The sequence below is a fragment of the Paenibacillus sp. PAMC 26794 genome, from assembly GCF_000316035.1.
Classification (GTDB): domain Bacteria; phylum Bacillota; class Bacilli; order Paenibacillales; family Paenibacillaceae; genus Paenibacillus.
In genome coordinates, this window is the sequence record NZ_ANHX01000004.1 from 57,672 (window position 1) to 115,342 (window position 57,671).

Annotated in this window: 49 protein-coding genes and 1 other annotated feature (2 of these 50 cut by a window edge); of the genes, 38 read left to right on the forward strand and 11 right to left on the reverse strand. The window is 47.1% G+C overall.

The features are described from left to right. The 15 genes in view from D829_RS0101940 to D829_RS0102010 are tightly spaced (at most 60 nt apart) and all read left to right on the forward strand, a layout consistent with a single transcriptional unit that may run on beyond the window. Nucleotides 1-6,011, forward strand: the 3' end of a protein-coding gene (locus tag D829_RS0101940; RefSeq protein WP_017687148.1) for a hybrid non-ribosomal peptide synthetase/type I polyketide synthase. It extends 10,768 nt beyond the left edge of the window; 6,011 of the gene's 16,779 nt are visible here — the last part of the coding sequence; its start codon lies off the left edge, out of view; its stop codon occupies nt 6,009-6,011. Then, nucleotides 6,001-10,200, forward strand: a complete 4,200-nt coding sequence (locus D829_RS0101945) for a beta-ketoacyl synthase N-terminal-like domain-containing protein (RefSeq protein ID WP_017687149.1) — start codon at nt 6,001-6,003, stop codon at nt 10,198-10,200. The genes D829_RS0101940 and D829_RS0101945 overlap by 11 nt, the downstream gene beginning before the upstream one ends. Continuing rightward, on the forward strand, nt 10,197-10,454 hold the full coding sequence (locus D829_RS0101950) for an acyl carrier protein (RefSeq protein WP_017687150.1): 258 nt from the start codon (nt 10,197-10,199) through the stop codon (nt 10,452-10,454). The genes D829_RS0101945 and D829_RS0101950 overlap by 4 nt, the downstream gene beginning before the upstream one ends. Then, the gene (locus D829_RS0101955; protein WP_017687151.1) at nt 10,451-11,602 is read left to right on the forward strand and encodes an acyl-CoA dehydrogenase family protein; all 1,152 of its coding nucleotides are present in this window, start codon (nt 10,451-10,453) and stop codon (nt 11,600-11,602) included. Before D829_RS0101950 ends, D829_RS0101955 begins: the two co-directional genes overlap by 4 nt. Continuing rightward, the gene (locus D829_RS0101960) at nt 11,599-12,579 is read left to right on the forward strand and encodes an ACP S-malonyltransferase (RefSeq protein ID WP_017687152.1); all 981 of its coding nucleotides are present in this window, start codon (nt 11,599-11,601) and stop codon (nt 12,577-12,579) included. Before D829_RS0101955 ends, D829_RS0101960 begins: the two co-directional genes overlap by 4 nt. Next, entirely contained in the window at nt 12,576-13,895 is a 1,320-nt protein-coding gene (locus D829_RS0101965) for an aminotransferase class III-fold pyridoxal phosphate-dependent enzyme (RefSeq protein ID WP_017687153.1), read from the forward strand. The genes D829_RS0101960 and D829_RS0101965 overlap by 4 nt, the downstream gene beginning before the upstream one ends. 28 nt (nt 13,896-13,923) lie before the next feature. Next, nucleotides 13,924-14,775 (forward strand): 3-hydroxyacyl-CoA dehydrogenase family protein, encoded by an 852-nt coding sequence (locus tag D829_RS0101970; protein WP_017687154.1) that lies wholly within the window; start codon nt 13,924-13,926, stop codon nt 14,773-14,775. A gap of 19 nt (nt 14,776-14,794) precedes the next feature. Next, a complete protein-coding gene (locus D829_RS0101975) occupies nt 14,795-15,844 on the forward strand; it encodes an HAD-IIIC family phosphatase (protein ID WP_017687155.1) in 1,050 nt (349 codons plus the stop codon). 15 nt (nt 15,845-15,859) lie between these two features. Beyond that, the gene (locus tag D829_RS0101980) at nt 15,860-16,123 is read left to right on the forward strand and encodes an acyl carrier protein (protein ID WP_017687156.1); all 264 of its coding nucleotides are present in this window, start codon (nt 15,860-15,862) and stop codon (nt 16,121-16,123) included. Continuing rightward, nucleotides 16,120-17,004 (forward strand): hypothetical protein, encoded by an 885-nt coding sequence (locus tag D829_RS33610; protein ID WP_017687157.1) that lies wholly within the window; start codon nt 16,120-16,122, stop codon nt 17,002-17,004. The genes D829_RS0101980 and D829_RS33610 overlap by 4 nt, the downstream gene beginning before the upstream one ends. A gap of 25 nt (nt 17,005-17,029) precedes the next feature. Continuing rightward, nucleotides 17,030-17,770 carry an alpha/beta fold hydrolase gene (locus D829_RS0101990; protein WP_017687158.1) on the forward strand — a complete coding sequence of 247 codons (741 nt, stop codon included), beginning with the start codon at nt 17,030-17,032 and terminating at the stop codon, nt 17,768-17,770. Nucleotides 17,771-17,805: 35 nt separating this feature from the next. Then, nucleotides 17,806-20,139, forward strand: coding sequence for an ABC transporter permease (locus tag D829_RS0101995; protein WP_017687159.1), 2,334 nt, complete (start codon nt 17,806-17,808; stop codon nt 20,137-20,139). A 12-nt stretch (nt 20,140-20,151) separates the two neighbouring features. Then, entirely contained in the window at nt 20,152-20,919 is a 768-nt protein-coding gene (locus D829_RS0102000) for an ABC transporter ATP-binding protein (protein WP_017687160.1), read from the forward strand. Nucleotides 20,920-20,979: 60 nt separating this feature from the next. Then, nucleotides 20,980-21,615, forward strand: a complete 636-nt coding sequence (locus tag D829_RS0102005; protein WP_017687161.1) for a TetR/AcrR family transcriptional regulator — start codon at nt 20,980-20,982, stop codon at nt 21,613-21,615. Nucleotides 21,616-21,635: 20 nt separating this feature from the next. Beyond that, complete coding sequence (locus D829_RS0102010; protein ID WP_017687162.1) at nt 21,636-22,964, forward strand: MFS transporter; 1,329 nt, start codon at nt 21,636-21,638, stop codon at nt 22,962-22,964. Nucleotides 22,965-23,125: 161 nt separating this feature from the next. Here the strand turns inward: D829_RS0102010 and D829_RS0102015 are convergent, their stop codons facing one another. From D829_RS0102015 to D829_RS0102025, 3 genes are all read right to left on the reverse strand, one after another. Beyond that, entirely contained in the window at nt 23,126-23,950 is an 825-nt protein-coding gene (locus D829_RS0102015) for a carbohydrate ABC transporter permease (protein ID WP_017687163.1), read from the reverse strand. 1 nt (nt 23,951) lies between these two features. Further along, nucleotides 23,952-24,824, reverse strand: a complete 873-nt coding sequence (locus D829_RS0102020; protein ID WP_017687164.1) for a sugar ABC transporter permease — start codon at nt 24,822-24,824, stop codon at nt 23,952-23,954. A gap of 100 nt (nt 24,825-24,924) precedes the next feature. Beyond that, a complete protein-coding gene (locus D829_RS0102025; RefSeq protein ID WP_241230728.1) occupies nt 24,925-26,229 on the reverse strand; it encodes an ABC transporter substrate-binding protein in 1,305 nt (434 codons plus the stop codon). 177 nt (nt 26,230-26,406) lie between these two features. Here D829_RS0102025 and D829_RS0102030 point away from each other — a divergent pair, with 177 nt between their 5' ends. Next, nucleotides 26,407-28,284, forward strand: coding sequence for a sensor histidine kinase (locus D829_RS0102030; protein ID WP_017687166.1), 1,878 nt, complete (start codon nt 26,407-26,409; stop codon nt 28,282-28,284). 4 nt (nt 28,285-28,288) lie between these two features. Beyond that, complete coding sequence (locus D829_RS30250) at nt 28,289-29,098, forward strand: response regulator (RefSeq protein ID WP_017687167.1); 810 nt, start codon at nt 28,289-28,291, stop codon at nt 29,096-29,098. Here D829_RS30250 and D829_RS0102040 read toward each other — a convergent pair whose 3' ends face one another. The 4 genes from D829_RS0102040 to nirB form a co-directional block, all read right to left on the reverse strand. After that, nucleotides 29,099-29,728, reverse strand: a complete 630-nt coding sequence (locus tag D829_RS0102040; protein WP_017687168.1) for a YfbR-like 5'-deoxynucleotidase — start codon at nt 29,726-29,728, stop codon at nt 29,099-29,101. Between the two features lie 245 nt (nt 29,729-29,973). Then, the gene (locus tag D829_RS0102045) at nt 29,974-30,756 is read right to left on the reverse strand and encodes a formate/nitrite transporter family protein (RefSeq protein WP_017687169.1); all 783 of its coding nucleotides are present in this window, start codon (nt 30,754-30,756) and stop codon (nt 29,974-29,976) included. A gap of 49 nt (nt 30,757-30,805) precedes the next feature. Next, complete coding sequence (gene nirD, locus D829_RS0102050; protein WP_017687170.1) at nt 30,806-31,132, reverse strand: nitrite reductase small subunit NirD; 327 nt, start codon at nt 31,130-31,132, stop codon at nt 30,806-30,808. A 58-nt stretch (nt 31,133-31,190) separates the two neighbouring features. After that, a complete protein-coding gene (gene nirB, locus D829_RS0102055; protein ID WP_017687171.1) occupies nt 31,191-33,620 on the reverse strand; it encodes a nitrite reductase large subunit NirB in 2,430 nt (809 codons plus the stop codon). Nucleotides 33,621-33,895: 275 nt separating this feature from the next. Between nirB and D829_RS0102065 the strand changes: the two genes are divergently transcribed. Then, the gene (locus D829_RS0102065) at nt 33,896-34,603 is read left to right on the forward strand and encodes a metal-dependent hydrolase (protein ID WP_017687173.1); all 708 of its coding nucleotides are present in this window, start codon (nt 33,896-33,898) and stop codon (nt 34,601-34,603) included. Nucleotides 34,604-34,686: 83 nt separating this feature from the next. Here D829_RS0102065 and D829_RS34225 read toward each other — a convergent pair whose 3' ends face one another. The 3 genes from D829_RS34225 to D829_RS0102080 form a co-directional block, all read right to left on the reverse strand. Next, on the reverse strand, nt 34,687-34,809 hold the full coding sequence (locus D829_RS34225; protein WP_277422753.1) for a hypothetical protein: 123 nt from the start codon (nt 34,807-34,809) through the stop codon (nt 34,687-34,689). A gap of 21 nt (nt 34,810-34,830) precedes the next feature. Continuing rightward, on the reverse strand, nt 34,831-35,151 hold the full coding sequence (locus D829_RS0102075; RefSeq protein ID WP_017687175.1) for a hypothetical protein: 321 nt from the start codon (nt 35,149-35,151) through the stop codon (nt 34,831-34,833). Between the two features lie 227 nt (nt 35,152-35,378). Continuing rightward, entirely contained in the window at nt 35,379-36,452 is a 1,074-nt protein-coding gene (locus tag D829_RS0102080) for a M42 family metallopeptidase (RefSeq protein WP_017687176.1), read from the reverse strand. Between the two features lie 699 nt (nt 36,453-37,151). On the opposite strand from D829_RS0102080, the gene spoVAC reads away from it, so the two are divergent. The 17 genes from spoVAC to leuS all read left to right on the forward strand — a co-directional run bounded on the left by spoVAC (nt 37,152) and on the right by leuS (nt 54,343). Then, nucleotides 37,152-37,604 carry a stage V sporulation protein AC gene (spoVAC, locus tag D829_RS0102090; RefSeq protein WP_047844446.1) on the forward strand — a complete coding sequence of 151 codons (453 nt, stop codon included), beginning with the start codon at nt 37,152-37,154 and terminating at the stop codon, nt 37,602-37,604. Further along, nucleotides 37,601-38,617, forward strand: coding sequence for a stage V sporulation protein AD (gene spoVAD / locus D829_RS0102095; RefSeq protein WP_017687178.1), 1,017 nt, complete (start codon nt 37,601-37,603; stop codon nt 38,615-38,617). The genes spoVAC and spoVAD overlap by 4 nt, the downstream gene beginning before the upstream one ends. Before the next feature lie 5 nt (nt 38,618-38,622). Beyond that, the gene (spoVAE, locus tag D829_RS0102100; RefSeq protein WP_017687179.1) at nt 38,623-38,973 is read left to right on the forward strand and encodes a stage V sporulation protein AE; all 351 of its coding nucleotides are present in this window, start codon (nt 38,623-38,625) and stop codon (nt 38,971-38,973) included. A gap of 208 nt (nt 38,974-39,181) precedes the next feature. Beyond that, on the forward strand, nt 39,182-40,138 hold the full coding sequence (locus tag D829_RS0102105; RefSeq protein ID WP_017687180.1) for a MoxR family ATPase: 957 nt from the start codon (nt 39,182-39,184) through the stop codon (nt 40,136-40,138). A gap of 123 nt (nt 40,139-40,261) precedes the next feature. Continuing rightward, a complete protein-coding gene (locus D829_RS0102110) occupies nt 40,262-41,389 on the forward strand; it encodes a DUF58 domain-containing protein (RefSeq protein WP_036660115.1) in 1,128 nt (375 codons plus the stop codon). Continuing rightward, nucleotides 41,386-43,599: a transglutaminase domain-containing protein gene (locus D829_RS0102115; RefSeq protein ID WP_017687182.1), complete on the forward strand. Its 2,214-nt coding sequence runs from the start codon at nt 41,386-41,388 to the stop codon at nt 43,597-43,599. Before D829_RS0102110 ends, D829_RS0102115 begins: the two co-directional genes overlap by 4 nt. Nucleotides 43,600-43,709: 110 nt before the next feature. Next, nucleotides 43,710-44,237: a YqeG family HAD IIIA-type phosphatase gene (locus tag D829_RS0102120; RefSeq protein WP_026080962.1), complete on the forward strand. Its 528-nt coding sequence runs from the start codon at nt 43,710-43,712 to the stop codon at nt 44,235-44,237. Beyond that, complete coding sequence (gene yqeH / locus D829_RS0102125) at nt 44,234-45,361, forward strand: ribosome biogenesis GTPase YqeH (RefSeq protein WP_017687184.1); 1,128 nt, start codon at nt 44,234-44,236, stop codon at nt 45,359-45,361. Before D829_RS0102120 ends, yqeH begins: the two co-directional genes overlap by 4 nt. 44 nt (nt 45,362-45,405) lie before the next feature. After that, nucleotides 45,406-46,275 carry a shikimate dehydrogenase gene (gene aroE, locus D829_RS0102130; RefSeq protein ID WP_017687185.1) on the forward strand — a complete coding sequence of 290 codons (870 nt, stop codon included), beginning with the start codon at nt 45,406-45,408 and terminating at the stop codon, nt 46,273-46,275. Between the two features lie 306 nt (nt 46,276-46,581). Beyond that, nucleotides 46,582-46,875, forward strand: coding sequence for a ribosome assembly RNA-binding protein YhbY (gene yhbY, locus D829_RS0102135; protein WP_017687186.1), 294 nt, complete (start codon nt 46,582-46,584; stop codon nt 46,873-46,875). Nucleotides 46,876-46,890: 15 nt separating this feature from the next. After that, nucleotides 46,891-47,481 carry a nicotinate-nucleotide adenylyltransferase gene (locus tag D829_RS0102140; RefSeq protein WP_017687187.1) on the forward strand — a complete coding sequence of 197 codons (591 nt, stop codon included), beginning with the start codon at nt 46,891-46,893 and terminating at the stop codon, nt 47,479-47,481. Beyond that, nucleotides 47,465-48,031 carry a bis(5'-nucleosyl)-tetraphosphatase (symmetrical) YqeK gene (gene yqeK, locus D829_RS0102145; protein WP_017687188.1) on the forward strand — a complete coding sequence of 189 codons (567 nt, stop codon included), beginning with the start codon at nt 47,465-47,467 and terminating at the stop codon, nt 48,029-48,031. Before D829_RS0102140 ends, yqeK begins: the two co-directional genes overlap by 17 nt. Nucleotides 48,032-48,107: 76 nt before the next feature. After that, nucleotides 48,108-48,455: a ribosome silencing factor gene (gene rsfS, locus D829_RS0102150; RefSeq protein WP_017687189.1), complete on the forward strand. Its 348-nt coding sequence runs from the start codon at nt 48,108-48,110 to the stop codon at nt 48,453-48,455. Further along, nucleotides 48,452-49,357: a S1-like domain-containing RNA-binding protein gene (locus D829_RS0102155; protein ID WP_017687190.1), complete on the forward strand. Its 906-nt coding sequence runs from the start codon at nt 48,452-48,454 to the stop codon at nt 49,355-49,357. The genes rsfS and D829_RS0102155 overlap by 4 nt, the downstream gene beginning before the upstream one ends. A 129-nt stretch (nt 49,358-49,486) precedes the next feature. Further along, on the forward strand, nt 49,487-50,257 hold the full coding sequence (locus D829_RS0102160) for a class I SAM-dependent methyltransferase (protein WP_036660118.1): 771 nt from the start codon (nt 49,487-49,489) through the stop codon (nt 50,255-50,257). Nucleotides 50,258-50,482: 225 nt separating this feature from the next. Continuing rightward, complete coding sequence (locus tag D829_RS0102165; protein ID WP_017687192.1) at nt 50,483-51,439, forward strand: aminoglycoside phosphotransferase family protein; 957 nt, start codon at nt 50,483-50,485, stop codon at nt 51,437-51,439. Nucleotides 51,440-51,550: 111 nt separating this feature from the next. Beyond that, nucleotides 51,551-51,820 (forward strand) — a binding site (T-box leader). Nucleotides 51,821-51,898: 78 nt separating this feature from the next. Further along, nucleotides 51,899-54,343, forward strand: a complete 2,445-nt coding sequence (gene leuS / locus D829_RS0102170) for a leucine--tRNA ligase (RefSeq protein WP_017687193.1) — start codon at nt 51,899-51,901, stop codon at nt 54,341-54,343. Here the strand turns inward: leuS and comER are convergent. Continuing rightward, a complete protein-coding gene (gene comER, locus D829_RS0102175) occupies nt 54,324-55,169 on the reverse strand; it encodes a late competence protein ComER (protein ID WP_017687194.1) in 846 nt (281 codons plus the stop codon). The two genes, leuS and comER, sit on opposite strands and share 20 nt — an antisense overlap. A gap of 185 nt (nt 55,170-55,354) precedes the next feature. Between comER and D829_RS32295 the strand changes: the two genes are divergently transcribed. The 3 genes from D829_RS32295 to D829_RS30260 all read left to right on the forward strand — a co-directional run. Further along, a complete protein-coding gene (locus D829_RS32295; protein ID WP_017687195.1) occupies nt 55,355-55,990 on the forward strand; it encodes a helix-hairpin-helix domain-containing protein in 636 nt (211 codons plus the stop codon). Nucleotides 55,991-56,029: 39 nt separating this feature from the next. Continuing rightward, nucleotides 56,030-56,548, forward strand: coding sequence for a cytidine/deoxycytidylate deaminase family protein (locus D829_RS0102185; protein ID WP_017687196.1), 519 nt, complete (start codon nt 56,030-56,032; stop codon nt 56,546-56,548). A 102-nt stretch (nt 56,549-56,650) separates the two neighbouring features. Further along, nucleotides 56,651-57,671, forward strand: the 5' end (the start) of a protein-coding gene (locus tag D829_RS30260) for a ComEC/Rec2 family competence protein (protein ID WP_017687197.1). 1,853 nt of this gene lie beyond the right edge of the window; 1,021 of the gene's 2,874 nt are visible here — the first part of the coding sequence; the start codon lies at nt 56,651-56,653; the stop codon falls past the right edge of the window.

Consider the following 57,671-nt stretch of genomic DNA (forward strand, 5'->3'; position numbering starts at 1 on the left):
GTTCGTTTGGGATCGGGGGTACCAATGCTCACGTCATTCTGGAGCAGCCGCCCGTCCAAGAGAGCCAAGTCAATTATGAATCATTGCTTTTGCTACCCTTCTCGGCCAAAAGTGAATCTGCGCTGGAACGCACGTATGATTCGGTTCTACAGGCAATCCATGCATTGCCGGAGCAGTTGCCCAATGCTGCGTGGACGCTACAGAAGGGAAGAAGCAGATTCGTTCATCGTAAAGCACTAATCGTTGTAGACGGTTATATTCCGCCAAGCGAGCAGTCTGTAGAGTTTGAGACACAGGCAAGTGTGATGAATGGGAAGCCTAAGGTCATGTTTTATCTCAGCGGAAATGCAAGTTGGGAAGCGCGCAAGATTCGGGAACTATATGCTTCTGTGTATCGCAGCCAGGTCTCAGAGATATTCAAACAGCACTTTGAAGAGATACTGAACCTCTTTGAGTCCAAGGAACAGTATGCCATCCGCCAAGGCATAGGGCGATCGTTAACCGATTCAAGGCTTGAGCGCATGCAGTGCTTTGTTGTGCAATATGCTCTTTATAAAACCGTAATGCAGCTTGGTGTCAAGCCAGATGCTGTCTGTGGACAAGGCGTTGGCGAACTCGTGGGGTTGGTTATTAGTGATGCACTTGATCCAGTACATGCCGTGGGGCTTCTATACAATCTGGAGCATTGGTCACTAGAAGAAGGAGCATTGTCAGATGCTTTGACAGGAAGGATGACAGATGCAACTGTAACAGATCTTGCGTCGAGTATTGCACCACTGTTATCTCCAAATTTCCTGTTTACGCTGCTAAATCGCAAGAGGCTTTCTGAATCTGCTGGGCATACGCTGTGGATCGTTTCGAATCAGCTGCAGGATACAGAACAAACAGCCCCGGATTCATTTTCAGAGCCAAACATCATTGCTCTTACTGGAGATCGTCAGAGCTTGCTTGAGGCAGACGTGTATTTAATGAAAGTACTTGCTTTTTGCTGGTGCTCTGGCATGGAGTTGGATTGGGAACAGTTAAACGGAACGGGGCGTAGGCAAAAAATCTCCCTGCCGACGTATTCCTTTGATCCCATTGTTCATCAACATGATGTTGCGTTGTATCAGCTTGCAGGTATGTCGCAGGTTGCAGCGGGTTCTATCGCAGCATTAGACCAATCTCCATCCGGGAAAGTCAGGGTTCAACGGACTGATGATGAGATAAGGCATGTATTATCGCAATTGTGGCAGGAGTTGCTTGGTAATGGAGCAGTCGGCCTTGAAGATGATTTCTTTGAGCTTGGGGGTCATTCTTTAAAAGCGATTTCCTTGGCGTCGAGGATTAAAGAAATGTTTGGATTAAATTTGGGGCTGGAAGAGGTTTTTGATCATTCTGTATTTGAACACATGGTTCAATGGATTGCTGAACATCAGGCTACAAGTGACTCTGATTCAGTGGACCCAATCTTGCCTGTAACTAAGAAAGAGAAATACAAGACCACTTCTGCCCAGCGAAGAATGTATGTGGTGCATGAGTGGATGAAAGGTGAGAGTACGGCATACAATCTCGCCAGTTCCTATAGGGTAAGGGGAAAACTTGACCCTACCCAATTCAGAGTAATAATGGATGCACTTGTAGAGAGACATGAAGCATTCCGTACCAGGTTTGAAATGATTGACGGTGAGCTTTTCCAGGTTGTCGAGGATCAGGTTCCAAGCGTGGTGGAGTTGCTAGAATTAGAAACAGCAGGGTTAGAACAGGTCATGGAATGGATCAAGCCTTTTGATCTGACCAGCGCACCATTGGTTCGTGTTAAGCTGGTTCGCCTTTCTCAAGAGGAACACATCTTATTCATCGACATGCATCATATCATTTCGGATCAGAGTTCCATTGCGATCCTGATGCAGGATTTTGCACGCATGTACAGAGGAGAAACATTGCAATCTCTTGACATTCAGTATAAGGAATATGCGGAATGGCGTGATGAAGCTGCGTCACATGGACAATCTGTTAAAGAAACCGAGTTTTGGATACGGGAATTTGAGGACATGCCTGCACCGGTTGAATTGCTTACAGACTTCCCAAGACATGGCGTGTCATCTTACAGAGGAGACAGACTTTCCATTGAACTTGGTGAGTCATTAAGCACACAGGTCAATGATTTCTGTACTCAACAAGGGCTTACACCCTACATGTTGTTCATGGCAACTTTGAATCTATTAATCTGGAAGTATACGGGTCAAGACGACTTGGTCGTAGGTACAGCGGTTGCGGGGCGTGAGAAACCAGAACTCGATAACGTTATGGGTATGTTCGTGAACATGCTTGCCATTCGTACCAGCATGGACAGGGAATGGTCCACAGAGACGTATTTGAATGAGATGCGTGGCAAGTTGTTATCCTGTTATGAGCATCAATATTATCCTTATGAAGCACTGGTTGAACAACTTGGTCTATTCGGTGATTTAAGCCGCAACCCCCTATTTGATGTGGTGCTAAATTACATTAATATGGGAACCGATGATCCTGAAGCCGGGGAACTGATACTTGAACCTTGGGTCGAAGGTAAGGTGGATGCCAAATTTGATCTGACTTGGACACTGGTCGAGCACAAGCAATGTTACACGGTTGAACTTGACTATCGCTCGGATTTGTTTAAAGCGGAGTCCATGGAACTGATGCTGGATAAATTCCGGTATATCCTGTCTCAGATCACAACAGGGGATAATGAACGAATTGGTCAGATTAAGTTCACTACACCGGAGGAAGAGGAATGGCTGCTCTACGGAGTCAACGATAATGCCGCTCAGTATCCGCGAGATGCGACCATTTCCCAATTATTCGAGGAACAAGTTCATGTGCATGCACAGAAGACAGCATTGGTCTGGGAAGACGGTGAATGGAGCTATGCGGATCTGTATGAACGTGTTCAGTGGCTGGCGTTCAGGTTGCTTGGACAAGGGGTAAAATCAGGCTCTAGTATTGCTCTCATTCTGGACCGTGGACCGATCCAGATGATCAGTATCCTTGCTACACTCCAAGTGGGTTGCAGTTATGTGCCGATCGACCCGGCTTCGCCACCATCGAGAATTGAATTTATTTTGCAAGATTGCGATGCGGCTGTGTTATTGACTGAAACGGCTTATGCCTCGACATGGCAATCTGTAGTTCCTTGTATCGTGCCGGCGGATGAACTGACAGCTTTCGTTTCAGGAGACATGCAGGAGCCCGTTGAACATATGAATAAGACTGCTCTTGACCCGGCTTATATCATTTATACATCAGGGTCAACAGGAACCCCGAAAGGGACTGTGATGAGTCATCGCAATGTGACCAAAGTTATGAAAAATAGTAATTTTGTCACCGTCGTGCCAGAGGATCGTATCCTGCAAATTTCTAACTATGCGTTTGACGGTTCCATTTTCGATATTTTTGCTTCATTAATAAATGGCGCTACTCTTGTATTAATCTCAAAAGAGACCATTTTGGATATGGCTCGTTTGGCGGATGTCATCCGACAGCAACGGATTTCAGTATTTTATATTCCGACATCCTTGTTTAATATGCTGGTGGATTGGGATGCTGAATGCTTGAAGAATGTGCGTAGAGTGATGTTTGGTGGTGAAGCTGCATCGGTGAGTCATGCCAACAAAGCGCTTGCATGCGTGGGGCCGGGTAGGCTGTTAAATGGATATGGGCCAACGGAAGCAACCTTTTTTGCCTCCTACCACTTATTACAGCAAACAGAGCCTTATACTGGCTCACTGCCTATAGGGTATCCCCTGTCTAACACAGCCTTGTATGTTCTGGATGATGAGCTGAAGCCTGTGCCACCCAACGTTCCAGGTGAACTGTATATCAGTGGGGATGCGGTAGGTATTGGATATCTTAACCGTGAGGATCTTACCCGAAAGCACTTTCTTGATGATCCCTTCCGCAAGGGAGAACGAATGTATCGGACAGGTGACATCGTCAAACGTCTGGCTGACGGCAGTCTGATTTTTATTGAACGTTCGGATTTCCAGGTCAAGATTAGAGGTTTCCGCATTGAGTTATCGGAGATAGGTAACTGCATGGAGCGTCTGTCGGGAGTTCGTGATGCATTTGTCATGACAGTTACAGAACCATCAGGAAGTCTATACATTGCCGCTTTTTATACAAGCGACACTGGGGCAGATGCTGAGTATATTCGAAGAGAACTTCACCAGCAACTGCCAGAGTACATGGTGCCTGCACGAATTATTCGAATGGATCATCTTCCGATTAATGCCAATGGCAAAGTGGACCGAAGAGCATTGTCCGAGAATTTGGTTGAAGAGCAGCAGAGGTCACTGGAAGTGAGTTCACCTCAGACAAAAACGGAGCGTGTCATTCTTGCCGCCATGCGACAGATCCTGGGGAATCCAGGCATTGGTGTGGAAGATCACTTCTTTCAAAATGGGGGACATTCGCTCAAAGCGATTGCATTCACTCAAATTTTGTCAAAAGAAGGAATTGCCATCAATGTGAACGAATTATTCCAATATCCGACAGTTAGAGGGCTTGCCAATTTGGTAGACATTAATCCTCCGGCGTCAGTTTGGTCAGATGATAGCCTGCATATTCAGTCCCCGATAGTCATACCACAGGACATAACACTTCATGAGAAACAACTGGACAGCCTGGTCCTGCACGTTTTAAACAGCTGCAATCAGGTGTCATCTTTTATGGCGGGCATGACCCCTATGGGTCAATTCCCACTATCTCCAATTCAACAAGCACATGCTTCTACGACTTCACTAGCAAGCGGATTTACAACAACGCTGGAAGGCGAATTGAATGAACAAGCTGTAAAACACCTGATTCTTGGAGTTATATCCCGGCATCAGTTGCTGCACAGCATGATATATGAGGAAGAACAATTGTATTGGCATCCATGTGATATGTCGTTAGCGGCGGACATGCTGCAACAGCTTATCCCATATCTTGATATTCGTCATTATGCTTCGGCTACAATGGAGCAGCTGGAGTACAAACTGGTTCAATCTCTGTTACACAAAACGTATACGTTGAAGGAACTGCCTTGGCGTCTGTGTATTTTGCGTACAGGAGCCACAGAGCATAAGCTGATTTGGAGCTTTGATCATCTTGCGTTTGATGGTATGAGTGCTCAAATCATCAAGCAGCAACTTGAGTCGAAGGCATTATATAGACCGCAAGGTGTAGGGATAGAGAGTGATCTTCTGTACCAGGTACGAAATTATGAGGATTATGTAAATTTTCTGTCTCAAGGCCCCGTAGGGGTATCTGAAGATGAAATGAAGAAACAATTTTCGCTTCAGGCATGGCATAGATGTAACACCATCGTCATGAACAAGTTGAAGGAAATAGAAACATTGTCGCCTTCAGCGATGACTGTCGAGTTGTCCCTTGCAGGGAAGGAGCCTGCAGATGTTTGGTGGACATGCTTTGAAACTTTTGCCAACATCATTACGGATTATCTGAATATAAGCCAACTGCCAATAGCCCTGGTGCATTACGGAAGGGAGTATGGCGAAGAATCCTACTATGATTATGTGGGAGAATTCCTTGATCTGATTCCAGTGCTGGTAGACAGTGAATTCACACAAGAAGATCTGTTGAAACGTCTGGAATTTACGAAGCAACACAGCATTAACTTTATGGCACTTACACATGATTCTTCCCTCTCGGCACAATATGATGGCATACAGGAACAATTGGGAACTGCCTACAGGCAAGCAGAACAGGAGCCGCGTCAGATGATTCTATTTAATTATCAAGGCTTCATCTCCAGCAGCGAGGCGATCCCAATGTCGTCTCAGTCGTCGGATGACCAAGATTCGAATTCGGGACTCGCCCAATTCGAATGGGTTATTCGCTACGACGAAGAGTGTCTGTACGTACATCTGGCCTGTCAGGCTGGTCTGGATATCAAACGTATGAAACAGCTGATTGATGACAAGCTTGGTAGCGATGTGAAAGTGGTAGTTCACAATGAGGCAATGGAGGTGCAACATGTCCAGTAAATCCATACAGCGAGGACCCGAGCTGATTGTGCCAGAACATTATTCAACAGTGGCTGAGATGCTAATCTACATTGCAGATATTCATCCGGAAAAGGGAATGACCTATATCAGCTCTTCAGGTGACGAACAGTTTGAATCATATCCTGAATTACTGATGCAGGCGCGCAAGTACCTGCAGTCTCTTCAGGAGCAAGGCATTCAACAAGGACAGGTCGTTATTTTGGAAATTGACCAGTCACAGGAATTTTACCGTACATTTTGGGCTTGTATGCTGGGTGGCATTATTGTCGCCCCGGTTAGTCCTCCGGCTGCCTGGGAACCAGGCTCAGCTGGTCTGGAGAAATTCACGAAAGTGTGGGAGGTACTCGGGCGTCCGGTCGTTATCGTCGAGGAAGCCTACATGCCCAAGTATAAGCAGCTTGCGGAAAGTCCGGTATTCAAATGTCTTATGTTGATTAGCGTGAACCAGCTTCAAGCAGGCCAGCAGATGGCTGATCTATGCCCAACCTCTCCTGATGACATTGTGTTCCTGCAATTCTCATCAGGAAGCACGGGAATTCCCAAAGGCGTGCAGTTAACAAATCACAATATTATCGCCAACAGTATTGCATGCAAGACATTTCTTGGAGCCGAAGAAGGAGATAATGTGTTTACCTGGTTGCCGCATACGCATGATATGGGGATATTTGGACAGCACCTGACACCCGTCCTGAGTGGAGCCAACATTATGGTGATGTCACCTTATACCTTCGTACGGTCGCCTTATCTGTTCTTGCGCAAGATTACGGAGCATCAGGGGAAATGGTTTTGCTGCACCAATTTCGGTTTCGAATGGATGGTTCAGAAGATCCCGGATTCCAAGCTCTCAACGCTTGATCTGTCTTCACTGCGTATGACCTTAAATGGTGCAGAGCCTATATCAACGTCTGTTATCGAGCGATTTGTCAAAAAATTCAGCTCTTGTGGCTATCGTTCCAATATGATGTTTCCTGCGTATGGCATGGCAGAAGCGACAGTAGGTGTATGTACCTCTAAACTGGGGGAAGAGCCGCGAATTGAACGTATTTCGCGTTCGCGGCTGGTGCAGGAAGGACTGGCTGTGCCAGTCCAGCTACCTAGCAGTGATAGCCATACTTCGGATGTGATCGAATTTGTCCATGAAGGATATCCCATGACAGGGATTCAAATCCGGATTGCGGATGAACAGGGTGAAGTGCTGGATGAGCGGGTTGTTGGCGAAATCCAGATCCGTGGGGAATCGGTAACCTCCGGATATTACAGTCTTCCGGAGATCAATCGTGAAATGTATGTGGATGGGTGGCTTCGCACTGGAGACTTGGGTTATATGGCTGATGGCTCCCTGGTTGTAAGCGGACGAATCAAGGACATTGTGTTTATTCGGGGACAGAACCATTATGCGCATGATCTTGAAGAAATTTTGTACCAGAATAGCAGCATTCCGAGAGGGAATCTGACGGTAGTCGGGCACTTTAACAGCCTCAAACAAGTAGAGGAGCTGCTTGTATTTGTTAAATACAAATCGGGCACTCCACAGTTTCTGGATGTACGACAGGATCTGATCCAACGTATGAGGGCTGGATTGGGTATTGAGATCACCCATGTTCTCCCAATCAAGGTTATTCCCAAAACGACGAGTGGCAAGGTCCAGCGCTTCATGCTGAGAAACGAATATGAGCGTGGAGTATTTACCAAGGACATCGAGGCCATTGAAGAGCTGATTCGCGAAAACACACAACAGCAAGGACACGAGACGGTTTCCGCATCGTCTTTGGAATATACCGTACGTAAAGCCTGGGCCGAAATTCTTCAATTGCCCGCAGGAAAGATTGAGATGGATACTTCTTTTCTCGCACTTGGAGGCAATTCCATCCTCTCCTATCAATTACTTGACAAGCTGTCTGCACATATGGGGCGCGAATTAGGACAAGAACTACTTGTTTTTTGCAGTACAGTACGTGAGATGGTGGAATATCTGCAGGAACTTCCAGCAGAAACGAAGGACTTTGAACAAGCTGAAACAACAGATAATCACCTGAATGTACATCGTGCTATTGCTATTACCGGACTGTCTCTGCGTCTGCCTGATGCCGACACCCAAGAGCAGTTCTGGAGCAATCTGGTTAACGGGTTAGATAGTGTAGACCGGGTTAGCTTAGAGCGTGCAACACGTTCCAAGCAACCCGATTGGGATGACTGGATTGGGGAACTGAAGCAACCGGATACGTTTGATCATGAGTTCTTTGAAATCCCGTCTGAACAAGCTGCATTTATGGATCCGCAACATCGGAAGCTGCTGGAAGTTGCTCATGAGGCGCTGGAGGATGCAGGTATGCTCGTGGACCATGAGGATAAGCGTGATGTGGGTGTGTATGTAGGGATTAACCCAAGCACATACTTCGATCTGGTTGTTGATTATATGAACCGGAGTCTTGGAAAGGCTGTTCATTCTCACGCTATGGTAGGCAATATGTCCAATATTGCAGCAGCCTCCATTTCACACATGTACAATTTCACAGGTCCGGCACTGTCCATAGATACGGCATGTTCTTCTTTTCTGGTAGCACTGACACAAGCTGTGGCGGCCATTCAGGACAAGCGTATCTCTGGGGCAGTTGTAGGTGGAGCGAACATTTTGGCTACACCGCATGTTCATCAACTATCACGCAATGCTGGAATCTGTTCTTCCACTCAACATACGAAGGTATTTGACCGGGAAGCAGATGGTTCGGTCTTGGGAGAAGGTGCTGTTGTTGTATATCTGGAGCCGCTAACAGAGGCAGTTCGCAACAATAAACATGTTTATGGTGTAATTCGCGGGACAGCGGTGAATAACGACGGATATTCCCTGGGCATTATGGCACCCAACCCTCAGGGGCAATATGAGGTACTACGTGCCGCTTATCGCGATGCCAACCTAAATCCGAGCGAGATTTCTTATATTGAAGCACATGGATCGGGGACAAGGATTGGAGATCCAATTGAGGTGAATGCCTTACTCCGACTGTTCCGGGAAAAGGGATATACAAGCGACAATTCGATTGGATTAGGTTCAGTCAAAACCAATATTGGTCATTTATTTGCAGCCTCCAGTGGAGCCAGTCTTGCCAAGGTTCTGCTCAGTATGCAGCATGGGGAACTGGCACCAAGTCTGCATATGGATAATCCGAATCCGGCCCTCCGACTGGAGCAATCGCCGTTCCATATCGTTAGCGAGCATAGAACGTGGGATGTACCTGAAGGAAAAACACGGAAGGCGGGCATCAGTTCATTTGGCCTGGGAGGTACGAATGCCCACATTGTGCTGGAAGAATGGAAAGCCCCTGTCCGTGCAGATGCCCCGGCACGCGGCCAGTTGTTAACGTTCTCTGCGAAATCAGAGCAGGCTTTAAAAAAGCTGATTGATAACACGGAGCAATATGTGAAGAAACATGCGGACCTGGCACTAGAGGATCTTTGTTTTACCCGGAACAGATATAGAAAACATTATCGGTATCGTGCAGCAGTAGCTGTCAGCTCAACCGGAGAGTGGAACATCGAAGAGATGGAATTTGGCTTCAAGCCTAGAAACCGAGCTGCTCGTGTCAATATTGTGGTTGGGGGGCATGAGATTCGCGGAGAAGATGAAGCTCAAGCTCGTAAGGTACTCAGGCCAGACGATTCTAATGAAGATACGGTATCAACCTTGAACTACTGGGTGACCTTGCTTGAGACACTTGTACGTCTGGTCCCTTCCATTCAAGAGATTCGAGGAATAGCTGCAGGAGAGGAACTTGTATCCAGTTTACATCTGGATGGCGAGGAACATCACAGCGCTCATGCAAGCCAATCCATTCCAGTGAACAACAGAGTGACGTTAGACAGTCTGCAAGACACACCTGGCAAGATGGCAAACGCCGACATTGTAATTATGATTGCTGCAGATCAGACAGTGCAGCAGCTTGAATACAGTGGCAAGGAGAGCTTCATCCGCCTGTCTACCGAGCCGACTCTTACCATGGAGGATCAGCTTGCTTTATTGCTGGGACAGCTTTATGTACGTGGTGCTGCGCTGGATTGGGAACAGTTACATCCGAATGGCTCTGGCCAGATTGTACATCTGCCAGCACATCCATTCGAGCCGTATGTACATTGGATAGATGTGAATCAGGGAACGGAGGTCATGATATGACAAAAGAAGAAATTGAGCTTTTTATCAAAAGCGAGATTGCTGCAGCGTTGAATCAGGAGCCAGAGGACATCGATGAAGAGATGAATTTTTTGAAAATTGGTGTCTCATCTGTGCAGGCGCTCAAGATCATTAACCGTGCGCGTAAGCATCTTCAAGTTGACATCAGTCCGGTTGCGTTGTTTGAATACAAAACAATTGCCGAGTTCGCCGCTTATCTCAATGAATCTCTTCTTCAAGAGGGGGTTGCCGAATGATTGAAGCGGATATAGAGCAAGAGATCATTCATGAAGCTGAATTGTTTGCTACCCGTGAAATTCGTCCTTATGCTCAACAGATTCAAGAACAGCAAGCCATCCCCAGAACATTGATCCGTGCCATGGCTGAAAAAGGTTACTTGGCTGCCTCGATCCCGGCTGAATATGGCGGCATGGGTCTCGGCCCTAAGGCGTACGGGCTGTTGACTGAAGTATTTGGCAAGGCTCTTCCAGCCGTTCGCAGCTTGTTAACGGTACATACTTCACTTGTAAGTGAAACTTTGGTACGTTTCGGAACGCCTGAGCAAAAATCGTCCTGGCTGCCCAAGTTGGTGAAGGGAGAATGGATTGCTGCCTTTGGCCTGACTGAACCGGAAGTTGGTTCAGATGCCAAAAGTGTAAAGACCGAGTGGAGAGAAGAATCGGACTGTTATGTTTTGAATGGAAAAAAGAAGTGGATCACGTTTGGACATCTGGCAGATGTATTTATCATTATTGCCTCGAATCAGGGACGAAGTACTGCTTTTTGGGTCGAACGCCAGTTTGAGGGTGTACAGACCCAACCTATCGAAGGTGTCATGGTTGCGGGAGAGACAGGTATAGCTGAGATTGATCTCCATGAGGTGCGTGTACCAAAGAATCACATTATTGGACGTCTGAATGAAGGTTTTGAGTACATCGTAACCGGGGCGCTGGACCAGGGCAGATATAGCATTGCCTGGGCAGGGCTGGCGATTGCGCAGGAAGCGCTGGATGCCATGGTGACTTACTCAAGGAAGCGGAAGCAATTTGATCAGAAGCTGAGTCATTTTCAGCTGATTCGCGGCATGATTGGAGATGCGGTGACAAAAGTCCATGCAGCACGAGCATTATGTTTACGGGCAGCCGAGCTGAGAGAAGCCAAGGACCCGCAGGCCGCCATGGAGACAACGATCGCCAAATATTTTACGTCCAAAGTTGCCGTTGAAGTAGCAAGTGATGCGCTACAGGTTCATGGTGCGAACGGAATTAGTAACCAATATCCTGTGGCCAGGCTGTATAAGGAAGCCAAAATTCTGGAGATTATTGAAGGTTCTTCTCAGATGCAGCAGGAGATGATCTCGCATTACGGATTAAAAGCCTATTACAAGCGTGGCGGTAGCGTATGACGTTTTGTGCGCTATTTCCCGGCCAGGGAAGCCAGTATATCGGAATGTGCAGCGAGTTGTTGGACAGTGAGCCGGAGGCGAATCAGATCTTTGCGGAGGCGAGCGAGGTGATCGGATTTGATTTGAAGGCAATGGTTATGGAAGGGACCCTGGATCAATTGACGGTCTCTGAATATGCTCAGCCTGCTGTACTGACGGCAAGCTACGTTTTATTTGACTCATTTGTTCGCCGGACAGGAATGACTCCAGATTATGCAGTAGGTCACAGTTTGGGGGAGATTTCGGCTTTAGTAGCGGCGGGAGCATTGCGATTTGCTGATGGAATCCGTTTTACAGCTCAGCGTGGTGCGTTGATGCATCGCTCCATTCAGGAGCAAAAAGGAAGAGCGGGTATTGTCGTTGATGTAACCCAAGAAGCGCTTGAAGAATTAGTCGGGAATATTCGTCAGAACGAGTATGTGACGATCTCCGGTTATAATTCACCGGGACAGTTTGTCGTCGCAGGTACTGCGAAGGGTCTTCAACTGCTGGATGATCAGGTGGATGGCTACGGTGGGGAATTCATTCCTTTTCGCATGATGCCAATGAAGGCAGATGCACCTTATCATAGCGAGTTGATGCAGTTCATTCAGCCTGAGCTTGAAGAGATGCTTGCAGGGATTTCCTTCTCTGCACCGGTGTTCCCCATATGCTCTACAGTACATGGTGAGTTCATTCGCGGAGCCGAGGACATTCCTAAGCTGCTGAGCAGCCAGCTTTTGCAACCCATTCGCTGGAATCAGGCATTGGCACGCGTTCAAAATCTGGGAGCAACGGTATGGATCGATATCGGTCCAGGCCAGAGTGTAAGAAATATGCTGGCTGAGAATAAGACCTTGCCTGCAGCCTATTCGCTTGATGATCCGCAAGATCGGTCCAGGTTACTGGAGCGATATGAAGCAGTAAACCAGACAAGTGGGGGAGGCGATAAGGGATGATCACGGAGATGATGCAGTACAATCAGCGGGTGAAACAATGGCTGCCTGGAGGTGTTCATTATAATTTTCACCTTCCTTGGGAAGAGACGCCCCTCCATTTCAAGCATGCTTCCCGAAGCAGAGTGACGGACATGAACGGCAACGAGTATTTGGATCTATATGCCCGCTTTGGTGCACTCATTGTTGGCCACGGCAACGAGGAGTATAACGAGTGTCTGAAGGATACCATTGACCGTGTTCTTTCCGTAAGTCATTGCGATCTGGATGCAGAGGCTCTGGAACTGATCCATCAATATGTACCTTCAGCAGAGATGATTCGTTTTGGGTTATCAGGCACGGAGATTGTCCAGAATGCACTTCGTCTTGCCCGGGCGTGGACAGGTAAAAATCGCTTTGTACGTTTTGAAGGCCATTATCATGGCAATGCGGACAATATTATGGGTGGCAAGACTGCACGTACAGGTTTGCCGGTACCTTCAGACTATCCTGGTGACATGAAAGGAACAAAGGGGAGGGCAAGGGATGCCATGGAATCTCAATCCTACCTCCTGCCATGGAATGACGCACCCCGTCTGGAGGAACTATTTCGCCAGCATGGAGACGATATTGCAGCAGTAATCATGGAGCCGGTTTGTGTAAATGGAGGCGGAGTCATGCCTGCTCCGGGTTATCTGCAAAAAGTCAGACAGTTATGTGATCAGTACCAGGTCGTGCTCATTTTTGATGAGATTATAACAGGTTTCCGTATGGGACTCGGTGGTGCCCAACAGTTATTCGGTGTAACGCCCGATCTGACTACACTTGGGAAGGCAATCGCGGGTGGGGGAGTTCCGGTGTCAGCCCTGGTTGGCCGAGCGGATATCATGAAGTTGCTTGTAGACAAAAAAGTAATTCATGCGGGTACGTTTAATGGCTATCCATTAGGTACAGCTGCTGTAAAAGCTACGCTGGAAATGTTGGGACGCAATGGAGGACAGGCGATGCACAGCATGAACCGCCACGCTGAGATGATGCATGACATACTCTGCCAGGAAGCAGTGAAGGTGGGTCTGCCTCTAATTGTTCAGGGGCCGTCTGGCTGTGCTTCTTATCACTGCTGCACGGAGCCGCTTACGGATACGGCTGATTATACGTTTGAATTGATGTCTTTTGATATTTTGTTAAATAGCAAGCTTGCTGAGCACGGTGTTCTGGTATCTACGCTCTCGCGGATGTATCCGAATATCCTGCTTGATATGCAAGATGTTACCTGGTTCGGTGAGCGTGTCCCCGCAGCACTTGCAGAAATGAAAGAGATCTACGACGAGCTGATCTAATGGTAGCTCAATAAGGAGGTGATTAGGTATGCATAATCGACTCATTGCAATCATTGGCGCAGGGGTGATGGGATGCGCCACAGCACTGGATGTCGCGAGGGCTGGTTATCGTGTAATTTTGCAGGATATTTCGGCGTCGGTCATCGAACACGCACCTGATGTTATACGTCGTGAATATCGTTCAGCTTGCTTTCTGAAGCAAGGGTACGGTCAGGTGCCCCTGGATCAGATCATGGAACGAATCTCGTTCCAGACACAAGATGAAGGTGTGGAAGAGGCAAGTATCATTATTGAAAATGTAACCGAAAACCTGGAGTTGAAAAAGGAAGTTTACGCACGACTATACCACAAGGTTCGTCCGGATGCTTTATTTGCGCTAAATACAAGCTGTATTTCCGTGACAAAGCTCGCTTCATTTTTGCCTGACCCAGGTCGAGTCATTGGGGTGCATCTGATGAATCCGGTTCCCGTTAAATCCATGGTGGAGGTGATCAAAGGACATCATACAACGCAGGGTACGGAACATGAGATGGTAGCTTTTTTGGGAACTCTTGATAAAAGTCCAGTTGTCATAGAGGATCTGCCCGGGTTTGTCTCTAATCGCCTTTCGCACTTGTTAATGAATGAAGCGGCGTACATTGTACAGGATGGAATCGCTACACCCGAGCAGGTGGACGCGATTATGAAGAAGGGCTTCAATTATCAGATGGGGCCGCTGGAGACGGCGGATCTGATTGGTCTGGATACGGTCGTGCATTCATTGAAAGTATTGTACGACAGCTATCAGGACCCCAAATTCCGATGCTGTCCGATGTTGCAGAAAATGGTTGATGCAGGACAGTGGGGGCGGAAGACGGGTCAAGGATTCTATGCCTACTAAGATGAAGGGTGGCATGACCATGGAAAAGCTCAAGGATATCAAGTGTATCGTCTGGGATCTGGACCACACCATATGGGATGGGGTTTTGCTTGAATCTTCAGATGTGCAACTGAAGCCGGGCTTAAAGGAGGTGATTGAAAAACTGGACCAGCGAGGTATTTTGCATTCTGTTGCCAGTAAAAATGATGCAGAGCTGGCTTGGGCGAAACTAAACGAACTGGGCATCGCCGAATATTTTCTGTATCCCGAAATCCATTGGGATGCAAAATCCGTCTCTGTCCAGCGGATTCGGCAGAACATTAATATCGGCATGGATGCCATTCTGTTTGTGGATGATCAACCTTTTGAACTGGAAGAAGTGCAAAGTGTACATGCTGACATCCAGGTACTTCATGCGGATCAATATGAAGCCATGCTTGATAACCCAAGGCTGATGCCCCGATTCATTACAGCCGACTCTGCGTGCAGAAGGCAGATGTATCAGGCGGATACGCTCCGTAAACAGGCTGAGGAACAGTATGAAGGACCTTCAGAACAATTTCTGGCTACGCTCGGCATGAAATTTTCCATCTACGAGGCTACTGAGGATGATCTTCAACGTGCAGAGGAACTTACCGTCCGTACCAATCAGCTAAATGCAACGGGAATTACCTACAGTTACGAGGAGTTGCATCAACTGATGACCTCGCAGGACCATATGCTATTGGTGTGTGAACTCGAAGACAAATACGGGACGTATGGCAAAATTGGGCTTGCACTTATTCACATGCAGCAGAAAGTATGGCGGCTAAACATGCTCCTGATGTCTTGCAGAGTGATGTCCAGGGGAGCAGGGAGTGTACTGCTGACGTATATCATGCGTGAAGCTCAGAAGCAGGGCAAACAGATGCTTGCTGACTTCAGGGATACCGGAAGGAACCGGATGATGAATATCAGCTACCGCTTTGCCGGTTTCAAGCAGCAATCTGCAGATCAGGAAGGAAGAGTACTGTTTTATCATGATTTGCAGCAAGCTGTAGAGTTTCCTGATTACATTGAGGTTTTAGTGCCCGAGGGGCAACATCAATAACAAGGGGGAAGGGCAGTGGATTATCGTCAGGAAATTCGGGAGTTTATCGGGAACAACCTCACTATGGATCATGAGGACACTCAAATTAATGATAATGACAATTATTTTGAGCAGCGGTTCGTCAATTCGCTCTTTGCTATGCGTTTGGTGGACTTTGTAGAGCGTAGATTCCAGATTGAGATAGCAAATGAAGATCTGGATTTGGCTAATTTCTGCACGATAAACCGTTTGCATGATCTTATTGAGAGAAAGTTGACTGAGAAGGAGGCGGCATTATGATTACAGCTAATCAGGCATCCATTCGTCCAGTCACAAGTCCGGCAACCAGCCCGTCCAACAAATATATGTATTTGTTTTTGGGAATTTCCTTTGGCACATGTTATGGAATCGCAAGTTTGTTCATGTTCTTTGCGGATTTTATTGTACCCATAACAGGTGAGTTAACCTTGATGCATCCACTTGCGATCGTTGCTCTGTATTCACCTTCCATTGCCGGATTAATTACATGTTATGTGATGGGCGGAAAGGAAGCATTAAAAGGAATGTTTATGAAGCTGGTTCCGCGCAGACAGGACCTGTTCTGGATACCGCTCATTATTGGAATTTCTATCATCTTTGCATCAACAATGCACTTTGGTTCCTTGTTATTCGGCATACCGGTCCCTGAGTTGACATATAGTGTACCTGAAATGATCTGGTTAGGGATTGTGAATCTGATCAAGGAGACGGGGCTGATTGGTGGGCTGTTTGGTTGGATCGGATTTTTGCTTCCATTCTTGCAAGGGAAGTTAAAAAATAATATAACAAGTGGTCTGATTACCGGCCTGTTGTTCGGATTATGGGTGCTTCCGGGATACTTGATTTCCTCTTTTGGTACCTCAACCACTTACATATACTACGTTGTTCAGCTTATGGCATTTATCGTGTTCCAAAGTTATATCTTCAATGCAACCAAAGGTACACTTCTGTTTTATCTGCTTGCATTCTGGCTTGTAGCCACAGGAAGTCAAATTGATTTGTACTACTTTAATCCGCAAGTTCAAATTATGCAATTCTTCTTTTTTGCAATATCGGCTATTGTCATACATGTCATCTTCAAGCGTAAAAATGTGGATACTTCACTTCAGACATTCCCTGCATATGTTCTGGAAAGAAAGTAAGCCTGGTTATGGTGGTGGATAAGTGATGGAACCGATCTATTTGGAGCAGCTACAAAAGGGGGAGGGAAACAGACAAATGGTCTGTTTTCCTTATCTCGGTGGCAACTCCAACAGTTTTCAGCCCCTAGTGCCGTACCTTCCTGACACGGAAATTTGGGCGTTTACGCCCCCGGGTCATGGTCTGAACACCGAAACACCCCTGGAGCATATGCAGCAACTCGTAGAACTGTATACCAGCGAGCTGCTGGATGTTATACAGCCTGGCAGTCTGTTATTTGGACATAGTCTGGGAGGGATTACAGCCTACTTCGTTGCACAGCGCTTATGTCAGGAACGTCCAGATGTAGCTAAAACGCTACGGCTTGTGTTATCTGCCTGCAACACGCCTGACGAATGCGGGATGCAGAATTATGATCGGATGTCAGACGAAAATCTGATTGATCATCTGTTTTCCTATGAAGCTCTTCCGCAAGAACTGATACATGAAAAAGAATTATTGAATTATTTTCTGCCCGTCATCCGGGCGGATTTCAGGATGCTGGAATCTGCAGCAACGCTTGAATATGAGCCGCTCTCATTGCCGGTATTGTATCTGTGGGGAGAACGGGATCGTACTGTTACCCTTCAATCAGCGTTGAGATGGGGCCGATATTTTGGCACATCCATGAAGCTTCAAACCATCAAAGAGGGTGCTCACATGTTCATGATGCATCAACCTTCAACGGTGGCGCATTGTCTGACAAGCTTTATGACTCCAGATAAATAGGAACAACTTGTAGATGAGAGGAGCCATGTTCGTATATGCTGCTACGAATGCTGAGAAACGATATAACGAGAAAAAAAGGGATTACGGCTGCGTTATTTATTTTTGTACTGCTGGCCGCCTTGCTGGTATCTTCGGGGTCACGAATGATTATGGAACTGACGAGTTCCATCCAATATCTATTTTCTGAATCCAAAACACCACACTTTGTGCAAATGCATGCCGGAGAACTCGATCAGGTCAAAGTGAACACATGGGCTGAAGAAAATACCATGGTCCAGCAGCATCAGATTGTGGAAATGGTCAACATTGACGGCTCTAATCTGTTTCTCGGAGCAGAGTCCGAAAAGAACAGTGTTATGGACATTGACTTTGTTACACAGAATGAGGGTTTCGACTATTTGTTGAATCTGGAAAGTAAGATTATTCAGGTGAACGATGGCGAGATCGCGGTCCCGGTATATTACATGCAGAAAAATAAATTGAGCGTGGGCGACCAGGTTCGGATCGATAATGGTCAATTTGAGCGTTCTTACACCATCGTTGATTTTGTCCGTGATGCTCAGATGAATCCATCGGTTGTGCACTCCAAACGTTTTATCGTGAGTGCAGGGAATTTGCAGGAACTGAAGCAGAGCGTCGGAGAGATGGAGTATCTCATTGAATTCCGGTTGACCGATCCCGGACTGACAAGTGAATTTACCCAGGCCTACCAAAATGCCGGACTTCCCAACGCGGGTCCAGTCGTAACCTATGGGCTGTTCCAGGTATTGAATGCGATGACCGACGGAGTTATTGCAGCCGTTATTATTCTGGTCAGTCTTGTGCTGATTCTGATTGCGATGCTTTGCATCCGATTCACAATGCTTGCGACCATCGAAGAGGATTATCGTGAGATTAGTGTCATGAAAGCGATAGGGATCGCAGAGAAGGATATTAAGAGACTGTATCTGATGAAGTATGTATTTATGGCGGGATTTGCATCTGTGCTTGGTTACATTGCATCACTTGGCGTTAACAAATTATTTGTTTCCAACATCATGTTGTATATGGGAAAAGCACCTGCAACCCTGTTGCATTTCGCGATTCCGTTATTAGCCGCTGGAATAATATTTGCCATGGTTGTTCTGTTCTGCCGAACGGTACTGCGGCGTTTTCGTTCCATCTCCGCGGTGGATGCTCTCCGTACCGGGAGCCTGGGAGATACACAGATCATTCGAAACCGGCTTAGTTTGTCCCGCAATCGCTGGTCTTCCGTACCTGTCTTTCTTGGTCTGAAGGAAGTCATACAGCGAATCAAGATGTTCCGATTATTGTTATTTGTCTTTGTAGTCAGTTCATTTATCATGATTGTGCCGGTCAACTTCCTGAACACTTTGCAGGCGCCAAGTTTTATTTCTTATATGGGTGTTGGACAAAGTGATATTCGCATTGACTTGAGGCACACAGATGATGTGGAGCAGCGTTATGACAATCTGGTTGCCCAGATCCAAAATGATAAAGACATCAAAACGTATTCCCCATTGGTAACAAGCCAGTTCAAGATTAAAAATGCGGAAGGAAGTTACGACAATCTGAGTGTAGAAACTGGAGATTTCAGTATTTTCCCATTGTCTTATGTTAGCGGTAATGCGCCAACAACCGAAAATGAAATTGCGTTATCTGATGCCAACAGTAGCGAGCTGCGCCTGAAGACTGGTGAGCAACTTACCTTGCTGGTTAATGGCAAGGACCAGATGATGACGGTCAGCGGAATATACCAGGACGTTACGAATGGTGGCAAAACGGCGAAGGCCTTATTGCCCTACAACAAGGAAAGTGTGTTGTGGTACGTGGTCAGTTTGGATCTGAATAATCGCGGGGACATGGCTACCAAAGTTTCTGAATATGAGGCGGCTTTCTCGCCAGCCAAAGTAACCGATCTTCAAGGTTATCTGGATCAGACGTTAGGCGGAACCATCCAACAATTGAAATTGGTGACGATGCTGGCCTTGGTCATCGGTGTCTTCATATCTATTTTAATTACAGCATTGTTCCTTCAGATGTTGGTAGCCAAGGACAACAACGACATTGCTGTACTAAGAAGCCTTGGGTTTGCCTTGTCTAAAATCAAGTTCAAGTATGTCGTGATGTCACTTGTCATATTAATCTTAGGGGTTGTTACTGGAACGATATTGTCCAATACGTTGGGTCCGTTGCTGGTTAGTGCCATTATGTCGACGTTCGGTGCTTCCAATATTGTTTTTGTTGTTAACCCGTTACAGGCATATGTTTTGTGTCCATTGTTACTTGCAGGAACGATTGTACTAACAGCATGGATTAGCATCCAATCGATCAAGGAAACGAGCATATCCAAAATGATTGTCGAATAGGGAGGATCAACGATGACAACTATACTTGAGGCTAAAGACGTGAATAAATCCGTAGCGATCGGCGAGAATGAAGAACATAACATCTTAAAAGATATCAACCTTCAATTAAAAAAGGGAGAATTTGTTTCCATCATGGGGCCATCTGGCTCAGGCAAGTCTACCTTACTGTACAACATAAGTGGTATGGATCAGATTAGTGCTGGAAGTGTCTATTTTAATGGCAAAAAAATATCGGCATTTCAGGAGAGGGATCTGGCAAGTCTACGTTTGACCAAGATGGGATTCATCTTTCAAAATATTCATCTGCTCAAGAATCTGAATCTGTTAGACAATATCGTACTTTCCGCGTATCTGGCCAAGAATAGCAGCAGAGAAACGATTAATACACGGGCGATGTCATTAATGAAAAAAATGGGGATTGATGAGCTCGCTGGGCATAACATCACCCAAGCCTCAGGCGGACAGCTTCAACGGATTGCCATCTGCCGTGCGCTGATTAATAATCCAGATATTTTATTCGGCGATGAACCAACGGGGGCGCTGAATTCCAAATCAACTTATGAGATCATGGATATTCTGGGCGATATTAATGCAACGGGTACAACCATTCTGCTGGTGACCCATGATGTGAAAGTCGCTGCCAGATCGGAACGTGTACTGTTTATGATGGACGGTAAGCTGGTTGCAGACAGAAATATTGGAAAATATGCAAGAGAGCGTCAGGATCTAAAAACAAGGGAAAGCCATTTGGCGCAATGGTTGACTGAAATGGGGTTCTAAAAAAAGAACTTCATGACTACAATAGACCGACAGTCGGTCGAACGTATCGGAGGCCAGGATATGAGACTGATCAAAAACCCGGAAGAACGCAGGAATGAGATTTTGGATGCCGCCGAGATTCTGTTCGTAACAAAGGGATATACCAAAGCTACGGTCATGGATATCCTTCAGGCGTGTAACATTGCCAAGGGTACATTTTATTATTATTTTCAGTCCAAGGAAGAGGTTATGAACGCCATCGTTATGCGTTTTATTCTGAGCGGGGAAGCATCGGCCAGGCACGTGGTGTCCGACCCCGAACTGAACGCCCATGACAAAATTTTTCGCATCATGATGGCGCAGAATCAGCCTGACGGCAGAAAACATGATCTCATTGAGCAATTGCACAGTGTTCATAATGTGGAGATGCACCAAAAGAGTCTTGTAGAGACGGTAATTCGATTAAGTCCCATCTTGGCCGAGGTGGTAGAGCAGGGCATTCAGGAGGGGGTATTTCATACGCCTAACCCAAAGGAATCCATCGAGTTCCTGCTCGTATCGTCACAATTTTTGCTGGATCGAGGCATCTTTCAATGGGAGGATGAAGAACTCCGAAAAAAGGTTGAAGCATTCACACATATTTTGGAACGTGTGCTGGGAGCAGAAAAAGGAAGCTTCGCCTACGTCACTCGTCTTTATTTTCCGAATCAAGCTTAGCCGAGAAAGGAGTATCATCCATGGAACATACCGTTCAAAAATCATTTGGTAAATTTCTGATTGTATGGTTCGGTCAGCTCATCTCTATGATTGGGATTGGCCTTACCGCTTTTTCTTTGGGGGTGTATGCCTTCGAAAAAACAAATACAGCAACAAGTGTTGCGATGATTACCTTGTTCACGTTTCTGCCGAACATCCTGCTTCGACCGATTGGGGGTGTGCTGGCTGACCGATTCGACCGCCGGACGATGATGATCATTGGGGATCTGGGTTCTGCAGCAGGTCTGATCTTCATCCTGTCCATTATGCTCACGGGGGATATCCAGTTGTGGCATATCTACGTGGGGGTATCGTTCAGTTCTGTTTTTTCCGCGCTGCAAAGCCCGGCATACAAGGCTTCTGCCACGGACCTGCTGGATAAAGAGCAATTCTCCAAAGGAAGCGGGCTTGTGCAATTGGCCGAATCCTCCAAGTTTTTGTTTTCACCGATCATAGCGGGCATCCTGCTTAGCATTACAACGATTGAGATTATTCTGGTCATTAATATTCTGACATTCCTGGTTGCCATTCTGGCTGTGCTGGTTATTCGGAAGAGCATGAAGGTAGAGCGTGAGGATCAAGAAGATAAAAACTGGATGACCGATATTCAGGAGGGTTGGAGGGAAGTTGTAACCAACAAAGGAGTACTGTTGCTGGTCATCATTATTTCTCTGGTCACCTTCTATCTTGGTTTCCTGGAGACACTTATTGGTCCGATGCTCTTGTCCTTTACGGACGCGAAGACACTTGGGACGTTTCAGTCCGTAAGCGCCATCGGCATGCTGATCAGCAGCTTGTGCATCGGTATTTTCACAATGACGAAGAAATACGCAAGTGTGCTTGTGATGGGTCTGATTTTGTGCGGTTTGTCCTTTTCGCTTCTGGGGATGTCCACCAACATTTATTTTATTATCTTCGCAGGTTTTCTGTTCCTGTCATCGCTGCCGTTTGTCAACATGAGCGCAGATGTGCTGGTGCGAAACAATATCGCCAACGATAAGCAGGGCAGGGTATGGGGAATCATTGGTATTCTGTCACAACTCGGGTTCATTATTGCATATAGTTTGGCTGGATTTCTGGCCGACCATGTGTTTAATCCGTTGCTGATGGAGGGGGGAGCACTGGCTTCGTCCGTTGGTCAAATTATTGGAACTGGGCCAGGTAGAGGTATTGCCTTTCTGTTTATCATCGCGGGTCTGTTTGTTATTCTGATCGCAATCATCACATCCCGTTTGAAAATGATCAAATCTCTGGAGCAGAGCCCAGAGATAACCGCTCCATCCGATGTTGGCGGGTTGGCGCACGATTAATTCAAATCCAACAGCGTAAGCCCTTGTCCGCAGCAGCGTGTGATACTTCTTCTGTAAGAAGAAGTCATTCACACCATAAGCAGACAAGGGCTTTTTGTGCTGAGGAGTCAGCAATTTTACTTATACAAGATGCGTTTGTGAATTTGGATTGTCGGTGGAGCTTACCCTTTAACCGCCCCTGAAGTTAGTCCGCCTACAATATACTTTTGCCCAATGAGGAACACAATCAACACAGGCAATGACGTGAGCACGATATCGGCACTGACCAGATTCCACTGGGCACTGAATTGTCCGAAGAAGTTATATACAGCCAGCGTCATCGGCCACATCTCCACTGTATTCAGCATATAGAGTGGGGCAGTAAACTCATTCCAGACACTCAGGAAATTAAGAACAAATACCGTTACCAGCACCGAGGTTAACAAAGGTACAATGATTCTCAGGAACAGCTTGATCCCATTACATCCATCCATGATCGCGGCTTCATCCAGCTCCTTCGGGATGTTAGACACAAATGCATACGTAATGAACAGCGAGATTGGAATACCCATAGCCGTATAGAGCAGAATCATGCCGACATGTGAATTGATCATACCCATGGACTTCATGACTTCCATCAGCGGAATGTAGTTGAGCGGCAGTGTGATACCAAGAATCAGGAAGAAGTACAGAAACTTGCTGAGCTTTGAATGATTACGGGATAACGTGAAGGCCGAGAAGGCGACAACAAACACCAGTAGCAGGGAAGAGGCCCCGGAATGTAGCAGACTGTTGAAAAAAGAACCTCCCAAGTGTCCCTGTTCATAGACGATTTTGTAATTTTCGAAAATAAACTTCTCGGGCAGCGTCAGTTTGAGCACCTTGGCCTCGGCGTCGGACTTGAATGAATTTAGTACGATGACGACAAAAGGAATCAGGACCACCAGGCTGAGTAGCCAGGCGAGTACGTTTAACCCGATCGAAGCCAGTCTTTTTCTCAATCGCATGTTAGTATTCCACCTTTCGGTTCATCAAACGAATGATGAAGAAGGAGATGATTGCCATGATGACAAATAGAATGGTAGATAGCGCACTCCCCAGTCCCCAATATCCTTTGGCAAAAGAGGAATAGACCGCCGTGTTAATGACATCTGTCGCGTTACCGGGGCCACCATTGGTCAGCACATATACGGCATCGAATACTCTCAGCCCGTATGTAATATTAAGCACCGTGGCGATGGTGATCGTAGGCATTAGCATCGGAATGGTGATTCGGAACAGCTTCTGCCCGAACCCGGCGCCGTCAATGGATGCTGCTTCGTAATAATCGCGGGGAATGGCGAGCAATCCGGCGATGAACAGCACCATGATGTACCCCATGCCTTTCCACGTATCAACTGCCATAATGGATGGCATGGCCCAAGTCAGGGAGCCCAGCCAGTTCTGGGCCAGAACGTCCAGTCCCATGGAACGTAGGGTCACGTTAACGAACCCGTTGTTGGGGTCGAGCAGACTTTTGAACACAAGTCCAACAATCAGGAACGACAGCACCTGCGGGGAGAAGATGATCATCCGGTGCAGATTCGCGGCCTTTACACCGCTGACCAACAGCAGGGCCAGAAACAAGCCGAGAACCGTCTTGGCGATAGATGTAACCAGGGTGAACAGGACTGTATTTTTGATAAAAAGCAGATAGGTCGGATCCCCCGCCAATATGGTACGGAAATGCTCCAGACCGATAAAGTTCTTCTCCGAACTATAACTGTTCCAATCGGTAAAAGAATAATAGATGCCCAGCAGGGCGGGAGCGACGATGAACAGCAGATATAATACAATTGCTCCAGATGAGAAATACCAGGGATAGATTTTGTTCGCATTCATAATCCGTAACACCTTTCCTTCCTGCCAAAATACAGAAGCGGGCAAATGCCCGCTGCATGTAACGCTGTTCAGCGTTTATGTCTATCTGTGATTTGCGCTGTTACTGCCACTTCTCATCTTTCAGCACTTTGGCTTGTTCAGCCCGACGTTTATCAATATTTTGCAGAATCTGATCCGGTGTCATGGCTCCAGCGAACATACCTGACAAGTCCTTGCCAATATCCATCCATTGTGGATCAATGTATTTCACAGCGGCCTGCATGACCGTACCTTTTTCATGATTTTTCTCATAATCAATATAATCCTGTGTCAGCTTTGGTTCGATTTCCGGCCAACAGATCGTCAGGTTGCCTTCACCTTCATCGAACACACGTTGCAGATGATCATGTTCGGTAATCCAGTGGAAGAATTTCAGCACTTCTTCGGGATGTTTACTGTTTTTGTTACCGAACATCGCAGCTGAACCGCCCGGATTCACACCAATCGTCTGATTATCTCCCCACGGCATGACGAAGAACCCCATATTGTCTTTCATTGCCGGATACGCTTCGGAAACTTCCTTTTCCGTCCCTGGAACCCGCAGCAACATCGCTGCTTTCTCCTGACCAAACGCCTCAATTCCCGCTTCTACCGTATTGGACAAGAAGTCTTTGCCGAAATAACCGAGATCCGCAAATTCCTTCAACTGTTCAATGACCGTCTTAAGCTGTGTCATATCGGCTACTTTCATCTCATTATTGTTCAATTTCTCGTAGGTTCCCGCTGTTGTTTGCTCATAGTTAGGCCCCGTTTCGAACAAAGGCAGAACCTGATACCACCCGCTGGCAGGTGCTTGATAGAATGGAATAATGTCTTTATCCTTGATTTTCTGGCTGATTGCCTTGAATTCGGCATAGGATGTAGGAGGCTCTATGCCGAGCTCTTGGAAGATACGTTTGTTATAGTACACATACCAGATTTTCGTTGGTGCAAAAGAAACCCCGTACACCTTGTCATTGTGACTGACAGTTGGCAAAATCTCTTCAGACATCCGACCTGTGAATTCCTCATTGGTCAAGTCAATGGCATTTTCCTCCGGTCTTACGTTAGCCGGCATGCTCAGTGGGTCCACATCGACATTGAAAATGTCAGGTGCTTCGCCAGAAGCCAGCTTCACCTTGATCAGGTCACGCCACTGTGCGTCAGGGACGACCTGGAAGTCAATTTTGACACCCGTCTCCTGCTCATATTCCTTGGCCATCGTCTGCATGATGCCTGTACGCGGAATACCCGATTGGCTTGTTCCAAACGTGAGTGTCACCTTACCCGAACCTTCCGTACTTTTACCTGAGTTGCACCCGGCAAGCAGCAGAGCGGAAAGCAGGAGCACACTTGCAAGCGAAAATAGAAATCGTTTTCTCATCATTGAACCTCCCGGAATATAAAGAAAATTGTCACTTGCCGAAACGCTTAATGTAAGCGTATTCTTATGTAGATAACTTTACTGTGAACAGCGGATGTGCTCAATAGACAAAAGCGTTCTGTTGGGTGGACATTTTCGAATGGTGTGACAGATATCATCATAGGACGAGGTGTGTGGGGATTGCGATATCGATTTGGAACGCTTCAGCAAAGTCTGTTTGCCTATTATTCTGCGGTATTCATTATTTTTTCGCTCATTGTGGCGGGGCTTCTGTATGTTTTTCTCGCAAATGACATTCGTCATCGAAGTGAAGAACAGCAGAAACAACTTGGGGTATCAATTGTCGGCAATCTGGATCAGGAAGTGGTGAAAATGAACAACTTCTCCATGAATATTGTGTACTCCAATCTGGTCAAAGAACACTTCAGTCACTACTTGGCACCAGCGGAGGATAGCGATCAGACAATGACGAGTGATCCGGCATTGTATAAGGATACAACCACACTAATTGATGTCATTCTCGCGATCATCATCAGCTCTAATACAGCCAAACAGGCCAATATCTATGATGTGAATGGCAAGATGCTGGGAGCGGGTGCATTCAACGGTCAACTGTCAGTGGACCTGACTCAGCGACCGTGGTACAAGGAAACCTGGGAGCGGAGTGGATGGCGAGTGATCCAATTGTTAGAGGGGGGAGCTTTACCCATGCCAACAGGCGAGGGGAAATCAGATCAACCTTATATTTCGCTTACCCGTGTATACAAAGATGGCAACTATGTCAGCCAGGGTGTCGTTGAGATTTTGCAGGATGCCGGAACCCTGTTTCAGCATTTGAATGAATTGCAGACGAATAACAACGATCTTCGGATCTATGTAGTGGATGAACAAAATACACGGTTGTATCCACTTTCTTCGGATACCGATGTTTCTCAGGCAGGCCACTTCGATGATGTGGACTTGATTCAAAATCTTTCATTTCCGCCTGATACGATGCAGGAGATTACTGATCCTTTGAATCATTCCAAACAAATGATGACGTTCATGACCTCACAGGAGACGGGATGGACCGTTATTGTCATGCAGTCCAAGCAGTCCCTTTTCGCGAGTCTCAACCGGATGGCTGTGATGTTTATCGGTGCCACGTTAGCTACTCTCATGCTGATTCTGGTTCTCTCGTATCTGATCTCCAAACGGGTCACTTTGCCGTTGCATCGCTTGCAGCGCATTATCCAGAAGACGGGTGAGAACGATCTGATATCAGGTCAGGATTCGGCGCATTTGTTCAAGCTGGAGCATCCCGGTTCTATCCGGGAGATGGATGAGCTAAATGATACGTTTATCCGGCTGAATCAACAGCTTGTGCAATCGTTTCAGGACAGGCTGGCGATGAAATCTCAGGAGACAGAAGCGAGGTTACTGGCGCTGCAATCCCAGATGAACCCGCATTTTCTCTATAACAACATCACAAATATTAGCATCATGGCGGAAGAAGGCATGAATGAGCAGATTGTCGCGTTCTGTGGTCATATTGCGTCCATGCTCCGTTATATCTCTACTCCGGGAAAGAATGGGGTTCCCCTGTCTCAAGAACTGGATTATTGTGAGCGGTATCTGGAGTGTATGAAGATTAGGTTTGAGGATGATCTACACTACGAGTCCCATATTCCGGAAGAGATGCAAAATATCCAGGTTCCGATGCTGATGGTACAACCACTACTCGAAAATGCCATGAAATATGGACTGGGTGATACCCCTCCATGGAGACTGAACATTACTGGAGAGATGAATGCGGTACATGAGACTTGGCTGATCCACGTGGAAGACAACGGGCCTGGCATGGAACCCGAGGCACTTGCCAAGATCATGCATTACATCGAACAGTCACAGGAGTGGGAGCGTATGCCTGACCTCAAAATTAACGGCATGGGACTCAAGAATATATGGGTCCGATTGAAATTATGGTATGGCACAGCAGCCCACATGCAGATTACGAACAAGCCTTCCGGCGGTGTCCAGATTACCATAGGTGGTTCCATTCGAAAGGAGCATGACTGAACCCATGACAAACAAATACAGAACGATTATTGTAGAAGATGAAGCCCTGATTCGCCGGAATGTCTCGCGCAAATTCAGAGAGCTGGACACCCGGTTCGAGGTGATCGGTGAAGCGCGGAACGGTCAGGAAGCGTTACAGCTCATTGAACATTCCGTACCTGATCTGGTTGTAACCGATATTCAGATGCCGGTGATGAACGGATTGGAACTCGCCAAACATCTGTATTTTGCCTATCCGCATGTGAAAATTGTCATTCTGAGTGGTTATCATGAATTCGAATATGCACGGCAGGCGATCAGTTACAAGGTGGAGGATTATCTGCTCAAACCATTATCGGAAGAACAGCTTCGTACACTGCTGGATGCGATGGAATTGAAGCTTGGGAGCGCTGTGGATTCGCTTGCGCATGTCAGTGCCGTGCTGGATGAGCAGGTGAAGCCGGAGGATATCGCAGAGGCCGTTAAGTTGTATTTGAAGCAGAATTACATGCATGAGATTACACTCCAGGACATGGCGGGACAGATGCATTTTAGTGTGGACTATCTGGGAAAGTGTTTTAAGAAAGTAACGGGTGAGACTCCGCTAAAATATATGACAGGTCTGCGGATTAACGAAGCAAAACGCATGCTCGTTACTCATGAGAATATGGATATCAAGACCATTGGTGGAGCGGTAGGGTATAGTGATTCCCACTATTTCAGCCGGATCTTCAAAAACAAAACGGGCATGTACCCTAGCGAGTACCGACTGCAATTGCAGGAACGAAAAAAAGCCCTGTCCATGGATGATGAGCACCATGTTGACTTGAGCTGATCACTGGGCCAGAGCTTCTTCGGTTATTTTGCGAATATCAAACGGGGAGCGGATACCTTCTTCAATCATGTCGGGGAGAATTTGTTCGAGGAAATACTGCACACAGTGGAGGTCGATATTTTTAATTTTGACCAAAGCATAACGGTACATAACGATAAATTCTTTCTCCGTATTGCCACGTTGGAGCTCGGCAAAGGCTTCATATACTTGATCCATCTTGTCTGCGACTTCGAGAATCAGTCCTTCAACCGAGTGGTCTTTGCCCTCACGCAGCTGTCTGCGGAAAATAGGCTGGAACTCTTCAGGAATATTTTCATTAATAAAATGTTCAACCATGCCTTCTTCCACCTTTTGCAGCATCGAACGCAGCTCCAGTGAATAATGTTTGACGGGTGTTTTGATATCACCGATGAAGATTTCGCCATAATCATGACTGCTGGTGATTTCGTATAACTTCTTCCAATCGATGGTGGTTCCATGTTGCTCCTCAATATCTGCGAGCGTTTTGGCGTACTGTACCACTTTCCAGGAATGAGCGGATACGCTGTGTTCTTCGAATTTGAATTTGCCAGGTGTACGAATAATACGTTCAAGATCATTCAGTGACCTGAAGTACGTGTGAATTCCCATATAAGCGATCATCCTTTGCTGATTGAGTATAAGTGTGAGTATCCATCGACTATACGCCAGTTATGTCAACTGTGGATTAACGCGGATAGCGACGAAGGTAAAATGAGACGTACGAGAAAGTAGGCAGGTTATCGACAAACAATAAAAAACCACGATGTGTGACTGAACGTGAGTTCGGCATCCATCGTGGCTTCAGTGTGTAGATGTTGTGCTCTAGCGCTACATAAGTGCAGTTAAATCAAAAATCATGATTTTTTACGTACCGGTGAAGTATACCAGTACGCCATTCCGACAAAGAGGGCACCGCCGATGATATTACCAAGCGTCACCGGAATCATGTTGTGGAACCAGCCTGCCATCGTGATTGTATCTGGGTGGTTTGGCAACAGCCAGGACAAGGACAGCAAAGTCATATTGGCAACACTGTGCTCATACCCACTTGCGATAAATGCGTACAGACACCACCAGATGAGAGCAATTTTGGCGATATCCTCTTTCGTGCGAGCAGCCATCCAGATCGCCAGACAGACGAGCCAGTTACAGAGAATGCCGCGGAAGAACAACTCCGATACAGGAGCGGCCATCTTTTTGGCAGAAGCGACGAATAAAAGATGTTCGGGCGCAGCCGTTTTGAACAGGCCGCTGCCTACAATAAGCAGGCTGAGCAGGATCGCACCTAGCAGGTTGCCGAGGAAGACGAGTCCCCAGTTTTTCTGTGTATCTTTAACTGTTGTTCGGCCAGCCAGCATACTCATGGTGAAAAACATATTGTTACCTGTAAACAGTTCTGATCCGGCAAAGATGACCAGTGTGAGAGCGAGTCCGAAGGACATGCCCATCAACATGGTTTGCAGTGGTGACTGTGCCGCTAGGAGCGGGGCACCAATACTGAAGATCAGTACGATGCCAAGCCCTACATAGGCACCCGCCATTAAGGCGGCAACCATGTAGCGTGAAAGATTTGAGTTCATCTGATCCCGTTTTTTAACCGCAGCTTCAATAATTGCCTCAACACTTGGTGTATACATCACGGTTTCCCCCATTATTTTGCATCAATCTTTGAACGTTTCGATGGAGCTATATTTCAATCCAGACCTGGCCGTTCTCTACCTTTACCGGATACATCTGTACTTGACCATTGTCTGGTGCTTGCACAAGACCGGTAGTCAGGTCGATTTTCCAATCATACAGCGGATCGTACAGATAATGCCCGGACACGATGCCTTCAGCCAGCGGCCCACCCTTAGGGTGGGGGTTGTGATTATCCGCAGCGAAGATGGTACCATCCGATGCAAGAAAGACAGCAAGCTGATGATCCTGAATTTCAACTACTCTTCCGATTCGTGGCAGGAATTCTTCAACTACTCCGGCAGGGAAGTAGGTGCCTGATTGTTTTGTCGTCATCTTAAACCACTCCTTATCTATATTTAACATTCCGGCAGTATTAATCTTGCGAGCTTACTTATGGAGGAGCCGATACTTCGATGCCATGGAACATTTTGCTTTGGCCTTCCTCATTGCGAATTGCTTTTTGCCAAGGTTCTTCAACATGCTCAAGTGCAAATTCAATCCGCTGCATCAACGCTTTACGTTCCTCAAGGTTATCCACAACAACCGAACGAATACGCTCCAGACCCATGCGTTCCACCCACTCGGACGTCCGTTCCAGATAGTTACCTGTCTCGCGGTAATATTGCATGATGGCTCCGCACAGTTCAATCAACTCTTCATCCGTTTTCACTTTGCATAGGGAATCAGCCAGTCTAGCTTTAATACCGCCGTTACCACCGATGAAGATTTCCCAGCCTCCGTCGTTGCCTACGATACCAATATCTTTGGTACATGCCTCTGCACAGTTTCGCGGACAACCGTTGACGGCATATTTAAACTTGGCTGGCAGATCCAGACGTTCGAATTTACGTTCAATGCGAGCGCCCATGGCCATGGAATCCTGTGTACCGAATCGGCAGAATTGGGAGCCAACACATGTTTTGACCGTACGCAGCGATTTGGAGTATGCATAACCTGAAGGCATATCCAGTTCAGCCCAGACTTTAGTCAGATCTTCTTTTCTGACACCAATCAAGTCGAGACGCTGACCGCCAGTAACTTTGACTGCTTTCACATCATATTTGACTGATACGTCAGCGATACGTTTGAGGTCCGCTGGTGTAGTCCCCCCGCCATACATTCGAGGTACAACCGTATACGTTCCATCCTTTTGAATATTCGCGTTCATTCGTTCGTTAACAAAACGGGATTCTTTCTCATCTTCGTGTGTGTCCGGTGCAATCATGCCAAGGTAATAGTTGATCGCTGGACGACATTTGGAACAACCTTCAGGTTGACTCCAACCCAGTACATTCATGACCTCTTTGGTCGTTTGTAATCCTTTTTCACGAATCTCGGCTACAATCTCATCCCGTCCCATGGAAGTACATCCGCAGATGCCCTGTTTGGTTCCAGTACTGAAACTGTCTCCAAGTACATATTGCAAAATCTGTTCCACAACCGGTTTACATCCACCGCAAGAGCGGGTTGCACCGGTACAGGCTTTGATTTCATCTACGCTGGTAAGTCCTTGATTTGTAATGACATCAACAATGGTTCCTTTAGTTACACCGTTACATCCACAAACAATCTCGTCTTCCGCCATCGTTTCTACAGAGGTGGTTTTCTTATGACCCCCGCAGCCTGTACCCATGAGTGAACCATACAATTCTTCGGTCATTTCAGTCTGTTGTTTGATCAGTTTCTGCAATTCGGCAGAATCCGTAATGTCACCGAAGAGAACGGCGCCGACCATTTTATTATCACGAAGCAGAATTTTTTTGTAAGTCCGTTTCCAGTCATCTTTGTGCGAAATGACGGTGTGCTCTGGACTGTCGATGAATTCACCGGTTGAAAAGACGTCTACACCCGAAATTTTCAATTTTGTGGATACAACAGAACCCTCATATGGAGCGGTCTCCACACCGCAGATATGTTTCGCCAGAATCATACCTTGCTCGAACAATGGGGCAACGAGGCCGTAACATACCCCGCGGTGCTCTGTACATTCCCCGACCGAATACACATTCTCAAGTGAAGTCTGCATATAGTCATCCACGACAATCCCCCGGTTCACTTCCATACCGCTTTCGCGGGCTACAGCCGTATTGGGTTTAATGCCTACAGCCATGACAACAAAATCAACACTCAGTACAGAATCATCGGCAAAACGAATTCCTTCAACCCGTTTACCACCCAGAAGTTCGGAAGTTTGCGCACCCATTTTGAAGCGGATACCCTGACGTTCAAGTTCCGCCTTCAACATGGCTGAAGCTTGCGGATCAAGCTGACGCTCCATCAGATCCTCCATCAGATGCACTACGGTAACTTCCATGCCGAGTTGTACCAACCCTTTGGCAGCTTCAAGACCCAGCAGTCCGCCCCCGATAACGGCCGCTCTTTTATACTGTTTAGCAGCATCGAGCATGACATTGCAATCGGCGATATCCCGGAAACCGGCAACACCCTCTTTGTCATGTCCCGGTACGGGGAGAATGAAGGAGTTGGAGCCTGTTGCAATGATAATTTTGTCGTAAGGAAAGCGAGTTCCATCTTCAGTCACAACTTCGTGCGTCTCGGCATCGATTCGTGTAACCGTTGTGCCTGTGTGCAGCGTAATGCCGTAGTCCTCATACCAGTGTAGGTCGTTCAGGACGATATCGTCCAGCGTTTTGCTTCCTTCCAGTACATAAGACAACATAATGCGGTTGTAGTTAGGATAGGGCTCTGTGCCAAAAACGGTAATGTCAAATCGCGTAGTTAATTTCAAAATTTGCTCAACGGTACTGATTCCTGCCATACCGTTACCAATGATAATGAGTTTCTCTTTTTTTCCGTTCATGTGTGTATGCCTCCTTGAATAGACGCTGTACATTACTAAAAATTTTAGTGGTTTATATTTGAAATTATACAAGTAGTTGACGACAGTTTATGTGATTTAATTCACTAATAAAGATAGAAGAGTCATAAATATAATAGTGTGAGCCCCATCACAGAAAGTGATATTTATTTTCATACAAATAAGAAATGCGAACTATTGTTCTTATTTTGTTTTCGTTGTAAAATCGGAACTGGGCCGTATTGTTCCCGATTTCTTCGAAAGGACGTTTTTGCATCATGATGGGAAGATCCCACCTTATTATCGGGACAGGCGTGTCGCTTTCTGTTCTGCAGTTGGCCGGTATGCCGGTGACTGCGCCGGCCGTTACGGTTGCTCTGATTGGTTCGTTATTGCCTGACATTGATGAGCCAAATTCGCTGCTGGTATCCAGAGCCTTGCCTAACAGTCTGATCAGGTTGTTACAGACGATTCTTTTGCCCACAGCTGTCTTTGTGTACTTCTATGTTCATGCCAAACCATGGAACCTGTTGCTTGCGATCCTCATTGCACTCGTGTCATTCCTGCCTTCACGTTCGCTTCGCAAAGTGCTGATGTTTGCCATTGGACTGGGGCTGGTATTCTATGGTCACGCGTTCGCACCATGGAATCTGATTGCAGGCAGCCTGCTTATGCTGTGCACCACGCTAACTCATAGGGGACTGACACATACCCTGTATGGAACCGCTATATGGGCGGGCTTGTTGTACAGCACGACCCAGCAGCAGGGACCGGAGATCTGGGTAGCGGGAGGCACGGCATATGCGATGCATCTGTTGGCCGATTCATTAACCAATCGGGGCATTCGTCCGTTACCACCGCTCAAGTGGCGCATACGGGTGAATCTGATGAGTACAGGGACTAAGCATGGAGCCGTTGTAGAGAATGTCTGCATTGTGCTCACACTCATTTTGGCGTGGTTCGCGTTCTCACCGCTATTTTTGTGATGTCCAAAATACCAGTCCTGCATAAGGACTGGTATTTCCTTGTTCAAGTCATGGCTGCAATCCATGTGGAGAGGGTTATGTGGTCAACTCGTTGTAGGCGTACTCGACAAACCTTCTATATCTGTAGAACCGTATACAAACAACAATACAAGGATCACCCCAATCAATAGTTCGGCGAAGCCGATTCCATCAAAGTCAGACATCATCCCAACCTCATTTCACCTTATTCAGGAATTTATTCTTTGCTGAAAAGCCCGTATAACATCATCTAGTGTCATATCAGCACCAGTTTCATCCAGGAATTGCACCAATTTGTCTGAATTCGAGGGTGTGACCTTTTGAAGCGTTTTATATTGACCGACCAATTCTACAACCAATGTAGCTTCACGAAACAACGTGACTGAATCCACCCTTAACTTTCCGCTTACCAGTAATGCTGCTACGATAAGTTCCAGATTTCTTCCTTTAAGTTTGCCATTGAGAAGGGTGTTTGCGGCATTTGTATTTTTAGAACCTTTATTCGATTTTCCATTCCTTCTCACTGCCATAACAGGTCCCCCGCTACTTGGTGTTTACTTCATCTTCCGTTATTGTATCTTATGTATAATTTCCTATAATGTTCGACCTATTAATCTACGTACGTTGAACTAAAGAATATTTACACTTGCCACTCCGATGACAGAATAACCTTTCTGTGTAAATGTGTTCAACTAAATATCGTTTTGGATATAAAAAAGAGACCTCCCGATATAATTAGGAGGTCTCTTGTCAGCTGTTATGCGTTATTAATTATGGTATTCATCGTTGTCCGATCAAGACCTTTGACCAGCTTCACAATCAGTTCTTTGGCCGCATCGTAGTCATCCGTATGAATGATGGAAGAAGACGTGTGGATATAACGTGCGCAGATACCAATAACTGTTGATGGTACACCAATTCCACTCAGGTGAACTTGACCTGCATCGGTACCACCTGGTGAGATGAAATACTGCATTTTGATCTGATTGGATGAAGCCGTATCTTGAACATATTCCACCATTCCGCGATGAGTGAACATACCCGGGTCAAAAATACGAAGCAATGCGCCTTCTCCGATATGTCCAAATGACTGTTTGTCACCTGTCATATCATTCGCCGCGCTACAGTCAAGTGCGAAGAAGATATCAGGCTGAATCAGATTGGCCGCCGTACGTGCACCGCGAAGCCCCAGTTCTTCCTGAACCGTTGCACCAGCATAGAGTGTGTTAGGCAGTTTTTCCTTATGAAGCGCTTCAACCAGTTCAAGTGCAAGTCCTACGCCGTAACGATTATCCCACGCTTTAGCCATAATTTTCTTAGGATTGGCCATAGGTGTGAATTCACAGATCGGCACGATCTGCATCCCCGGATGAATGCCCCAAGATTCTGCTTCGGCACGGTTGTCTGCTCCAATATCGAGATACATGGTGTTCAGGTCAACAGGTTTGCTCCGCTGGGACTCGTCCAGCAAGTGTGTAGGAGTAGAACCTACAACTCCGGTAATCCGACGATCAGGTGTGATGATTTCCAGTCGCTGAGACAGTACAGCCTGACTCCACCATCCACCCAGTGGACGGAATTTGATCATACCTGTTTCGGTAATGCCTGTAGTCATGAAACCAACTTCGTCAAAGTGTCCGGCTACCATAACTTTAGGACCGGATTCCTCCCCGCGTAACACACCAAATAGACTCCCCAGACGATCTTGGACGAACTCTTCGGTATAAGCGGAAAGCTGCTCTTTCATCCAGCCGCGAAGCTCACGTTCAAAACCGGAAGCGGAAGGAAATTCCGTCAACGTACGAAACATATCCATCGTTTTTTCATTCATGTGTCAACAACTCCTCTGTTGGTATGTATTTCAGGTCACAGTAGAACGGCTACCCGCCTGTTGTCCTTTAAGATGTAGTTCAAAAAGTCTTTTATCTTTTTGAACATGCACTTTAATATGCTGAGGACTTTTTATTTAACCACTGGTCACATTACAGTATGAACCTTGCGCAAGTGATTGTCCATGTTTATGTCACGTATTTAAGGCATGTTTTGGGCGCTTGCCTTGTCCATGTTTCATGACTCTGTCCGCTGTAGTCGCAGTCCTGATACTACTTCAATGAATATAAATATACGGAGGAGATGTCATCATTTTGTGTAGTTTTAATACTCAATATTAGATTGTCTGTTTACAGGAAGGAGCTAAATATCATATGAAGCCTCCAGAAGAGGGTACGGAAAAAGTACTGTTTATCGTTCTTTTTATCTTGCTCGTGATTGTTCTTCTTTATTTATAGAACGTATCTAAAAGTCCTCAGATCCGGCGTACTCCCATCCTGCTTCCACAGTATGATCTTGTTGGAAACATATACTGTCTGTCGCCGGATACATAACCTTCCGATTATTAACAAACAATGAATATAGGATTACACACATTGGCATTCAGCCGGAGCTTTGAACCATTTTCACATAGAGGAGGTCTTGTATCTTGCCAGCTCAATCTGCATCCGAAAGCGAAAAAAAATCGTCGTCCCTGTCCATGGATGAAAAGGAGTACAAAAAAGTCGCAAAAAAACATGAGCCGCCTCGGCCAATCCTGAAAAATTGCCTCAAAGCATTTCTGGTTGGGGGTACCGTCTGTTTGATTGGACAGGCCATTCAAGAGGCTTTTATGGCCGGTTTCGATATGACATCGAAGGAAGCTTCCAGTCCTACGGTGGCGGTCATGATTCTCATATCGGTTATTCTAACGTGTCTCGGCGTTTACGATAAAATGGCTCAATGGGCAGGAGCGGGAACGGCTGTACCGGTTACCGGATTTGCCAATTCCATGTGTTCTGCTGCACTGGAACATCGTGCTGAAGGACTGGTGCTCGGTGTAGGGGCCAACATGTTCAAGCTTGCTGGTTCCGTTATCGTATTTGGTGTCGTGGCAGCATTTGTCGTAGGCATCGTATACGCCTTCTTGGGATTCGGAGGTGGGCATCTATGAAGCGTCTGGGTCGCCAAACGTGGCAGTTTGAGAATCGTCCACGCATTATCGGTAAAGCAGCAGTTGTAGGTCCTGACGAAGGCAAGGGTCCCTTGTCATCTGATTTTGATTATGTCTATGACAATCTTGAGATCGGTGAGAAGACGTGGGAAAAGGGAGAACGCAAACTGCTCGAACAGGCCTCCCAACTGGCTTTGGTTAATGCAAATATCACCAAGGAAGAGCTTCACTTTTTTGTGGGTGGAGATCTGATGAACCAGATTATCAGCAGTTCCTTTTCAGCGCGAAAACTGGGTGTGCCTTACCTGGGTGTCTTTGGAGCCTGTTCTACTTCCATGGAAACATTAGCGTTAGCGTCCATGATTGTTGACTCCGGAGCTGGCGATTATGTCCTTGCAGGAACGGTGAGCCATAACTGCACGGTCGAGAAACAATTTCGGTATCCGACGGAGTATGGCTCCCAGAAGCCGCCTTATGCGCAATATACCGTTACAGGATCAGGGTGTGGTGTGGTCTCCCGTACGGGTGATGGTCCCGTTGTTACCAAAGCCACTATTGGACGCATTATGGATTTGGGAATCAAAGATCCTTTTAATATGGGTTCAGCCATGGCGCCAGCAGCAGCCGACACTATAATCTCTCATTTCAGGGATACGGGATTGGAACCCGGCTATTATGATCTCATTGTGACAGGGGATCTGGCTTCCGTCGGTCTGCCAATTACGAAAGAGCTTTTGCAAAAAGAAGGCATTCCCATGGAACAGACGGTTTTTAATGACTGCGGCCTGATGATCTATGATCGGGAGAAACAGCCTTATGTTGTTGCCGGGGGCAGTGGATGTGGGTGTTCTGCCACAGTAACCTACGGTCACATTTTGAATCGGATGCAGAAAGGTGATCTCAAACGGGTGCTGGTTGTAGCTACTGGGGCGCTCTTGTCCCCGCTCTCATACCAGCAGGGTGAAAGTATTCCCTGTATTGCACATGCCGTAGCTATAGAAAAGGAGGGATAAATGAAATGCAGTTCTTGTGGGCATTTATCGTTGGCGGTTTGATCTGTGTTGTAGGACAGCTTCTGATGGATGGTGTCAAACTGACACCGGCACATACGATGAGCACACTTGTTGTGGCAGGTGCGCTTGCGGATGCATTTGGCGTGTATGACCCCTTGGTTAAATTTGCAGGTGCGGGTGCTACCATCCCCATCACAAGTTTCGGTAATTCCTTGGTGCACGGGGCATTGACGGAGTTGGAAAAAGAGGGATGGCTGGGTGTGATTACAGGGATTTTCGATCTGACTGCGGCGGGGATTTCGTCAGCGATCATCTTTTCTTTTCTCGCGGCATTGGTTGTTAGACCCAAAGGCTAACATAGAATGAGAAATCTACTTGAACATATTGCGATTCAGCAGAGGCTTCGGATAACTTCTATCCGGGCCTTTTTTGTCGTATTCATGCGAGAACTGCGGTGAATCTGACGGGCTGGAAACAAATTGTGAGTTTCTTCGAGTGTACTCACGCCCGTGGATCATGTACAATAAAAGGAAATCTGTATGCTTTTTTAGGAGGTTAGACCACATGCCTGTGCGCAAAGAGTCGATCCAAATCATATCCGCAGTTCGTTCAAATCTGGAATCCTGCATTATGGGGAAATCTTTTGAAATTCAACTTTTACTTACAGCTTTGCTTGCAGGCGGGCACGTTCTGATTGAAGACGTACCGGGAACTGGCAAAACGCAGTTAATCAAGGCATTATCGAAATCCATGCGTGGTGAGTACCGACGTATTCAATGTAATCCTGATATTTTACCTAGTGATATTACGGGCGTATCTGTGTTTCATCCGAAGGAAGAGCGTTTTTATTTCCGTCCAGGTCCCGTTATGACCAACATTTTGCTGGCTGATGAGATTAACCGGGCTACAACAAAAACCCAGTCGGCTCTGCTCGAAGTGATGGAGGAGCGCAGCGTAACCGTTGATGGCGATACGTATGATCTGCCACATCCATTCATGCTCTGTGCAACTCAGAATCCGATTGATTTTGAAGGTACGTATACATTGCCGGAAGCCCAACTCGACCGGTTTATGTTGAAAATAAGTCTAGGTTATCCCGATAAAGAAATTGAGAAAATCCTATTGAAACAGCATCAGCTCGGTCAGCCTGTAGATCGCCTTGAATCCGTGACTCATATGGACCAGATCTCGGCAATCCAGCAGGAGATTAAAGAGGTCTTTATCGGTGATCCGGTTATGGACTATTTGCTTGATGTTGTTCGTCAAACCCGCTCCCACCCATCTGTATTGCTGGGTGCCAGCCCACGGGCAGCCATATCGTTCATGATGGCCGTAAAAGCCTTTGCTTTCTTGCAGGAACGTGATTATGTGCTTCCGGATGATGTGAAAACGATGGCCCCTTATGTGATCTCTCATCGTATTGTGCTTCGTCCCGAATCGAGACTGGACAGTATGAGTTCCGAGGCCGTTTTGAATGCCGTACTCCAGCAAGTACGCGTGCCCGTCTCCATGGGGCAATAGTTCATGAAGCCGCTTTTGAGAACAGTCAATAGAGGGTTACGCCACCCACGCGTATGGAGCATCGCAATGGTGTGGATGTGCTGTCTGGCTTATGTTTTGTTTCAGGGCGGGAAGACATCCCTTATGTTGCTGTCGATGGTGACCCTGCTCTGTGTGTCCCTTGCCATTGCTGGATTTAGCGGGGTAAGACGTGCTCAAGGAGTTCGTAGGTTATCTTCTGGTCCAGACCACGAAGAATTGCTACATGCGGGTGACCAGGTTCAAGTACAGCTGAGTCTGACGATTCCGGGATTCCTCCCGCTTCCCTATGTTGTTGTGCGTGAAATGCTGCATCGGCATAACGGAGAATCGTGGTCGTTCAAGGAAAGTTTGATTCCCAATATGCGAGGTAATGGCGAGTTGTCTTTTCAGACACCACCACTTGAGCGGGGGAAGTATGTTTTTTCAGAAACGGAATGTGCCAGCGAGGACATATTTGGACTGATTGAACATCGAGGAAAGTTTAAGGCCAAAGGTGAGTTTCGCGTACTGCCAAGAACGGTATTTATTCCATATTGGCAGCTTTACGACCGCAAATCACGGTTATCCGGTCCTCAGACGGCGTTAACCCGTTCACGGAGAGAGACCACTCAGATCAATGGTGTACGTGACTACGTATACGGAGATCGACTTTCCCGCATTCACTGGAATGCAACGGCAAAGACAGGGAACTGGAAGTCCAAGGAGTTTGAACATGAGTCTGTGCCCAAAACCGTTCTGGTTCTGGATGCGCTGGCATCAAGTTATGAACATGGGGATGCATTTGAAATTGCCGTTTCCACGGCTGCCTCTCTGCTGGAGTATGGTGTCAGGGAACGAATGGGGATGGGGTTGTTGACATTGTCAGACCAGACATCCTTCATGGCCCCCAGTGAAAGTCTGATGGAACGACAGAAGATGATGCATCATCTGGTGGATATTCAATACAACGGTCAGGATACCCATCTGTTGCCCGGCGTGGAAAGAATCGCACGTCAACTGCCTCAGGGAGCTTACTTTGTCGTGATTTCTCCCCAGAAGGATGAAAAAATAATGGAGCTGTTGCGCTGGGCCGATACGCGGGGCATGACTCCATGTCATATTCTGATCGATACCAGTGAATCTCGCCGGAGTGCCGAGTGGAATGCCATGTTGCGTGGAAGAGGCACGAGGTCATTCACTGTTTCTCACTTGCAGGAGCTTCCAACGGTGATGGGGGGAGGTTCTGTATGAGTACAAAAGGAAATGAAAGTGTTACAGGCAAACGATCCTGGTATCATGCAGCGTCATTGCTCTGGATTTTCCTGATTGGAATGCAGTGGATTTCATTTACGCAGGAATCGTGGTACACGGAGACCACTTCTCTGGTGTTATGGACACTTGCAGCGGTTAGTGTGCTGGAGGTCATTCTGCCCTTCAAAACGATCTATCGGGCGATCATCAAGGCGGTCGTTGTTGGTTACATTTTGCATAAAACGCTGATTGATTATACGGTATACATCCCTTATGGCTCTTTAACGGACCGAGCGGAGCAATTCATATTACACATGACGCCGTACATCTGGTTCTCCCTGTGTGCATGGGTGATGCTTGAAGCTGCGCTTCGACTCGTGACCACCACACGTCGCATTCTTGTTTTTTTGGGTGTTAACATCATTTCGATGGGGATTCTCGATTCTTTCACTCAGATTCCACTCTGGATTGAAATCGCGTGGGTGATGTTTGCGGGGATGGGATGGCTCGTATGTCAGCATTTCCGTAACTATCAGCTACAGTATCCACAAGGTTGGAAACGAATCATCCGGTATCCTTATAAAGTCCTGGCCAATATTGCCATTATCTTTTCTTTGATTATTGTAGCCAGTGTTAATATGCCGGAGATTCCACCCACCTTGACGGACCCATATACGGCGTGGCGTAACTATACCGGAACTTCCACAAGTCAGGCTGGTAACGGAAACCTTGATATTCCCGCGGCTACCGAATCGGGATACAGCAGGGAAGACAATCAGCTTGGTGGAGGTTTTAACTTCGACTATACCCCTGTCATGTCTGTCACGACCAATGAGCGCAGTTACTGGCGCGGTGAGACACGTGCAGAGTATACAGGCACAGGTTGGGATGACCGTGGACGGGGTACGACAGATAATGTTCAAGCTGGACAGCCTCTGGAGAACCAAGAATCCGGTAATGTGAATACCAAACAAGTGACTCAGAATGTAACGATGCTGAATGATAATGTCTATCCGATTCTCTTTGGTGCTTATTCGATCTCGGAAGTGAGCTCAATTAATGGTGAGGACAGAACGGAACGGATGTTGTGGAATGCTGAACAGGCTGAACTGCATGTGGTGACAGACCGTCAGCAACCACAGTATCCCAAGACGTATACTATCGTATCGGAAGCCCCTGTGATTGTGGAAGATGAGCTTCGTACGAAGTCATTTGAAGATCTGTATAACAGTAATCCGGCAGATGATATGTACTTGCAGTTACCATCCCGTTTCCCTGACCGGGTTTCGAATCTGGCAGCCGAGATAACGGCATCTGCGAATACTCCGTATGAAAAAGTGGCATTACTGCAAAACTATTTACAAACTAATTTTGAATACACAAACAATCCGGATTTATCTCGAAAAGTAAGCAGCGACTTTGTGGAAGGTTTCCTGTTCGATATTATGGAAGGCTACTGTGACTACTTCTCCACTGCGCTGGTGATGATGGCGCGCTCGGAGGGCATTCCTGCAAGGTGGGTTAAAGGTTATGCGCCTGGACAATTGTCCCTGAATTCGGACATGCAGGCCCCACGTCAACCTGGTGCGGAGATTGAGACGACCTACACCGTTACCAATGCAGATGCACACTCCTGGGCAGAGGTTTATTTTGGTGAGTATGGCTGGATTCCTGTTGAAGCAACGCCGGGCTTTGATATGCCGCTGCTGACGGAACAGCCTGATGTACAACCTGTAGATGAGCCTGAAGAAGAGCCAGAAGAGGAGCCGGTACAAGAGGAAGAGCAGACCCCTGCACCTGAGCAGACATCGTCTGCCATCCCGACTTTTGTTATCTGGGCTGCAGGAGCCATTATTGTATTGTGGGTAGCATATATGTTCTGGCGTAATCGTTTCTCTATGCGATTCTTCCTGCTTCGTTTACGGACAGGTGGACCGCTCACCCCTGAACAGAAGGTAGTGGCAGAGACCGAGCGTTGGATTCAGTATGTGAAACGCAAAGGGTTGACCCGGAGCGGAGACGAGACACTTCGGGAATCGGTAGCCCGCTGGAGCCAGGCAAAACCTGCTGCAGAAGCAACATTGTATGAGCTTCTCACGAAGTTTGAACAGACTCGTTACAGTCCGGCGTCCGTAACTGCCGACGACTGGAAGGGCGTCTATCAGACCGCCTTGAAGCTGCGGAAGGAACTGAAAGCGGAACGGGCATAGTTGTTGCCCGTCCCGTTTTTCCTTTTTTCCTATGCCATCAGGCGCTGTATGCATTTTCAGGAAAGACGGATTTGTGATATAGTGTGTCGTATGAAACTGAGGTGACTTCTTTGTTTAAAATGTTAATGCCCAAGCTGCGTGTAGACACGGTTTTTGACATTAATCTGGAAGAGCTGTACGCTCAAGGCTACCGTGGAATTATAACTGATCTGGATAACACACTCGTTGGAGCCAAAGCCCCTGACGCTACGCCCGAACTGATTGAATGGTTTGCACGTGTGAAACAGGCAGGCTTCAAGCTGATGATTGTGTCCAATAACAATTTGAATCGTGTATCCCTGTTTGCGACCCCGCTGGATATCCAGTTTGTGCATAGTGCACGCAAACCATCGAATGTACCGTTTCGTAGAGCAATGAAAATGATGGAGTTATCTCCTGAAAACACGATTGTAGTAGGCGATCAGATGCTTACGGACGTTTATGGAGGGAACCGAATGGGGTTATATACCGTTCTGGTACTGCCAATCTCCATTGGGGACGAAGGATTTATGACCCGCTTCAATCGACGCGTGGAACGGATTGCTCTAACGAGTTTACGCAGGAAAGGCTTATGGCTTGAGGAGGAAAAGAAGAAATGACAGAACCGCATAACGGCAATCTTGCCGTAAGGTGCAGCGGATGCGGCGTGCATCTGCAAACAGAAAATTCGGAATTACCAGGGTTTATTCCTGAGAAGGCACTGGATCGTGAACCGGTTATATGCCAGCGCTGTTTCCGTATCAAAAACTACAATGAGTCATCATCCGTTACAGTTGATCAGGACGAATTCCTGGCGCTGCTTAGCAAAATCGGGGATAAGGATGCACTTGTCATCCATATCGTTGATTTGTTTGACTTTGATGGCAGTATTATCTCCGGTCTGCAACGTTTTGTAGGCAACAATCCAGTATTGCTTGCTGTGAACAAAACGGACTTGCTTCCGAAAGTCACCAACTGGAACAAGGTTCGCAACTGGGTACAGAAGCAAGCCAAAGAACAAGGTTTGCGTACCGTCGATGTAGTCTTGTGCAGTGCAAAGCAAAATCAGGGCTTCGACCGACTGCTTGAGCTTGTAGGAACGTATCGCGAAGATCGTGACGTGTACGTGGTAGGCGGTACCAATGTGGGTAAATCCACACTGATTAACCGTCTGATTCGTGATTACAGCGATCTGGAGCAGGAACTGACCACATCCCGTTATCCGGGAACAACGCTGGATATGGTGAACATTCCGTTGGATGATGGAAAATATATTATTGATACGCCTGGAATCGTGTATCCATGGCGTTTCAGTGAGATTGTTTCACGTAAGGATCTCGCTGCCATCATGCCGGAAAAACCGCTTAAACCGGCTGTTTATCAGTTGAACTCCGGTCAGACGCTGTTCTTTGGCGGCATGGCTCGATTTGACTTTGTGGAAGGTGATCGCCAGTCGTTCACTTGTTTCATCAGCACTGCGCTTGATATTCACCGGACGAAGCTGGAGCGTGCAGATGACCTGTACCGCGACCACCTGGGAGAATTGTTGTCTCCGCCAACCCGTGAGGATGCAGCTGAGATGGCTGAATGGACCAGACATGAATTCCGCATCAAACGCGGCAGTCAATCGGATGTATTTATCTCTGGCTTGGGCTGGATTAAGGTTAATGGCGATATTGGAGCACTGGTTGCGGTTCATGCTCCAAAAGGCATTCGTGTTCAGATTCGCCCATCCTTGATCTAGTGTAATCTCAGAACCTGTACATCAGATGGATCGGAGGCGGACCTATGTCTGAGCAGAAAAAGTTCAACCCTTCACTTCCCGTGTTGCTTGGCGTCATGGGTGATCCTATTGCTCACTCCAAGTCTCCGGCAATGCACAATGCGGCTCTGCAGGCTGCAGGAGTGAATGGCATGTATATGCCACTGCATGTTCATCCGGATCAACTGGAAGCGGCAGTTCGCGGAATTGTGGCACTGGGGTACCGTGGTGTCAATGTCACCATCCCGCACAAAGAGCAGGTGATGCAGTATCTGGATGTGATCGATGAAAGTGCTCGTCTCATTGGTGCGGTGAATACCATCGTTAATGAAGGTGGAACACTGACAGGGTACAATACCGATGGTATTGGTTATGTCCGATCGCTGAAGGAAGAGGCTGTGCCTGAGCTTGCGGGTAAACGTATCGCTGTTCTGGGAGCAGGTGGAGCAGCGAGAGGTGTCATATATGCACTTGCATTGGAGAAGCCTGAACGCATCCACATTCTGAACCGTACAGCGGACAGAGCTATTGCACTTGCTTCGGATTTGCGGGGCCATGGCTTGGGAGAAATCTCGGGCAGTGGCATGGAAGACGCTGCAACGGTACTGGCTACGGCTGATATCGTCATTAACACAACGGCTGCCGGAATGCATCCTCATGTAGATGACGTACCGGTTGATCCTGCACTGATCCGTGAAGGAGCAGCGGTGAGTGATCTGATCTACAATCCGCTGGAGACCCGTCTGCTTCGAGAGTCGCGGATGCGAGGATGCACGGTGCACGGTGGTCTGGGTATGTTTGTATACCAGGGCGCAGTGGCCTTTGAACATTGGCTTGGCATCCCGGCTCCAGTGGAGACGATGAGACGTGCGGTACTAAACAGTTTTGAAGTGTAAAATGATATTAAGAGTACATGCAGACGACGAGTGCAGAACCAATCTGAAGAAACGAAGTGGTCGCTTAAAAGCTTTCTGCAAGAAAGCTGCTTCGGAAGCATAAGCTATCACCGGATTTTCCCTTTGTGAAAAGGGATCAGAAAAATCTGGGGATAACAGCGATCGGAAGATGGTACTGCAATCGGAGTCACCTTGTGTACTCAGTGATCATTTTTACCATTGAAAAATAATAATTGAATGGTCAGGTCCGGACAGTTTTTGCGCTGTCGATCAGGGCCTGCTCAACATAAGGAGTATGGAGTATTCATGTTAAACGGTAAACAAAAGCGCTTTTTGCGGTCACAGGCACATCACCTGACCCCTGTATTTCAGATTGGTAAAGGTGGAACCAACGAGCACCTGTTCCGTCACATCGAAGATGCGATTGAGAAGCGTGAATTGATGAAAGTGCAAGTGTTGAACAACAATGACGAGGACAGAAAAGAGATGGCAGAAGAAGTTGCCCGTGAAACGGGAAGTGAGCTTGTACAACTCATCGGTAACACAATCATCCTGTACAAAGAATCGCGCGATAACAAACAAATCGAACTACCTAGGTAAGGGAGCGTGACGCGGGTGAAGATCGGTATCATGGGTGGTACGTTTGATCCGATCCACATGGGACACCTCCTGGCAGCTGAAGCGGCAAGGGACTCGCATGCACTGGATGAGATCTGGTTCATGCCTTCCCATGTTCCACCTCACAAACGCGGAGCCGGAGCTTCGGGACAGCAACGTCTCGATATGACGGAAGCGGCTGTGAAGGATGTGCAGCAATATGAGGTGCTGGGCATCGAGATGGAATTGGGCGGAGTGTCTTATACCATCGATACGATGAAGGAACTGTGGCGTCGCCATCCTGAACATGAATTCTATTTCATTATCGGGGCGGATATGGTGAACTATCTTCCCAAATGGGAGCAGATTGAAGAGCTTGCAGAACGCTTAACCTTTATCGGAGTTGGTCGGCCGGGCTTCCAGTTACATCTGGATGATTTACCAGACGAGTTACAGGATCGGGTCCTGCTGGCCGAGATGCCCTTGGTCGATATTTCATCGACAGCCGTACGCAGACGTCTGGCCAAAGGACATTCGGTACGCTTCATGATTCCTGATGAAGTACACCAATACATTGTAAGGAGCGGTTTATATGGCACTAAGCCGTGAGGAACTGATTCAAGCCGTATCCGGACAAATGCCGGAAAAACGCTGGAAGCATACACTGGGTGTGATGGAATCGGCAGTGAAGTTGGCTGTAAAATATGGTGCTGATCCTGTAAAAGCTGATCTGGCAGCGATCCTGCATGATGTGGCGAAGTACTGGCCCGTAGCGGAGATGGAAGCGGTCATCCGCGATAACGGATTAAACCAGGAACTTCTGCAGCATGACAAGCAGCTCTGGCATTCCGAAGTCGGTGCTTTTGTAGCCAAGCGTGATTACGGTGTGGAAGATTCCGAAGTTATTCATGCCATCCGGTGGCATACCTCGGGTCGGGTAGGCATGAGCTTACTGGACAAAGTGGTATGTCTTGCCGATTACATTGAACCGGGACGAGATTTCCCGGGAGTGGATCACATTCGCGAACAGGCTGAACGTAGTCTGGAGGAAGGTTTAATTGCCGGATTCGATTCGACGATCAGCTTGCTGATCTCGCAACGCCGTGTCATTTATCCTTTGACCATGCTTTCGCGGAATGACTTAATTGCACAATTATAGAGGTTGTTCAAAAAGTCCACTTTTGATTACGAAGGATCTTTTTGAACACACAATTATAGATTATGGAGGTTGGTTCATGACATTATCATCGAAAGAACTTATGAATATGGCGGTTGCTGCCGCTGACGACAAAAAGGCATCCAATATTGTAGCATTGGATCTGATTAATGTTTCCCTGGTGGCGGATTATTTTGTTATTTGTCACGGGAATTCCGATACACAGGTACAAGCCATTGCCACTGAAATTCGCAAACAGGCTCATGCAGCTGGAGCGACGATCAAAGGTATCGAAGGTATGGATTCCGCACGTTGGGTACTGATGGACATGGGCGATGTTGTTGTTCATATCTTCCACCGCGACGAGCGTGAATACTACAACATTGAACGACTCTGGTCTGATGCCAAAGTGGTGGAAACTGTATGAGTTTGATTGCTGGAACAGTCGTCTCTTTGCCGGTTTCACGTGAAGTGTCTCCGTTTGGCTTCTTTTTGACGACAGGATCGGAAGATGTACTGCTTCACTACACCGAGTTAACGCGGGATATTAAGATTGGTGAGACGCTTGAGGTATTTGTATTCTTTGATACAGAAGATCGTCTGGCCGTAACGATGAAAAAGCCTTATCTCATGCTTGGCGAAATGGCACGACTGGTTGTGGCTGATGTTCACCCACGACTGGGCTGTTTCCTGGAAATGGGACTTGGACGGCAATTGCTGCTTCCTATTCGTGAACTGCCTGAACTGGAAGAACTGCGTCCCCGTGTGGGGGATGAAGTCTTTGTGATGATGGAACATGATAAGCAGGGACGTCTGCGTGCCAAATTGGCCGGGGAACGTGAACTTTCACCATTGTCTTTCCATGCTCCAACTTCATGGTTAAACGAGTGGGTTGAAGCGACGGTATACAAGCCACTGCAGATGGGTACTTTTGTACTTGTAGAGGGCGGTGTACTGGGCTTTGGCGCGATTGGTATGATTCATTCATCCGAACGTAGTCATATGCTGCGTCTTGGTGAGAAAGTTAAATGTCGGGTGACACTGGTACGTGAAGACGGGCGTGTGAATCTGGCCATGACTCAACTCAAACAAGTTGGACGTAACGAAGATGCAGACAAGCTGCTCGCTTTCATGAAAGAACGCCCTATGGGTGGCATGCCATACTCGGATGCAACTCCGCCGGATATCATCAAGCAGCGCTTTGGCATCAGTAAGTCTGCTTTCAAGCGTGCCTTGGGCAAATTGATGAAGGACGGACTGGTGATCCAAAAGGAAAGCTGGACGTATCTGTCCGAATCTGCTCCTGCGGATCAAAGTGAAAATAAGTAATTTTCTTGATTAAATAGTTGTAATATGTAGCTCGGATAAGGCAGGGATAGGCTGGGTAAACACCGGATGCCCCTGTCTTTGCTTTTGTTAGCAGGATCGGAAAATGAAATTGAAAGTGCGGTGCCTGACATGTCTTACCGGAAATTTGCCTATGTGTATGATGAATTAATGGAAGATATGCCTTATCCGGACTGGATAAGGTTTGCAAGAACAGCATGGGAAAAGCATGGAATGCCCAAAAGTGTCGCTGAACTTGGCTGTGGAACGGGCTCCATTACGATCCCGCTCGTGAACTCCGGTTTCGAAGTTACAGGCATTGACCTCTCATCCGATATGCTGTCGGTTGCGCGCAGCAAGATGGAGGCCACGCCTCAGGGTCATCGCTTGTATCGCGAGGGCAGTGTCCGTTGGGTGCAGCAGGATATGCGGGAATGGCGAGTTCCGGAACCTGTGGATTCGGTGATATCTTTCTGTGATTGCGTCAATTATCTGCTTGAACAAGAAGATGTCGTTCGAACATTCCAGCGGACATACGAAATGCTGAAGCCTGGTGGAACGTTCCTGTTTGATGTGCATCATCCCAATACCCTTATTCGTTATGATGAGGAGCAGCCTTTTGTACTGGATGAGCGCTCCGTATCTTATATTTGGACTTGTGATCTGGACCAGGATCGCTGTGAGATTGAGCATCATCTCAGTATTTTTTCGCGTGTGGATGATGGTAACAAGGATATGTACCAGCGGTTTGAAGAAGTTCATGTCCAGCGTGCATATAATCCGGACTGGATGAAGCTGGAGTTATCCAAGGCAGGTTTTAGAGACGTGAAGGTATATGCGGATTTTGAATGGAAAGAGGCCGGAGACAGCGCACAGCGCTTGTTCTACGTTGCTGTGAAGTAAGAGCGAATAATGAGAACTGTCCTTATGTATGGTGCATAAGGGCAGTTTTTTTGTTTGATTTTTTTGGAGAATGAATAAAAAGCTTCTGCAATCCGGCAAGGAACTGCTAGGAAAGACTTACAAGCGTGACAAAAAGTATTGCCAGTTAAAGTAAAGGAGGCGATAATAGTCGGATAGAAATCGTTTTCTGAGAAAATAAATCAATAGTCGAGGTGAGGTGTAGAAGTGGAAAGTACATATAAGACAAGACTTTCGTCAGAACAGTTGAATGCCATAATAAAGCAGCATTTCTCTGCAAGTATACAGGACTACAAGGAAATGGTGGATGGCTGGGCCAATCATGCATATCTCATCACACTTAGTGACGCACAGCGAGTGGTACTCAAAATCGCACCGTCGGCTTCGACAAATCTGATGCGTTGTGAGCAGGATCTCATGATTGCCGAGGTTGAGGCACTACGCCTCATCACGGAGCTACAGGATGTTCCCGTACCCCAAGTGCTAGCTTATGATGACTCGTTAACCATGGCTTCAGCGCGTTATTTTATCATGGAGTACATGTCTGGAACACCCTATAATCAGGTCAAGGATCAGTATTCTGCGGAAGAGCAGGAGGCCATTGAACACCAGCTCGGTCGGTACAATCTTCGAATTAATGAAATCAAGGGCGAGAAGTTTGGATATTTCTCGGAGCAAAAACAGCGTTATTCCACATGGAAAGAAGCATTTATGAATCTGATGGATGACATTCTTAACGACGGTGAAGAAGCCGGGATTACATTTTCGATCGATTACCCTGAATTGAGACGCTTGATTGGAGAAAAATCGAATGTACTGGACGATGTCAAAGAACCTGTGCTTGTCAGTTGGGATCTGTGGGATGGCAATGTTCTAGTAGACAAAGGTCGCATTACAGCGATTATTGATTTTGAACGTTCACTGTGGGCAGACCCTCTGATGGAGCATTATTTCAGCCATTTTAACTATACGCCTGGTTTTGTGAAAGGGTATGGGCATGCGATTACAACTGAAAGTGAATTGAAAAGAAGAAGTCTCTATGACTTGTACTTTGATCTGGTGCTGCGCATTGAGTGCGCTTATCGTCAATATGATAATCAGGAACATGTGAATTGGACCATTCATAATCTGGAGGAAGGCATTGAGCGTTTTCGGTTATCCTGAAAAGAAACCAGCGTTATGAACGGTACGAAGCGTAGACTTCAAGATAGCGATTATAACGTGTAATATTGACTTTGGGCTTGCTTTTTTATATAATGTTCCCGATATTGTATACATATTTCGATGATAAGGATCAGTAGTAATTCCTGTACATAACAGAGAGCCGGCGGTTGGTGCAAGCCGGTTGACAGTGATTTGCGAACTCGCCTTGGAGAAATGCGGTGATTACACCATTCTGTTTAACCTGCTTGTATAAAGCTTGGGGTCAGGAATGGAAATCCGCATCGGTTAACCGCCGTTATAGGTCCAAAGGGAGTGGATGACGAAGCACGTTCGTCCGCTAACTAGGGTGGTACCACGGGAATTCAACCTCTCGTCCCTAGCGCTGCAAACGCTACGGGATGCTGAGGTTTTTTTGTTGCAATTAAAGCTAAAGCGTATAACCTGAAGGAGGAACAATAGATGAGTGAGAATAACCAGCCGAAACACGGCTATCAGCCACAAGTCATGGAAAAAAGTTGGCAGCAATACTGGGATGCAAATAAAACGTTTAAAACGGGTGAGGACCCTGCTAAACCGAAATTTTATGCACTGGATATGTTCCCTTATCCATCCGGTTCAGGTCTGCACGTAGGACATCCGGAAGGATATACGGCAACAGATATCGTTTCCCGATACAAACGGATGCGCGGTTACAATGTATTGCACCCAATGGGTTGGGACGCTTTCGGTCTGCCTGCTGAGCAGCATGCACTGGATACAGGTGAACATCCACGAGATATTACATTCCGTAATATTGACAATTTCCGTCGCCAGATCAAATCGCTTGGTTTCTCCTATGACTGGGATCGTGAGATCAGCACAACGGACCCTGAATATTATAAATGGACACAATGGATCTTTATTCAGCTGTACAACAAAGGTCTGGCTTATGTGGATGAAGTTGCAGTTAACTGGTGTGAAGCCCTTGGAACGGTACTTGCTAATGAAGAGGTTATTGATGGCAAGAGTGAACGTGGTGGACATCCGGTTGTACGCAAACCGATGCGTCAATGGGTTCTGAGAATTACCGAGTATGCAGAGCGTCTGTTGGAAGACCTGGAAGAGCTGGATTGGTCTGAAAGCATCAAGGATATGCAGCGCAACTGGATCGGTAAATCGACAGGTGCGGAAGTTGTATTTGCCATTGAGGGTCGCGAGGAAGTCATCAAGGTGTTCACTACCCGTGCGGACACATTGTTCGGTGCGAGCTTTGCAGTACTTGCTCCAGAACATGAATTGGTAGAAGCAATTACAACCGATGACCAACATGAAGCTATGCAGGCTTATCAGGAGCAGGCTTCTCGTAAAAGTGATCTGGAACGTACAGATTTGGCCAAAGACAAAACAGGTGTATTCACTGGAGCTTATGCAATCAACCCTGTTAATGGTGCAAAACTGCCGATCTGGATTGCTGATTACGTTCTTGCAGGTTACGGTACAGGTGCGGTTATGGCAGTTCCGGGTCATGATGCACGTGACTGGGAGTTTGCGAAGCAGTTCGGTCTGGATATCATCGAGGTTATTCAGGGTGGAGACGTTACACAAGAGGCGTATTCGGGTGATGGCGCGCATGTGAATTCCGATTTCTTGAACGGACTGAACAATGAAGAAGCGGTTGCCAAGATGATTGCTTGGCTGGAAGAGAACGGTAAAGGACAAGGGAAAGTGACCTATCGTCTGCGCGATTGGCTGTTCAGCCGTCAGCGTTACTGGGGTGAGCCAATCCCGATTCTGCATCTGGAAGACGGAACGATGAAGACAGTGCCGGAGGATCAACTTCCACTGCTGCTGCCTGATATCGACCAGATCAAACCTTCGGGTACAGGAGAATCACCACTGGCGAATGTTACGGAGTGGGTGAATACGGTAGATCCGGAAACGGGAATGAAGGCACGTCGTGAGACCAACACCATGCCACAATGGGCGGGTAGCTGCTGGTATTACCTGCGCTTTATCGATCCGCACAATGACAAGGAACTGATCTCCAAGGAGAAACAGCAGCAGTGGCTGCCAGTTGATCTGTACATTGGGGGAGCAGAGCATGCGGTGCTTCACTTGCTGTACGCTCGTTTCTGGCATAAAGTGCTGTATGATCTGGGCGTTGTGCATACGAAAGAGCCTTTCCACAAACTGGTGAACCAAGGTATGATCCTGGGCACGAATAATGAGAAAATGAGTAAATCCCGTGGTAATGTCATTAACCCGGATGTAATCGTTAATGAATTTGGTGCAGATACATTGCGTCTCTACGAGATGTTCATGGGACCATTGGAAGCGACAAAACCGTGGAATGCAAACGGGGTTGAAGGCATGCACCGCTTCCTGTCACGCGTATGGCGTCTCTTCATTAACGAAGACACAGGAGCTATCAATGACAAGATTACGGTGGACGGTGGAACGGACGAGTTCAAACGGACAGCTCACAAAACGATCAAAAAGGTTACGGATGATCTGGAACACCTGCGCTTCAATACATCCATCAGCCAGCTGATGATCTTCATCAATGATGCATACAAAGCCGATACACTGCCTCGTGAAGCCATGGAGAACTTTGTGCAGCTGTTGTCACCACTGGCACCGCATATGGCAGAGGAACTGTGGAGCCGTTTGGGTCATGAAGGTGGAATCTCTTACGTGGCTTGGCCGGAATATGATGAGTCCATGACAGTGGATGCGGAAGTGGAAATCGTTGTTCAGGTTAATGGTAAAATTGTAACCCGTGCTACGATCGCCAAAGATCTGGATTCACAAGGTATGCAGGACTATACGATGGAACTGGCACCTGTTAAGCAGGCGCTGGAAGGCAAGACCATTCGTAAGGTCATTGCCGTTCCAGGCAAACTCGTTAATATTGTTGCCGGTTAATCTCACCGGCTCGGAATAGTTCATCCAGCTTTAACAAATCTTCATCATATTTGTCATGTGTCGTGTGGATCAGGCTGTCGAAAACGCCGTCAAGACTAACCTTCAGCAGTGCAAGTGCCTGAGCGGTAATACCGCCAGGTACAGCGACACGAGCCTGAAGCTCTTGCGGAGTGTATCCTCCTTCGGTGAGCAACTTGCCTGTTCCCAGGAGCATTTCGCCAGCCAGAGCACAGGCATCTACCTTTTTAATGCCTGTCAGCTTCACTGCACTTTCGATCCACTGTTCCAAAAAGAACGATATGAATGCAGGTCCGCAGCTGGAGAAGTCGGATGTGATTCGTGTACAGGCTTCATCCACTTGGTACGGCCTGCCTATATGACTAAGCAGACTTTCCAACACAGCGCGGTCTTCACTGGTCATTCGTTCGCCATGTATGCAGAGGGATGCTCCACTGCCGACTTGGTGTGTTACGCTGGGAATTACCTTGGAGACTTTGCAAGGAAGTGAAGATTCCAGATGCCGCAGCTGCACGGGACTGGTGATCGAGACAATTATATGATTGGGATTCACGACAGGCAGGATGTCGTCAATAACATGTTTGAATTCAAGCGGCTTCACGCACAGGAAGATGATATTACTTCGGATCACCGTTTCCCGATTGCTCTGGGATTCATGCAGACCGGGGTAACGGAGGGATAACTGACGTACTTTGGACGGGGTTCGATTGCTGGCCGCGATCTGCCGGGGCTCAAGTGCACCCGATTGGATCAGGGCATAAATCAACAGGCTGCCCATGCTGCCGGTTCCGATAAATCCAACCTTCATTGTTTCAGGCCTCCTTTCATGCTTTACGGTACTGGCGCAGTTCATTCCCTCTATTCTATGCGTGAGGACCTGTTTCACATGACATGAAAAATGCACAACTTGTTTTATCAGGAAAGTTCAACGGTTCGGAAGCACCGCCCGTGTTCGAAATGAATGATTTTGAATTCAGGGAGAGGTGTGGAAGAATGAGATGGAATAAAGGGATGACCATTGCTGCTGCGGTGGTTGGAAGTATACTTATATTATGGTCGGGCAAAAGTGAACAACCACCTAGTGGCTGGGAACCCTTGCAGCTCGGCACCGAGAAGCCGACGATAAAGCAGGAACTCCCTGCTGTACAGTCGGCTACTTCGGTTCAGGGCAATACAGGAGCATCTTCGGGAACGGATGCAAGTGGGATGCAGACTGGGAATGATGCAAAGGCAGATAAGTCTAGAGAGTTTTCGAGCGTTGGGGTTGAAGGTGATTCAGTTGTTCAAACTACAAGTCAGGCAAATGATAATCCACCGGACACCTCAAATTCGATTGAACCAGTTACGCAAAGTACGAATTCGAATCCCACGGTTACCTCCGAGACGGGTTCGAACAGTAATCCACCTGTAGTTCGTGAGGAAGCTAGCGACAATGGCAAGATTGATGTGAATACCGCTCCTGTCTCCAAGCTTATCGAGCTTCCCGGAATTGGGGAGAAGAAAGCTCAAGCTATTGTGGACTATCGGAATGCACATGGTCCTTTTGCGAAAGTCAGTGATCTGACAAAGGTCAAAGGAATCGGGATGAAGATGCTGGAGAAGATGGCGCCGTATGTGCAGATCCGGTAAAATTAGAATGAAAATTGTATTAAGCGGGAGGAAAGCAGCATGAGTACAGAGGTACGCAAGGACTGGGATACGTATTTTATGGACATCGCGTATATGGTTTCCACCCGTTCCCGCTGTTCGCGTCGTCATGTGGGTGCCGTTCTTGTTCAGGGAAAGAAACTGCTGGGAACAGCCTATAATGGTGCACCCACCGGCGTCCCGGATTGTTCTGAAGCAGGTTGCATGATATCGGAAGAGTATGAGTTGGTCGTGACCGATGGGCAAGAAGAAATGGTGAAAAAGCAACGATGCATTCGCACAATTCATGCGGAGCAAAATTTGCTTTTATTCACAGATCGAATCGACCGCGAAGGCTCGTCCGTGTATGTGACCGATGAACCTTGCTGGACATGTGCCAATATGCTGGCGAATAGCGGGATTACAGAAATCGTGTTTCATCGTTCTTATCCTAAAGATACCGGCAAGGTTACAAATATGATGGAACAGAAGGGCATAACGTTCCGCAGGCTGGAGAATTACCAGCCCCCGCGTGAAACGATGATGACCGTGAGCAATTAATGTAAATATGATCGAATACGTGAGGGAGAACCTCCGGCAAGCCTGAATTGGCTTTCCGGGGGTTTTTCTGCGTTCAACGGGTGAAATGAAGGAGGGGTAGAAATGAAAGGCAGACCATTATTAAGTTTTACGATTTGTTGGTTGTGCGGGAGCGGGATAGCATGTGCGTTAACAGTCTGGACGTTAATCTGGGGGTTAATTGGAGCGCTGGCATGTTTGCCACTTTTACTTCGTTTTATGGATGTGCGTGGATGGTCTGTTTTATTTTTACTCGCTGCCTTTATTGGAGGTGCTGCACATTGGGAGTGGAATGACGTACGCAATCATAGCGGTCTGCCGGAGACTATGCGTATCGCTACTCATGAGTTGGACGGTATGGCAGCCGAAATTCAGGGTGAGCTGGTGTCAGATGTACGTATTGACGGAGATCGGGCTGACTTTAAGATACAGATGTCTTCAATATTGCCAACATCGGATTCGTTAGCAGATACAGATCTGGCAACAGCATCATCTGCATTCAACATAGATGAACAATTGATGGTACAAGTCAGACTGTTGGAGGAAGAAGAACAACAGGTAGCAGCGGGCTGGAAGAGGGGCGATTTGATTACGCTTAATGGTTCTTTTGTCCTTCCTGGTGAAGCGAGGAACTTTGGCGGGTTTGATTATCGCAGTTACTTGCGCACCCTGCATATCCACTGGTTGTTCAAAGTGAAGGGAGCCAGTTCGGTAACAGCAGTTGCTCCTGAGAGACTTGGACAATATAACGTACTACGGTGGACGGATTGGACTAGGCATAAGTTGGGCTCGGCGGTTGAGCAGTTATTCCCTGAGCCTCATGCAGGTTATATGAAGGGGCTTATTATCGGGATGGCTACTGATATCGATCCAGGTACCTATGGTCATTTTTCACAATTGGGTCTAACGCATATCCTGGCAATCTCCGGAACCCATGTCGCTGTATATGTTGCTTCGTTGCTTCTCATTCTATCTTGGCTAAGGCTTACCAGAGAGACGGCACTCACGATTGTTCTGATCCTGGTGCCAGCTTATGTACTGTTATCCGGTGGTTCACCTTCAGTCATTCGAGCAGGGATTATGTCCATGATTGGTATGTACATGG

Coding starts and splice junctions, on each gene's coding strand:
- D829_RS0101945 (WP_017687149.1), top strand. CDS start 6,001: ATGTCCAGTAAATCCATACAGCGAGGACCCGAGCTGATTGTGCCAGAA.
- D829_RS0101950 (WP_017687150.1), top strand. CDS start 10,197: ATGACAAAAGAAGAAATTGAGCTTTTTATCAAAAGCGAGATTGCTGCA.
- D829_RS0101955 (WP_017687151.1), top strand. CDS start 10,451: ATGATTGAAGCGGATATAGAGCAAGAGATCATTCATGAAGCTGAATTG.
- D829_RS0101960 (WP_017687152.1), top strand. CDS start 11,599: ATGACGTTTTGTGCGCTATTTCCCGGCCAGGGAAGCCAGTATATCGGA.
- D829_RS0101965 (WP_017687153.1), top strand. CDS start 12,576: ATGATCACGGAGATGATGCAGTACAATCAGCGGGTGAAACAATGGCTG.
- D829_RS0101970 (WP_017687154.1), top strand. CDS start 13,924: ATGCATAATCGACTCATTGCAATCATTGGCGCAGGGGTGATGGGATGC.
- D829_RS0101975 (WP_017687155.1), top strand. CDS start 14,795: ATGGAAAAGCTCAAGGATATCAAGTGTATCGTCTGGGATCTGGACCAC.
- D829_RS33610 (WP_017687157.1), top strand. CDS start 16,120: ATGATTACAGCTAATCAGGCATCCATTCGTCCAGTCACAAGTCCGGCA.
- D829_RS0101990 (WP_017687158.1), top strand. CDS start 17,030: ATGGAACCGATCTATTTGGAGCAGCTACAAAAGGGGGAGGGAAACAGA.
- D829_RS0101995 (WP_017687159.1), top strand. CDS start 17,806: ATGCTGCTACGAATGCTGAGAAACGATATAACGAGAAAAAAAGGGATT.
- D829_RS0102000 (WP_017687160.1), top strand. CDS start 20,152: ATGACAACTATACTTGAGGCTAAAGACGTGAATAAATCCGTAGCGATC.
- D829_RS0102005 (WP_017687161.1), top strand. CDS start 20,980: ATGAGACTGATCAAAAACCCGGAAGAACGCAGGAATGAGATTTTGGAT.
- D829_RS0102010 (WP_017687162.1), top strand. CDS start 21,636: ATGGAACATACCGTTCAAAAATCATTTGGTAAATTTCTGATTGTATGG.
- D829_RS0102015 (WP_017687163.1), bottom strand. CDS start 23,950: ATGCGATTGAGAAAAAGACTGGCTTCGATCGGGTTAAACGTACTCGCC.
- D829_RS0102020 (WP_017687164.1), bottom strand. CDS start 24,824: ATGAATGCGAACAAAATCTATCCCTGGTATTTCTCATCTGGAGCAATT.
- D829_RS0102025 (WP_241230728.1), bottom strand. CDS start 26,229: ATGATGAGAAAACGATTTCTATTTTCGCTTGCAAGTGTGCTCCTGCTT.
- D829_RS30250 (WP_017687167.1), top strand. CDS start 28,289: ATGACAAACAAATACAGAACGATTATTGTAGAAGATGAAGCCCTGATT.
- D829_RS0102040 (WP_017687168.1), bottom strand. CDS start 29,728: ATGGGAATTCACACGTACTTCAGGTCACTGAATGATCTTGAACGTATT.
- D829_RS0102045 (WP_017687169.1), bottom strand. CDS start 30,756: ATGTATACACCAAGTGTTGAGGCAATTATTGAAGCTGCGGTTAAAAAA.
- nirD (WP_017687170.1), bottom strand. CDS start 31,132: ATGACGACAAAACAATCAGGCACCTACTTCCCTGCCGGAGTAGTTGAA.
- nirB (WP_017687171.1), bottom strand. CDS start 33,620: ATGAACGGAAAAAAAGAGAAACTCATTATCATTGGTAACGGTATGGCA.
- D829_RS0102065 (WP_017687173.1), top strand. CDS start 33,896: ATGATGGGAAGATCCCACCTTATTATCGGGACAGGCGTGTCGCTTTCT.
- D829_RS34225 (WP_277422753.1), bottom strand. CDS start 34,809: ATGATGTCTGACTTTGATGGAATCGGCTTCGCCGAACTATTGATTGGG.
- D829_RS0102075 (WP_017687175.1), bottom strand. CDS start 35,151: ATGGCAGTGAGAAGGAATGGAAAATCGAATAAAGGTTCTAAAAATACA.
- D829_RS0102080 (WP_017687176.1), bottom strand. CDS start 36,452: ATGAATGAAAAAACGATGGATATGTTTCGTACGTTGACGGAATTTCCT.
- spoVAC (WP_047844446.1), top strand. CDS start 37,152: ATGGATGAAAAGGAGTACAAAAAAGTCGCAAAAAAACATGAGCCGCCT.
- spoVAD (WP_017687178.1), top strand. CDS start 37,601: ATGAAGCGTCTGGGTCGCCAAACGTGGCAGTTTGAGAATCGTCCACGC.
- spoVAE (WP_017687179.1), top strand. CDS start 38,623: ATGCAGTTCTTGTGGGCATTTATCGTTGGCGGTTTGATCTGTGTTGTA.
- D829_RS0102105 (WP_017687180.1), top strand. CDS start 39,182: ATGCCTGTGCGCAAAGAGTCGATCCAAATCATATCCGCAGTTCGTTCA.
- D829_RS0102110 (WP_036660115.1), top strand. CDS start 40,262: ATGTTGCTGTCGATGGTGACCCTGCTCTGTGTGTCCCTTGCCATTGCT.
- D829_RS0102115 (WP_017687182.1), top strand. CDS start 41,386: ATGAGTACAAAAGGAAATGAAAGTGTTACAGGCAAACGATCCTGGTAT.
- yqeH (WP_017687184.1), top strand. CDS start 44,234: ATGACAGAACCGCATAACGGCAATCTTGCCGTAAGGTGCAGCGGATGC.
- aroE (WP_017687185.1), top strand. CDS start 45,406: ATGTCTGAGCAGAAAAAGTTCAACCCTTCACTTCCCGTGTTGCTTGGC.
- yhbY (WP_017687186.1), top strand. CDS start 46,582: ATGTTAAACGGTAAACAAAAGCGCTTTTTGCGGTCACAGGCACATCAC.
- yqeK (WP_017687188.1), top strand. CDS start 47,465: ATGGCACTAAGCCGTGAGGAACTGATTCAAGCCGTATCCGGACAAATG.
- rsfS (WP_017687189.1), top strand. CDS start 48,108: ATGACATTATCATCGAAAGAACTTATGAATATGGCGGTTGCTGCCGCT.
- D829_RS0102155 (WP_017687190.1), top strand. CDS start 48,452: ATGAGTTTGATTGCTGGAACAGTCGTCTCTTTGCCGGTTTCACGTGAA.
- D829_RS0102160 (WP_036660118.1), top strand. CDS start 49,487: ATGTCTTACCGGAAATTTGCCTATGTGTATGATGAATTAATGGAAGAT.
- leuS (WP_017687193.1), top strand. CDS start 51,899: ATGAGTGAGAATAACCAGCCGAAACACGGCTATCAGCCACAAGTCATG.
- comER (WP_017687194.1), bottom strand. CDS start 55,169: ATGAAGGTTGGATTTATCGGAACCGGCAGCATGGGCAGCCTGTTGATT.
- D829_RS32295 (WP_017687195.1), top strand. CDS start 55,355: ATGAGATGGAATAAAGGGATGACCATTGCTGCTGCGGTGGTTGGAAGT.
- D829_RS0102185 (WP_017687196.1), top strand. CDS start 56,030: ATGAGTACAGAGGTACGCAAGGACTGGGATACGTATTTTATGGACATC.